Raw genomic sequence first — 55646 nt, 5'->3', positions numbered from 1 at the left:
GCGCGGAAGGGGGTTCGGCACGGTCCAGCGGGCAAATGAAAAAAGATCGTCGAAGCCGAGGGGGCCGTAGACCTGCCGCCCCGCCGGGGTCGCATCCAATGCCAGTGCCATATCCGGCCCGCGCGCATCCATCGCCCAGCGCAGCAGCGCGCTGGCCAGGCCCCGGCGGCGCTGGTCCGGGCGCACCAGAACCATGGAAATCCAGGCGAGCCGCGGGCCGTAGGGCAGCAGCGCGGCGCTGGCGGCCAGCGCCTGATCCGCCCCATCCTCCACCACCCGGACCTGTCCGTGGCGCAGGAAGAAGGCCCAGTCGGCCGCGACCTGGTTCCAGCCGATGCGCGCCGATAGCGCGGTGGCGCGGGGCAGGTCGTCCTCGATCGCGGCACGGACATCGAACATGCGGGGAGGCTTGCGCGGGTCCTCGCATGGGTCAAGCTTGTGAACCATGACCCGTATCCTGCTGATCGGCTGCGGCGCCTTCGGGCGCGTCCACCTCGCCGCCCTCGCGCGGCTGGGGCCTTCTGTCACCGTGCAGGTGCTGGAACCCGACCCGGCGATGCGCGACGCCGCCCCCGCCGGCACCCGCTTCGTCGAGGGGTTTGACGCCGCGCTGGCCGAAAGCGACGCCGCGATCATCGCCACGCCCCCCGTCACCCACGGCCCCCTGGCGGAGGCCGTGCTGCGCGCCGGCCGCGACCTGTTCCTGGAAAAGCCCGCCACCGAGACGGCCGACCAATCCGCCGCGCTGCATGCCCTGGCGCGGGAGGCGGGGCGCATCGTGCAACTCGGCCTTTTCTTCCGCTTCCACCCCAAGGCGCAGGCGGTGCAGGCGCTGGCACGCGCAGGCGGCTTCGGCCGGCTGCATCACCTGTCGGCCCGCATGTCCGGTCTGAAGCGCGCCCGCGGCGATTCCGGGGCGCTGCTGAACGATGCGGTGCATTTCGCCGACCTGCTGCCCTGGATCGCCGGGGAGGCACCCTCCCACGTCTTCGCCATGCTGTCCGACCCGCTGGGCCGGGGGCGGGAGGATCTGGCGCTGATCCAGCTGCGCTTCCCTTCCGGCGCAACCGGCTTCATCGAAGCCGGCTGCGTGCTGCCGGGCGAGCATGCCGACCCGGTGGTGCCGGGGGCGGAGACGCGCAAGCTGCTCGGCCTCGCGGGCAGCCACGCAGTGGCGGAGGTGGATTTCATGGCGGAGACGCTGCGCCTTCGCCGGGGCCAGCACCTGCCCGCCCAGGGCGGCGCCTGGCTGCCGAACCATGTGCCCACCGAGGATCTGGGCGCCGCGGCGCTCGATACGGTCGGCGTGGTGGCGGCGCAGCTCGAGGCCTTTGTCTGCGCCGTGACCACACGCATTTCTCAAGGGCCGGATCTTCACGAAGGCGGGGTGCTGCCGCTGCGCATACTGGACGCCGCAAGGCGATCCGCCCATGAGATGCGTTTGGTGGAAATGGACCAGTAATGCGCATCTCACTTTGCAACGAAGTTGTGGCGGATCTTGCCTTTGCGGAACAGGCGAAGCTTGCCGCCGCGCTGGGCTATGACGGGCTGGAAGTCGCGCCCTTCACCCTCGATGCGGAAGCGCCGCATCTGCTGCCCGCCGCGAAGCGCGCGGAATTGCGGCGCATCGCGCGGGAGGAAGGCGCGCCCATCACCTCGCTCCATTGGCTGCTGGTCGCGCCGGCCGGGCTTTCCATCACCAGCGCCGATGCGGCGCTGCGCCAGCGCACGCTGGATGTGATGCAGCGGCTGATCGGCCTGGCCGCCGATCTCGGCGCGACGCTGCTGGTGCATGGCTCGCCCAAGCAGCGCCATGTGGCGGCGGATGGCGATGCGGGTCGGGCGGAGGAGGCGATGGCCAAGGCCGGCGCATGGGCGGCGGAACACGGGCTGACCTATTGCCTAGAGCCGCTGGATGCCGGCCAGACCAACTGGGCACGCACGGTGGCGGAGGCGGTGGAGATCGTCTCCCGCCTCAATGTGCCGGGGCTGAAGACGATGCTGGATGTCAGCGCCGCAGGGAATGGGGAGCAGGAAACGGCGGCCGCGCTGCTGCGCCGATTCATCCCCGGCGGCTGGATCGCCCATGTGCATCTGAACGACCGCAACCGCCGTGGCCCCGGCCAGGGAGGGGACGAATTCCGCCCGGTCTGCGATGCGCTGCGCGACACGCGATATGATGGCTTCTGCGCGGTGGAACCTTTCGACTACCATCCGAACGGCGCCGCCAGCGCCGCGCGCGCCATCGGCTATCTGCGAGGGATTCTGGAGGCTTGAGTCCGGAGTCCCCTGTCAGACGCCCGTGTCGCGCGGGTCGTTATCAGGGGATCTGCGTATGAGCCACCGCTTCACGCTGCTCGAAACCGAGCGTTTCGAGTGGCCCTTCACGTTGCGCTTGCCCTTCCGCTTCGGCGTCATCACCGTGACGCAGGGCCGCCAGGCCGTGCTGCGCGCGCGCATCCGGCTGGAGAACGGCACGGAAGCCTGGGGCGTGGCGGCGGAGACGCTGGCGGCGAAGTGGTTCGACAAGGATCCGAAACTGTCGGACGCGCAGAACGAGCAGCAGCTGCGCCGTGCGCTGGAGCTGGCGACGGAGGCCACGCGCGCCGCCGGCGCCGACACCGCCTTCGGCCATTTCGCCAATAGCTACGCGGCCGTGACCAAGGCCGCGGCGGCGGAGGCGCTGAACCCGCTGGTCGCCAGCTATGGCCGCGCCCTGCTCGACCGCGCCATGCTGGATGCGCTGCTGAAGGCGCAGGGCTTGTCCTTCTGGACCGGCATGCGCGCCAATATCGGCGGCATGGCACCGCATGCGGTGGCACCGGACCTCGCCGGCTTCGATTTTGCGGGGATGCTGTCGGCGCAGGTGCCGCTGCAACGCCTGCATGCGCGGCACACCGTCGGCCTCGTCGATCCGATCACCGCCGCCGACCAGGACAGCCGCGTGAATGACGGGCTGCCGGAGACGCTGGCGGAGATCGTCAGCTTCTACGGCCATCGCTATTGGAAGCTGAAGGTCGGCGGCAATATCGCGGCCGATGTGGATCGCCTGTCGCGCATCGCCGCCGTGCTGGATGCGCAGGCGATACCCTATCACGCCAGCCTCGACGGCAATGAGCAGTATGAGGATGCGGAAGGGGCGCTGGCCTTGTGGCGCGCCATGCAGGCGGAACCGCGGCTGTCACGGTTGAACGCCTCCATCCTCTATATCGAACAGCCGGTAAAGCGCGCCCGGGCTTTGGAGACGAGCATGAGCGCGCTGGCCGCCGAGCGCCCCGTCATCATCGACGAAAGCGATGGCCCGCTGGATGCCTTCGTCACCGGCCGCAAGCTGGGCTATGCGGGCGTGTCGTCGAAGGCGTGCAAGGGCGTGTGGCGATCGCTGATCAACCTCGCCCGCTGCCGCGCCTGGAATGCCGAGGAAGGCCGCGACCGCTACTTCATGTCGGCGGAGGATCTGACCACGCTGGCCGGCGTCTGCGTGCAGCAGGACCTGGCGCTGGTCGCGCTGCTGGGCCTGGACCACGTGGAGCGCAACGGCCACCACTTCATCGATGGGTTTTCAGGGCGCCCGAAGGCGGAGGCTCATGCCTTCCTGGAAGCGCATCCGGGTCTCTACGCCGATACCTCGCGCGGCCCGCGCCTGGCGATCCGGGACGGCATGCTTGATATCGCCAGCCTGGAGACGCCGGGGCTGGGCGCGAGCCTGGAGCCGGATACGCGGGCGATGGATGTGATGGCCAAGGCCGTCTGGCCGTAGGCCAGCGCAGGCTCCGCGCGCGGAGCCTGCGCTGATTTCAGTCCAGCCGGGCGCCAGTGGCGCGGATGATCGGACCCCAGCGCTCATTCTCGGCGCGCACCAGCGCGGCCATCTCGGAAGGCGGTGTCAGGGGCAGGATGGGGTCGAAACCGATCTGCCCAAGTCGCCGCAGCACAGCGGGATCAGCCATCATCGTCTGCGCCGCGGCGAAAAGCCGGTCGATGATCGGCTGGGGCGTGCCGGCAACGGTGGCGAAGCCCAGCCAGGTGCTCATCTCATAGCCGGGGACACCGCTTTCCTGCATGGTCGCCACATCCGGCAGATGCGGCGAACGCTGCGCCGAGGTGACCGCCAGGGCGCGCAGCCGTCCGCCCTGGATCGCGGGCAGCAGTGTCGAGATGTTGTAATAGGCAAAGTCCACCTCGCCGCTTTCCACGGCCAGGATGCCCTGCGGCGCGCCGCGATAGGGCACATGCACCATATCGAGGCCTGCCATCTGCGCGAGCATGGCGCTCGAGATATGATGCGTGCTGCCGACCCCGCCGGAGGAATAGGTCAGTTGCCCGGGACGCGCCTTCGCCGTCGCGATCAGATCGGCGACGGATTTGATCGGGCTTGAGTCCTTCACCACCAGCACATTGCTGACCGCGACCAGCCGCGTGATGAAGGTGAAATCCTTCAGCGGGTCGAAGCGCAGATTCGCGTAGAGGAAAGGATTGAAGGCGACGGAGGTCTGACCCATCGTGATGATGGCGTAGCCATCCGGTGGCATGCGCGAGACCTGTTCCATCGCCAGGTTGCCATTCGCCGAGGGGCGATTCTCGACCACCACCGGCTGCGCCAAGGTCCGGCCGACATTCTCGGCGATGATCCGCGAAATGATGTCGACCGAACTGCCGGCCGCGAGCGGCGCGACCAGCGTGAGGGAGCGCGATGGCCAGGGGGCCGCGCCTTGGGCCCTGGCCTGCCGCGCGCCCAGCGCGGCGGAGGCGGAGAGGGTGAGGATATCGCGTCGGCGCATGAGGGGTTCCTTTGCAGGTCGTGTCGGATGCTGCGCTGAAGCCGTGTGTTCTTGCTTTTCATCCCTTGCCGCGCGGCGTGGTCCGGGCCGCGCGGCCGTATTCCAGGTTACCCCTGGCGGATCAGGTAGATCGGGCTCGACCAGACCACCGCGCCGCCTTCCAGCGTGGCGCGCAGGAAGACCGCATTGTCACCCTCGGCCCGCAGCGGCACCTCGCGCGTGAAGCGGAAGGCGCGATGCGGATTCGCTTCGGGCAGGCGGAAGACGCGGATGCGGCGGCCCAGACCGCCGGCCTCGAAGACGCGATCCTCGAAGCCGATATCGTCGATCGGCAACTCCGCCTTCACCAGCCCGGTGTCGATTTTCAGGACGCCGCCCTTCGCCTCGTCCAGCATCGCGTCGAAGCCGCCGAAGCCGCCGGTCGTCACCGCCTGGAAGCGCGCGGATGACGCATCCACCGCGAAAGGCTTATCGACGTTGAAGCGGTTGATCGGCGTCACCCCCGACCAGCCATTTCCTTCCAGCGCGACGCTACCGTTCCACAGCGTCTCCCGCCCGCGGCCGCGATATTCGGAGCCTTCCCAGACCACGCGGATGCGGCGGCCAAGCTCCGCCGCCGTGAAGGGCCGGATCACCTCCAGCCTCTCGGTGCGGTTGTGCAGCTCGATGCGCTCGATCGGGGAGGCGGCGACAAGCTCGGCCTCGAAACGGCAGGTGGCATCGCGGACGCCGGTCAGGATGTCACCCATCCCGGCCTCCGCCGTGCGATCGACCGGCGCGCCGCCCAAGGCGGGGTCGTCGATGTGCCGGTCGGCGGCGTGTTGGAGCACCGCCTTCACATCCAGCAGCACGCGGGTGGCCGAGGTCGTCGCATAGTGCCGCCGGCGGCGCAGCGCCTCGAACAAGGCCGGGCGCGACAGATCCTCCGCCAGAAGGCAGGTCAGCCCGCCATAGGAGCCGAATTGGGAGGCGCCGGGATGCGACGCGCCCTGGCGCCCCTTATGCCCATCCGACCCGGCGACAATGCCGACGCGGCCGCCCGCGGCGAAGGCATCCTGCAGCAGCCAATCGAAGGTGCCCCAGTCGCTATGCACCTCCACCGCGCGTTCCAGCATCTTGTCATGCGCATAGCCGAGATTGGCGTAGCGCCCGCCGACATGCGGGATGCACAGCGCCGGGCGGCCATCCGCGCGCATCGCCGCATGCAGCGCGCGCGCGTCATGGGCATCGGTCCCGGGGTCCGACAGGTCTTCGACCAAGGCGCGGCAGGACCGGCGGATGGGGCGGCCTTCCTCCGGCAGCAGCACATTGCGGTCACCGCCGATCGCCGTATTGCCGGACCATTCATAGCCGGGGAAGAAGACGAAGCGGCCGTCCTCGTTGAACTCCGCGGTGGCGCGGTTGAGGTCTTCCCAGAAGGCGTCGGAGATCTGGAAGTCGTTGCCCTGGTGGCACATGGCATCGACGAAGGCGAGGTCGCGCGCATAGGACGCCAATTGCCGCGCCGTGCCGGTGCCCACCGTCTCCCCCGACTGGCCATGCAGATCGGCCCAGAAGGGCAGCAGCGCCGCCTCCGCTACCCGCATCGGGTTGCTGCGCGCGATCAGGCTGCCGGCCTCGTCCAGCCAGTCGATGGTGAGGTCGCCGGCCTCGGCGCGCAGACCCTCGATGCGATGCGCGCGGGCGCCCTGCGGCCAAGTGAAGTTCTCGGGCAGCCCCGCGACGGGCGCGCTGGCGCGAAGCCGAAAGATGCCGCCGAGGCGATCGGTCGGATTGCCCCAGATATCGTCGGCGCGCAGCGACAGGGCGAAGTCCTGGCCGGGGCGGCGCTGCGTCGGCAGCACGGCGAGGTAGGAGGCCGCATCACCGGGAATGACGCGCAGCGTCGGCTGGGCGTCGAGCAGCGCCCAGTTGGTGGTGGCGAAAACATCGGCGAGGACGAGGAAGTGGAAAGCCTCCTCGCAATAGGTCTGCATCCGCATGCCAGGCGAGCCGAAGCGGCGGTCGCCGAGTCGCACGGTGATGGTCTCGCCGGGGGCCAGGAAGCCGCGATTGACATTGACCGTCAGGGTGCGGCTCCAGGGCCGCATGGCGAGCTTGGGGTTGAAGTCGAGGCTGAGCTTCGCGCCGTTGCTGGCTTCCGCCGTGACGTAGTTCGGCGCCTTGAGGTCGGTGAATTGCGGCCGCGCCAGATCGCTGACCTGGCGGGTGCAGATGCGGATGGACCCGGTATCGTCCACGCCGAAACGCCCGGCGGTGAAGACGATGGTGAATTCGGCGTAGCTGCCTGCCACCACCGGATCGGTTGGAGTCATCGTGACCGTGCCGATCTCCGGCACCAGATAGTCCGTATGATGGGCCGTATGGCCCTTTCCGTAACCGGGAATGGTGAAGTGGCGTGGTTCAGCGCGCGTCGACATCCTGCCCCCAGGCATGTTTACTCATATAGAAGACCAGCACACTTGTTAGAGGCTGTGAAGCGCCCTTAATGCAGGTCGTGGCGGTCAGGCGGGAGGCCGGGAAAAGGATGGGACGGGCAGGATGAGGGCTTCTCCACAGGGGGCATTCGCCCTGCGGGAGGGTTTGGCCGGGGCCGATCCGGGCCTGCTCTACCGGCAGATCGCCGCCTCGATCCGCAGCGAGATCGGCACGGCCCAGCTTCCACCCGGCGCCCGGCTGCCCTCCATCATGGCCATGGCGGAATCATTCGGCGTGGCCCCGGCGACGGTGCGCCAGGCATTGGTGCTGCTGGCGGAGGAGGGGATGATCCGCACCCGCCATGGCAGCGGCAGCTACGTCACCGAGGCGCCGCCGCGCCGCCCGACGCTGGTGCTGGAACTCGGCTGGCCCGCGCTGGCCGAGCAGGTGCGTGGGAACAAGGCGCAGATCCTGGAGGCGGACGACTCCGCCCCGCCGCTGGAGGCCGCCGATGGCAGGCTGGCGCCAGCCTACCGCCGGATGAAGCGCGTTCACAGCCTTGCGACCGGCGCGCCCTACGCCCTGGCCGAGCTGTTCGTGGCGCGGAGCTATTTCGACCAGCGGCCGGCACAGTTCGAGACCGGGATGGCATTGCCGCTGCTGGCCGAGCTCGGTGGCGGGGAGCTGACGACGATGCGGCAGGTCTTCCGGCTGGGGGCGGCTGATGCGCTGACGGCGCGGCAGCTGGGCGTGCCGCTGGGTGGTCCCGTGGGCTGGCTGAAGCGCGCGCTGAGCGACCGTGACGGCGTCGTGGCCTATTGGTCGCTTGGGTACTTCCACCCTGAATTCGTCTCCTTCGAGGCGACGTTCAGGACCGATGCCACTGGCCCCGGCGCCTAGCGCGCGGGGCCGTCCCTCAATTCAGCCGCTGCCGCAGCTCCTCCAGCAGTCCGCGCACCCGCATGGCCTGGATGCCTTCCGGCGCCAGGCGGAGAAAATTCTCCAGCGCGGCGATGGCGGCGCCGATGCGGTCCAGGCGCTGATGCATCAGCCCGGCCTCGCGCCAGAGCGGCGCGGCGTCCGGGGCCAGGCGCAGCATGTCCTCGGCGCAGGCAACGGCGCCTTCCAGGTCGCCATCGCGCAGGCGACGCACCTTGATGTTGTTCTGTAGCCGCAGCAGCACCGCGCGCTTGTCCATCGGCGCCAGTGTGGAAGGCCCCAGCTCCGCCTGATCGCCGGCGAAGCGCTTCAGCAGCGCGCGCAAGGCGCGGGCATCCATGGCCTCGCCACCCGCGAAGACATCCACCACCACCTTGCCGCGCCCGGCCAGGGCCAGCAGGAAATGGCCGGGAAAGTCGACGCCATGCGCCTCCCACCCCGCCGCCTCCGCAGCGTGCAACCAGAGGATGCCGAGCATCACGGGCAGGCCGCGGCGGCGTTCGATGACGCGCAACAGATTGGCATTGGCCAAGTCGTCATAGGTTTCGCCATCGCCGCCATAGCCGAACTGGCCATGGATCACCTGTGCCAATACGGCGCGGCGGCGGACGGCGTCGCCGGCATCAGCCTCCGGATCCGCGGCGGCGGCACGCACCGCTTCCCGCGCCAGGGCGGTCAGGTGCTGGGCGCCGGCGCGCCAATCCAGCTCCGGCGCGTCGATGCGGGCCAATTGCAGGGCGGCGCTGGCGATGTCGATCTCGGCATCCGGCAGGCTGCCGATGGCAGACAGCGCGGCGCGCGCCTCCGCGACGCCCGGCGAGGGATCGGTTCCGCTCACGGCTCAGCCCGCCGCGACCATCCGACCCAGCCGGCGGCCGCCAAAGATATGCACATGGAAATGCGGCACCTCCTGCCCGGCATCCTCGCCCATATTGGCCAGGATGCGGTAGCCGCTGGCTTCCAGCCCCAAGGCCTTCGCCACCTGTCCAACAGCGCGCCAGAAGCCGGCGAGTTCGGCCTCGCTGGCATTGGCGGAGAAATCCGCCTGGCTGACATAGGCGCCCTTGGGGATCACCAGCACATGCAGCGGCGCCTGGGGATTGATGTCGTGGAAGGACAGCGCATGCGCGTCGTCATGCACGACCTTGGCCGGAATCTCGCCCCGCAGGATGCGGGCGAAGATGTTCTGGGGGTCGTAGGGCGGCAGGCCGGTCACATGCATGGCGGTCACACTCCCGGGGCAAAGGTCTCCCCTTGTTCTGGCGAGGCTGGCGCCCTGGCGCAAGGCGGCGGCTAATACCCCAAGGTCAGCGCCGCCTCCGCGAAGCCGATGCGGCGGGCCGGCGCCACCGGGGATTTGCCGGCGGCGCGTTCCAGCGCCAGCCGCGCATCGCCCTGGCGCCCCGCCTTCAGGGCCGAATCGACGAAGACCTGTTCCAGCACATCCTGCTGGGCATGGCTGCCGCCGAGACGGTACAGCCCGCCCAGGGCCGGGCGCAGCGCGGCGCAGGCCTCGTCATGGCGGCTCTCGGCATGGAAGGCGACAGCGCGGGTGGCGGGCAGCGCCGCCTCCCGCAGGATGCGGGCGTGGTGGGTATTGCCCCGCGCCGCCTCCTCCAGCGTCGTCAGCAGGCGGCCGGCGGCCTCCCACCGTCCCGTCGCGGTCAGGGCCATCATCCAATGCGGTTGGGTGAAGGCCGAAAGGGTGTCGCCGATGCGCGCCTCCGCCTTGTCCGCCAGCTCGCCCCAGCGATCGCCCACGGCGACGCCGCGCAGCCCCAGCCGGAACAGCATGGAGGCGGCGTTCTGCACGTCGATATACAGGTCCGGCTGCGCCAGATGGACCTTGGATTCACGGTTGCGGAAGCGCGTGTCGTAGAGGTGCAGCACACCCTCGAAATCGCGATGCTCCATCAGGAACATGGCCTGGTGCCACCAGAGATGGTGCATCAGGTTGTTGCCCCCCTCCCAATTCGGCTCCAGCGCGGCGATCCAGTCCAGCCCCTCGCTGCGGCGGCCCTGCATTTCCAGCACATGGGCGACGCCATGCGCGGCCCAGAGGTCGGCGGGGTCCAGCGCCACGGCCTGTCGGCCGGCATATTCGGCGATGGTGTAGCTGCCGGTTTCCTCATGGGCGAAGCAGCGGCAGGCGAGCACGCTGCCATAGCCGGCGATATCCTCCGCCCAGCTGGGCATCACCTGTTCCACAAGCCCGACCATCCGGTCCGGCGCGCCGATCCAGAAGGCGCAGAAATGGTGCAGGCGGAAGGCCAGCAGGTCGCGCGGGTGGTCCGCGGTGATCTGTTCCCAGATCGACAGCGCCTTTTCCGGCGTGCCGTCGATCCAGGCCGAAAGCGCCGCCATATGGGCCTTTTCGCGCGGATTGGCGGGCAGCGCCTGCGCCTTGGCCAGCGCCCCGGCGGCGCGGCCGAGCAGGCCGCGGTCATAGGCCAGCATGGCGAAGCAGCCGGCCATCACCTGGCCGAGCGGCGCGGTCGGGTCGGCCGTGAGGAAGGCCTTCAGCCGCAGCCCGGTGTCGAAGCGGTATTTCAGAAAGCCCTCGATCGCATGGTCGAAGGCGCGCGCTGCCTCCTCGGAGGCAACGGTCAGGGTGTTTCCCTGGGCATCTTGGTGCATTGGACGCTTCCCTCAGAAAGTCTCGACCCAGGGCCGCAGCTCGATCTCGGCCGACCAGGCATTTCGGGGCTGGCGGATGGCGGCCAGCGCGGCGGTGGCGATGGCGTCCGGGTCCAGCAGCGTGTCCTGGCCCGTCTCCGGGCGGCGCTCGCTGCGGATGCCGCCATCGACGACGATATGGACCACATGGACGCCCTGCGGATGCAGCTCCCGCGCCAAAGCCTGCCCGAGCCCTCGCAGCGCGAACTTGCCCATGGCGAAGGGGGCGGAGCGGCCGAAACCCTTCACCCCGGCGGAGGCGCCGGTCAGTAGGATGGTCCCCGCCTTGCGCGGCAGCATATGGGCGGCGGCCTGCTGGGCGACGAGGAAGGCGCCGAAGGCGCAGACTTCCAGCGTGCGGCGCACATCCTCCGGCGCCAGATCCACGGTTGGGCCGCGCACGCGGAAGGAGGCGTTGTAGAGCACCACCTCCGCCTCCGCCGCCTGCGGCGTGGCGAACAGGGCGGCGACCTGGGCGGGGTCGCTGGCATCGCAGCGATGCAGGCTGGCGCCGGTCTCGGCGGCCAAAGCGCCCAGCTTGCCGGTATCCCGGGCGGCGAGCGCCACGCTGTAGCCCTCGGCGGCCAGAAGCCGCGCGAAACTGGCCGAAAAGCCTGGCCCGGCGCCGACGATCAAGGCTTTTGGCATGGCGTTTCCCCTAACCCGCGCGTGGCGCGAACAGGATGATCGCCGCCCCGCCGAGGCATAGCAACAGGCCCATCAGGTCGTAGCGATCCGGCCTCGCCCCCTCCACCGCCCACATCCAGGCCAGCGAGGCGGCGATATAGACGCCGCCATAGGCGGCATAGGCGCGGCCGGCGAAGGGCGTGTCGATGCGGGTCAGCGCCCAGGCGAAGAAGGCCAGGCAGGCGAGGCCTGGCATAAGCCACCAGGCGCTCCGCCCCTCCCGCAGCACCACCCAGACGGCGAAGCAGCCGGCGATTTCCGCCACCGCCGCCAGGGCGTAGAAGGCGAGCGCGGTCAGTCGATGCCTTCCAGCAGCCCACACAGGGTGCTGCATCGCGCGGCGAGGTCGGTCCAGATGATGTGCTCATGCGGCGCATGGGCGCCGGCGCCGGTGCAGCCCAGCCCGTCCAGGGTCGGGATGCCGAGGGCGGCGGTGAAATTGCCGTCCGACCCGCCGCCACGATGCTGCTTCGGCAGGGTATAGCCCGCCGCCGCGGCCAGGGCCTTGGCCTGTTCGTAGAGCGCGACGATCTCGCCATTCTCGGCGAAGGGCGGGCGGTTCATGCCGCCGGTGATCTCGATGCGGATGCCGTCCTGCTCCCCGGCGAGGCCCAGAATCAGCGCCTCCATCCGCTCCCCTTCCGCGATGGTCGGCACGCGCAGGTCCACCTCCGCGCTGGCCTCGGGCGGGATGACATTGGGACGGGTGCCGCCGAGGAAGGGGGCGACATTGGTGGTGATGCCGGCCGCGAGGTCGGTCATCTCATGGATCTTCAGCACCAGGCGGGAGAGCGCGACGACGGCGCTGCGCCCCTCCGCCCAGTTGCCGCCGGCATGGGCGGAGACGCCATGGACCTTGATAACGAAACGCCCCACGCCCTTGCGCGCGGTGACGCAGGCGCCGCCGGCCCCGGCGGGTTCGGGGATCAGCACGGCGCGGGCGCCGCGGGCGGTCTGTTCGATGATGTCCCGGCTGGTCGGGCTGCCGACCTCCTCATCCGGGGTCAGCAGCAGCACGATCGGCCGCTTGGTCGGGATTTTCTGGCGCAGGATTTCCCGCACGCTGTGAAACGCCATGAAGGACCCGGCCTTCATGTCGTAGATGCCGGGGCCATAGGCCTTGTCGCCCTCGATCTTGAAGGGCATCGGCCCGGCCAGGCTGCCATGGTCCCAGACCGTGTCGAGATGGCCCGCCACCATCACCGGCGCCTGGTTGCTGCCGGCCTCGGCCGGGGTGCGGCAGATCAGCGTGTCACCGAAGCCGTCCCGGCCCGGGATGCGGGTGATCTCGCCGCCAACGGCGGAAAGCGCCGCCTCGCAGCGGTCGACCAGCTTGTTCACCGCCGCCGGGTCGGTCGTCGGCGTCTCCTGCTCCACCCAGAGCCGCAGCTCCTCCAGAAGCTGTTCCGAGGTGCCGATCGTGGTGGCAGGCATGCTGGCTTCCCTGAGCTGGACTGGAGGCCCGTTGTGGCAACTCGCCCGGGCCTTGTCGATCCGGCGAGGCAGGGCTAACGCAGCTGTTGCGCGGTGCAGCATGGAGGTAGGACGTGGCCGAAACCAAACGGGTTTGCGTGTTCTGCGGCTCCATGACCGGCGCCCGGCCCGAATATGCCGAAGCCGCGCGGGAGTTGGGGCGGGAAGTGGCGCGGCGCGGCATGGGCCTGGTCTATGGCGGCGGCGCCGTCGGGCTGATGGGCATTGCCGCGGATGCGGCGCTGAGCGCCGGGGCGGAGGTGATCGGCGTGATCCCGCACGGCCTGCTGAAGCGCGAGGTCGGCCATGGCGGCGGCGTGGAGATGCACATCGTCGACACGATGCATGAGCGAAAGGCCAAGATGGCGGCGCTGTCGGATGGCTTCATCGTGCTGCCCGGCGGCTATGGCACGCTGGAGGAGGCGGTGGAGGCACTGACCTGGGCGCAGCTCGGCATCCAGGCCAAGGGCGTGGTCTTCCTCGACGTCGCCGGCTTCTGGCAGCCCTTCCTGAAGACCCTGGACTTCATGCTGGAGCAGGGTTTCGTGCGGGAGACGCAGCGGCCGCTCGCCATGCGCGCCACCACGGTGGCGGAGGCGCTGGACAAGCTGGACGCCTTTGCCCTGCCCAGCGGCACCCTGCCCTGGCTGCGGCCCGACCAGACGTGACACCCACCATCATCCAGGACTGGCACGCGGTGCCGGCCGCACTTCGCGGCGCCACCCTGGCGCTGGGCAATTTCGACGGCGTGCATCTGGGCCATCTGGCGGTGCTGCGCGCCGCCCATGCGGCGCGGCCCGACCTGCCCTTGGCGGCCCTGACCTTCGAGCCGCATCCGCGCGAGCACTTTCGGCCCGAGGACCCACCCTTCCGCCTGACCCTGCTGCCGGCCAAGGCGCGGGCGCTGGCGGAACACGGCGTGGTCACGGTCTTCGCCCTGCCCTTCGATGCGCGGCTGGCCGCCATGCCTGCCGAGGCCTTCGTCGCGCAGGTGCTGCACGAGTCCCTCGGCGCCAGGCACCTGACCTGCGGCGCCGACTTCGCCTTCGGCCATCGCCGTGGCGGCGATGTGGCATTCCTGGCGCGCCAGGCGGAGGCGCGCGGCATCGGCCTGACCGTGGTGCCGCCGGTGGTGGATGAGGGCGGGCCGATCTCCTCCACCCGCATCCGCCGGGCCTTGCAGGACGGCTATCCCGACCGCGCCGCCGCCGAGCTGGGTCGGGCCTGGGAGGTGCGCGGGGTGGTGTTCCATGGCGACAAGCTGGGGCGCGAGCTCGGCTGGCCCACCGCCAATATCCTGCTCGGCCGGCATCTGGAACCGGCGCGCGGCGTCTATGCCGTGCGCGTGGCGCTGGCGGATGGGCGGGTGGTGGATGGCGTGGCCAATGTCGGCCGCCGGCCGACCCTCGGCGGCGACCCGGTGACCCGGCTGGAAAGCCATCTGTTCGATTTCAGCGGCGATCTCTACGACCAGGAGATCGGCGTGCGGCTGGTGCGCTTCCTGCGTGCGGACGCGGCCTTCTCGGGGCTGGACGCGCTGAAGGCCGCGATCGCGGCGGATGCGGCGGAAGCGCGGCGGGTGCTGGCCGAGGCGTAAGGCGGGAGGGTTCTGGGCCCTCCCGCACCCGTCTCAGCGCGTCGCGCGCACCAGTTGGCCGGGGCGCGCGCCGGTTTCCTGGCCACGCTCCATGATCGGCTGGCCGGAGACGATGGTCATATCGTAGCCCTCCACGCGCTGCACCAGGCGGCGGCCGCCGGCGGGCAGGTCGTAGATCATCTCCGGGTGGTGCAGGCGCAGCGCGTCGAAGTCGATGACGTTCACATCGGCCTTCTTGCCGACCTGCAAACGGCCGCGATCGGTCATACCGAAGAAATCCGCCGTCTCGCTGGTCTGCCGCTTCACGGCGAATTCCAGCGACACGCGATCGCCCCGCGCCCGGTCGCGCACCCAATGGGTCAGCATGAAGCTGGGCATGGAGGCATCGCAGATCACGCCGCAATGCGCGCCGCCATCGGACAGGCCGTTCACCGTATGCGGGTGCAGCATCATGTCATGCACGACCGACAGGTCGCCGCCGACATAGTTCACCACGGGGAAGTACAGCATCCGCCCGCCATCCTCGGCGGTCAGGTAGTCGTAGCAGAAGGCTGCGGGATCCTGCCCCGCCTGGGCAGCGAGCGCCGCAATCGACCGCTCCGGCGGCGGCTCGTAGTCAGGCGGGTCGCCCAGGGCGAACATATTGTCCCAGCGCGTCGCGATCTGCCGGGACAGCGGCGGCACCACATGCAGCAGCCGCTGCGAGGCTTCCTCCGCCAGAATCTTGGCGCGAATGGCCGGCTCCCGCAGTTTTGCCAGCTGTTCCTTCGGTGGCAGAGCGGCCAACTCATGAAAACCCTCGCGCAGGGCGAAGGGGTTCAGGGACGTCGTCAGGCCGAGGATCAGGCCGACCGGGCGGCAGGCCACCTGGGCGGAGAGCGGCAGGCCATCGGCGCGTGCGGCATCCACATTGCTCATCAGGCGGCGCCAGCGCTGCGGGTCGTAGTTGCGATCCGTCAGCAGGAACCACACTGGGCGGCCGGAGATGGTCGAAAGCTCCCGCATCCACCGGAAATCGGCCGCCTCATCCTCGAAGTCCGACAGCATGCCGAACGTGCCACGGCCGGCGCGGCCCATGGCGCGGCCGATGGCCAGCAGTTCCTTCTCCTCGGCATAGCGGCCGGGCACCAGGTCGCCGGTCGGCGTCTTGTGCTGGTCGGTGCGGGAGGTGGTGAAGCCGAAGGCGCCGGCGCGGAGCGCATGCTCCGTAAGCGTCGCCATCTCCTCCATGTCCTCGGCCGTCGCGGCCTGCCGGTTCAACCCGCGCTCGCCCATCACATAGACCCGCAACGGGTGGTGGGCGATCTGGGCGCCGATATCGATGGTGCGCGGCATGGAGCCGAGCACGTCGAGATATTCCGGGAAACTCTCCCAGTTCCACTTCAGCCCTTCGGTCAAGGTAATGCCGGGGATGTCCTCCACCCCCTCCATCAGGTCGATCAGCGCCTTGTGGTCGCGCTTGCGCACCGGGGCGAAGCCGACGCCGCAATTGCCGAACAGCACCGTCGTGGCGCCGTGCCAGACGCTGGGGGCGAGAACCGGGTCCCAGGTGGCCTGGCCGTCATAATGCGTGTGCACATCGACCCAGCCCGGCGTGACCAACCGGCCTTCCGCCGGCACGTCGCGCTTCGCCGGGCCGGCCTTGTCGCCCACCTGGGTGATGCGGTCGCCATCGATGGCGAGGTCCCCGGTGAAGGCGGGCTGTCCGGTACCGTCCACGATGGTGCCGCCGCGGATGACCAGGTCGTGCATGGGATGCCCTTCTGCTGATGCGCCCGTGGAAGGGCACTTGCATCCCAGGCTTGAAATCTTTGTCGGGAGCGGTGTCAATGCGGCCGGGGCGAATGAGGGACCAAATTGATGACGATCGAACGGCGCGACCTCCTGCTCGGCGCCGCGGCGCTGGCCGCGGGCAGCAGCCTCGGCGCCCCGGCGGTGCTGGCCCAGCGCGGCGGCCGCACCCTGCTGCTGGCCGCCCCCGGCGCGCCGGAGGGGTTCGAGGGCGATGCGCTGCGCCCCGGCACGCAGGAAGTCGTGGTGCAGGTCTATGAGGGTCTGACCCGCTACGGCCGCACCACCCGCGACGGCCGCCCCTACCTCAACCCCGACGTCATCGAGGGCCATCTGGCGGAAAGCTGGACCAGTTCAGAGGACGGCAAGAGCTGGGTGTTCAAGCTGCGCCAGGGCGTCAAAAGCGCCTATGGGAATGAGCTGACGGCGGCGGATGTGGAATGGAGCTGGGCCAAGTCCTTCGCCCAGCGCCGCACCGGCAATTTCATCGCCAGCGTCGCCAATGTCACCGCGGTGAAGGCGACCTCCCGCTATGAGGTGGAATTCATCCTCTCCGCCCCCAGCATGATCCTGCTCTCGGCGCTGACGCTCTACGTGCCGGGCATCTACGACTCGACCGAGGTGAAGAAGCACGCCACCGCCGAGGACCCCTGGGGCCTGAAGTGGATGGAGACCAACACAGCGGGCTTCGGCGCCTATCACCTGGAAAGCCTGCGCTCCGGCGAGCAGGCGGTCTTCGTGTCCAATCCGAACTATTTTCGCGAACAGCCGCATTTCAACCGGGTGATCTTCCGGGCCGTGCCGTCGGCCGCATCGCGCATCACGCTGCTGCGCAGCGGCCAGGTGCAGTGGATCCATCGCCCGCTGCTGCAACAGGTGGCGGAGCTGCGGGCGGATCGTCGCGTGAAGACGCAGGACAGCTTCGGCCGCACCATCTCCTCCATCCGCATGAACCTGCGATTCGCGCCCTTCGACAACAAGCTGGTGCGGCAGGCCTTCAACTACGCGGTGGACAAGCAGGCACTGATCCAGGGCGTGTATTTCGGTCTGGCCGAGCAGGCACGTTCCATCATCCCGCCCATTGTCGCCGGCTACGACCCCAGCGCCTTCAACTACGACTACAATCCGGAACGTGCGAAGGCGCTGCTGGCCCAGGCGAATTTCGACTTCAACCAGAATATCGAGATCTTCTACAGCCAGATCTTCAATTGGGAGGAGCCGCTGACCATCCAGGTCGCCTCCCAGCTTCAGTCGATCGGGGTGAAGGCGCGGGCGGTGCGGATCAGCGACAGCGACATGCGCGCACGTGGCGCGCCCTCGCGGCAGGACATGCCGATCTTCTCCTTCGAGGACGGGCCGATCGTGCTGGACCCGGTCTATACCACCTATCTCCTGGCGCATTCCCAGGGCGTGTCGAACCGCGCCCGCTTCGCCGATCCGCGCATGGATGCGCTGATCGACGAGGCACGGACGAGCCTGGACGTGCCGCGGCGGAATGATCTGATGCGCCAGGCGCAGGCGCTGTGGATGGAGGAGGCGCCCTGGATCGCCACGGTCTATCCCAGCGTGTGGGAGGCGATGGCGCCCAATATCTCCGGCTGGTGCCCGCATCCGGATGACCATGAGCGCTGGTACGATCTGAAGGTGGGTTGATGACCGGACTGCTCGCACGACGAATCATCCTCGTCGTGCCGTTGCTCGCGGTGATCCTGCTGTTCACCTTCCTGCTGGTGCGGATCAGCGGCGGCGACCCCGTGGGCCTGCTCGCCGGCCCCACCGCGACGACCGAGGAAATCGCGCTGGTCCGCGCTTCGCTGGCGCTCGACCAGCCGATCTGGGTGCAGTTCGGCGTCTATATGGGGAAGGTGCTGCAGGGCGATCTGGGCCAGAGCTGGCTTAGCAACCGGCCGGTATTGGCGGAGATCCTGGACCGCGCGCCGGCGACCATCGAGCTGATGTTCTGGGGCGTGCTGATCGGCGCCGGCCTCGGCATTCCCGCCGGGCTGCGCGCCGCCTTCCGCCCCGATGGCGGCTTCGACCAGATCACGCGCTTCCTGTCGCTGCTGGGCTTTTCGGTGCCGACCTACTGGCTCGGCCTGATCATGCTGTTCGTGTTCTTCTACCTGCTCGGCTGGGCGCCGCCGGGGATGGGGCGCATCGACCTTTTCTTGACGCCGCCGGACCGCATCACCGGCAGCTATCTGATCGACGGGCTGCTGGCCGCGGATTGGGAGGCGGCCGGGTCGGCCTTCAGCCAGCTGGTGCTACCGGTGCTCTGCGTGGCGATCATTTCCGCCGCGCCGATCATCAAGCAGACGCGGGCCATCGCGCTGGAAGTGCTGGCCTCCGACTACATCCGCTATGCCCGCGCGCAGGGGCTGCCGCATGGGCAGATCCGCGCCATGGCGCTGCGCAACAGCATGACGCCGGTGGTGACCTTCATCGGCACGGAGATCACCGGACTGGTGGGCACCACCTCCCTCATCGAATACGTCTTCGCCTGGGGCGGTCTTGGACAGTACGGGCTGTCCGCCATCATCGCCGGGGATTTCGCGGTGGTGCAGGGCTATGTGCTGATGCTGGCGCTGTTCTCCGTGCTGGTCTTCCTGGCCGTCGATGTCTTCGTGATGCTGACCGAACCGCGCGCGGGGGCGGCACCATGAGCACGACGGTGGCCCCGGCACCGCGCTGGGCGCTTCGCCTCGCCGGCATCACGCGGCGCAGCCCGACTCTGGCCATCGGCGCGGCGATCCTGATCGGCTTCGCGCTGATGGCGATCCTGGCGCCCTGGATCGCACCCTTCGATCCGGTGCAGGCAGATGCACGCAACGTGCTGGCGCCGCCGGGCGGGGCGCATCCCTTTGGCACCGATGGCAATGGGATGGATGTGCTATCCCGCGTCATCGCCGGCGCCAGCTGGGCCTTTGGCATCGCCATTCCGGCCGTGCTGGTGGGGCTGCTGGTAGGCGTGCCGCTCGGCCTCTACACCGGTTATCGCGGCGGCTGGCCGGACGAGATCATGATGCGCGGCTTCGACGCGCTGCGGGTGTTTCCTTCGATCATCCTTGCCTTGGCCGTGGTCGCCGCCGCGGGTCCCTCGCTGTTGAACGTGGTGCTGGTGATCGGTTTTCTGGACAGCCCGGTCTTTGCCCGGGTCGTGCGGGCGGAGGTGATCGCGCTGCGGGGTTCCACCTTCGTCGAATCCGCGGTCTCCGCCGGCAATCCGACCTGGCGCATCCTCTTCGTCCATATCCTGCCCAATGCCATCCAGGGCGCCATGGCGCAGACCGCGGTGCGCGCGGCCTGGGCCGTGCGCATCTCCGCCACGCTGGCCTTCCTCGGCGTCGGCATCCAACCGCCAACACCGGAATGGGGCGCGATGATCCGCCAGGGCGCCGAATACCTTGTCACCGGCCAATGGTGGGTCGGCATTTTTCCGGGCATCGCGCTCATCCTGATGGTGCTGGGGCTGAACATGCTGGGCGATGGGATGCAGGACATGCTCGACCCGCGCCGGAAGGCGGCCACACGGTGAAACTCATACGTTGGATGGATGGCCTGCGGCCGGCACGCTTCGCCGGCCGAGCGGCCGAATGGCCGCCGCGCCTTATGGCGCGTAGCCAAGCCCCCGGAGGGGGCGCCCGGCGCTTGAGGGCGTCGATATGACATTGCTTTCCGTCGAAGACCTGCACACCCACTTCATCTCGCGTGACCTGGACAACCAGATCCGCACGGCGCGAGCGCTGAACGGCGTGTCCTTCTCGCTCGACGCCGGGCGTATCCTGGGGCTGGTGGGGGAAACGGGCGCCGGCAAATCGCTGACCGCCACCTCCATCATGGGCCTGCTGCGCCCACCCGCCCGCGTGGTCGGCGGCCGCGCACTGTTCGAAGGGCGCGACCTGCTGGCGATGCCGGAGGGCGAGATCAACGCCCTGCGCGGCCGCGACATGGCGTTGGTGGTGCAAAGCCCGAAATCCTCGCTGGACCCGCTCAGCCGCATCGGCGACCAGCTGGTGCGCATCCATCGCGCGCATCGCAAGGCCAGCGAACGGCAGGCGCGGGAAAGGGCCGTTCAGATGCTGGCCTCGCTCGGCATCCCGGACCCGTCGCGGCGCATGCAGGCCTGGCCTCATGAATTGTCGGGCGGCATGGCACAGCGCGTGCTGATCGCCCTCGCTTTGATGAACGAGCCCCGCCTGCTGATCGCGGATGAGCCGACGACGGGGCTGGATGTGACGGTGCAGGCGCAGATCCTGGACCTGCTGCGCGACCTGGTGCGGCGCACAGGCATCGGCGCCATCATCATCACCCATGACCTGGGCGTGGTGGCGCATTACTGCGACGAGATGGCGGTGATGTATGCCGGCACCATCGTGGAAAGCGGCCCGGTGCGGCAGGTCTTTGCCAATCCCACCCACCCCTATACCGCCAACCTGATCGGCGCGACGCCGGAGCGATTGAAGCTGGGCGCCGCGCGCACCGTGGGCGGGCCGCCACCCAATCTGTTTCGCCTGCCGGAGGGTTGCGCCTATCGCGATCGCTGCCCGCAGGCCGGCGCCGATTGCGCCATTCCGCCGCCCGATGTGGCGCTGGGCGAGGGCCACGTCGCCCGATGCCATCGGGTGGCGACATGACGCCCGTCCTCGACGTCGAAGGGCTGGAAAAGCGCTTCCCGGCCCAGGGCGGCCGCACCGTCCATGCCGTGAATGGCGTGTCCTTCACCATCAATGCCGGCGAGACGCTCGGCGTGGTCGGCGAAAGCGGCTCCGGCAAATCCACTATCGGCCGCGCCGTCATCCGCCTGCTGAAGCCCGATGGCGGGCGCGTCCGCTTCCAGGGGCGGGACATCACCCGCCTGCCGGAATCCGCCTGCCGCCCGCTGCGGGCGGAGATGCAGATGGTGTTCCAGGACCCCTGGAGCGCCCTGAACCCGCGCATCCGCATCGGCGAGCTGATCGCCGAACCGCTGCTGCTGCACACGAAACTCTCGCGCAGCGAACGCCAGGACCGCGCGGAGCATCTGGCGCGCCGCGTGCGGCTGACCACCGAACTGCTGACGCGCTATCCCTCCGAACTCTCGGGCGGGCAGTTGCAGCGCGTCTGCATCGCACGCGCCATCGCCACCCAGCCGAAGCTGATCGTGCTGGACGAGCCGACCAGCTCCCTGGATCTGTCCGTGCGCGCCGGCATCCTGGAATTGCTGGCGGAGCTGAAGGCGGAAACCGGGGCGGCGATGATGTTCATCAGCCACGACCTGGGCACGGTGAAGCTGATTTCGGACCGCATCATGGTGCTGTATCTGGGCGGCGTGGTGGAATACGCGCCCGCCGCCCAGGTTTTCGCGGCCCCCGCGCATCCCTATTCGCAGGCGCTGATGTCCGCGCATCTGCCGGCGGACCCCACGGCGGTGCTGCGACGGCATGTGCTGGAAGGGGAGGTCCCCTCCCCCATCAACCTGCCCCCAGGCTGCCATTTTGCCAGCCGCTGCCCGGTGGCGGTGCCGAACTGCCGCATCCATGCGCCGGAACTGCGCGCGGTGCGGGGCGATGTGCGGCACCACGCCGCCTGCCTGCGCATCGCGGAGGGCGCGAACCGCATTCCGGAGTTGCAGCATGGATGAGCTGAAGCGCGAGTTGCTCGCCGCCTATCACATCCTCGATGTGCACGGGCAGAATGCCGGCATCGCCGGCCATCTGACGGCGCGGGCGCCGGGCGGGCAAAGCTTCTGGTGCCATGGCTATGGCCAGGGGTTCGAGGAGGTGCGCGCCGCCGATCTGCACCATGCCGATATGGCGCTGCGCGTTCTCTCCGGCCCCGGCCGCATCAACCCATCCCTGGTCATCCATACGGGGCTCTACGCCGCGCGGCCGGATGTGAACTGCGTGATCCACACCCACAGCCCCCATGCGGTGATGCTGACCGCCACCGGCGAGAACCTGCTGCCGCTGTTCCAGAGCGCGCTGATGTTCCAGGGCGACTGCACCCTGCATGCCGAATATGGCGGCATCGTCGATACCGAGGAGACCGGCGTGGAGATGGCCCAGGCCCTCGGCCCGCGCCGCGCCCTGCTGCTGGCCAATCACGGTGCGCTGCTGGTCGGCCGCAACGTCCGGGAGGCGGTCCATTGCGCCATCATGCTGGACGAGGCCTGCCGCATCCAGCTCGGCGCCATGGCCGCCGCCTGTGGCCGGCCGCTGCACCAGGTGGATGACGCGACGGCGGCGGAGGCCAAGCGCTTCCTGCTCTCCGACAAGGTGCTGGCGCTGCGCTGGGACCACTATCTGCGCCGCACCCTGACCGCCCGGCCCTGGCTGACGGAGGAACTGGCGAAGCTGTAGCGCTTGGCGCCGCAAGCGCCATGAAACCGTCACGTGACGGGCCGTTCCGGCTGCGCCATCAAGCCGCGCGGAACGCCCGGAGCTGCCACCATGTACCGCCGCACCCTGACCGCCACCGCCATCGCGCTGGCCTGCACCCTGCTGCCGCCCCAGGCCGAGGCACAGCAGCGCACCCGCCTGACCGTCTACACGGCGTTGGAGAATGAGCAGCTCGCCCCTTTCAAGCGGGCCGCCGAGGCCGCGGTGCCTTCCATCGAGATCGCCTGGGTGCGCGATTCCACCGGCATCATGACCGCCCGCCTGATCGCGGAGCGCGAGAATCCGCGGGCCGACATGGTCTGGGGCCTTTCCGTGTTCTCGCTGCTGCAGATGGAAGCGCAGAACATGCTGGAGCCCTACACCCCGCAGGGGGCCGAGGCGCTGCGCGCGAATTTCCGCTCCGACCGCAGCCCGATGACCTGGACCGGCATGGATGCCTTCGTCTCGGCCATCTGCTTCAACACGGTGGTGGCGCAGCAGCGCAACCTGCCGCGGCCGAGCACCTGGGCCGATCTGCTGAACCCGGCCTATCGCGGCCAGATCGTCATGCCGAACCCGGCCTCCTCCGGCACCGGTTTCCTCAGCGTGGCGGGCTGGCTCGGCGCCAAGGGCAATGACGCGGCCTGGACCTTCATGACCGGCCTGCATGACAACATCCAGGTCTATACCCATAGCGGCAGCGCCCCCTGCAACAACGCCGCCCGCGGCGAATATGGCCTCGGCATCTCCTTCGACATGCGCGCCGTGACCCTGCGCAACCAGGGCGCGCCGATCGAGATCATCGTGCCGACCGATGGCGTCGGCTTCGACCTGGAAGCCACCGCCATCATGCGCGGCAGCCGCAACCTGGAAGCGGCGAAGCGCCTCGCCGATTTCGCCGTCAGCCGCCCGGCGATGGAGCTCTATGGCCGCTACTACGCGCTGGTCGCCCTGCCCGGCGTGCAGCCCTCCGTGCAGAACTACCCGGCGGAGTTCGAGCAGCGCCTGGTCGAGCAGAATTTCCGCGACGTGGCGCTGCGCCGCGACGCGATCCTGCGCGAATGGGCCAGCCGCTTCGACAGCAAGTCGGCGCCGCGCAACTGATGAGCGCGCAATTGGCCGTGGCACCGACCGCGGCCAGCGCGGTTGCGGCGCCGCCCTATCTGGTGGTGGAACAGGTGTCGAAGCATTTCGGCACCACCATTGCCTTGGAACGCGCGAGCCTGACGGTGGCGGCGGGCGAATTCGTCTGCTTCCTCGGCCCGTCGGGCTGCGGCAAGACCACCCTGCTGCGCGCCATTGCGGGGCTGGACCCCGCGACCAGCGGCCGCATCATGCAAGATGGGCGGGACATCACCTTCCTGCCGCCGGCGGCGCGGGATTTCGGGATTGTCTTCCAGTCCTACGCGCTGTTTCCGAACCTCAGCGTGACCGACAATGTCGGCTACGGCCTGCGCGGCCGCGCCTGGCCCGCACCACGCCGCACCCAGCGCGTGGCAGAATTGCTGAGCCTCGTCGGCCTTTCGGAACATTCGAGAAAGTATCCGGCGCAGCTTTCGGGCGGACAGCAGCAGCGGGTCGCGCTAGCGCGCGCTTTGGCCGCGGAGCCCGGGCTGCTGCTGCTGGATGAGCCGCTTTCGGCGCTGGATGCCCAGGTGCGGCTGCATCTGCGCCAGGAACTGCGTGCCTTGCAGCGCCGCCTCGGCGTGACCACGGTGATGGTGACCCATGATCAGGAGGAGGCGATGGGCGTCTCCGACCGCATCGTTGTCATGTCCCGCGGCCATATCGAGCAGATCGGCACGCCGGAGACCATTTACCGCCACCCGGCGAGTGCCTTCGTCGCCGGTTTCGTCGGCCATGCCAGCCAGTTCGATGCGGTGGTGGATGCGCCGCCCGGCACATTGCTGGCCGATGGATTGCAACTGCCCTGCCTTGGCGCGCGGAAGATGCTGTATGGCGCGCCGGTGCGAGCCTTCATCCGGCCGGAGGATGTCGCCCTCGGCCCCACCGCCACGGCGCTGGAGGGCCACTTCGCTGCCCGTGTGCTGCACCAGGAATTTCTGGGGCCGATCTGCCGCGTGACATTGCAGGTCGGCCGGCTGCAACTGGAGGCGGATGTGAACCCCGCCATCGCGCCCGCCATCGGCGAGGTGCTGCTGGCCGCGCTGCCGGCGGAGCGGCTGATGGTGTTCCCGCGGGATGTCTGACGCGGCCCTGCCCTCCGGGGCCGCCGTGCCGCTGGAGGCCCGGCTGCTGCGCGGCGGGTTGCTGCTGGCTTTCACGGTCCTGCTGGCGGGGCTGGTTTTGCCGCTCGGCACGCTGCTGCTGCGCGCCTTCCAGGACCCGCAGGGCAGTTTCGTCGGCCTGCGGAACTTCGCCGAATACGCCACCACGCCGAGCCTGCGCCTGGCCGCCTGGAACAGCGTCTGGACCGCCGGGCTGACCACCGCGCTCGTGGTGCCGCTGGCCTTCGGCTTCGCCTATGCGCTGACCCGATCCTGCATCCCCGCCAAGGGCATCTTCCGCGCCGTGATGCTGCTGCCGGTGCTGGCCCCGTCCCTGCTGCCGGCACTGGCGCTGATCTATCTGTTCGGCAACCAGGGCATGCTGCGCGACCTGCTGTTCGGCCACAGCATCTATGGCCCGATCGGCATCATCGTGGCGCAGGTCTTCTACTGCTTCCCCCATGCGGCGCTGATCCTTGTGGTGGCGCTGTCCACCGCCGATGCGCGGCTGTATGAGGCGGCGACGGTGCTGCGCGCCGGCCATCTCCGCATATTCGGCACGGTGACGTTGCCGATGGCGCGCTACGGGCTGGTTTCCGCCAGCGTCGTGGTCTTCACGCTGGTGGTCACGGATTTCGGCATTCCGAAGGTGATCGGCGGGCAATTCCCGGTGCTGGCGACGGATGTCTACAAGCAGGTCGTCGGGCTGCAGAATTTCAACATGGGCGCCGTGGTGGGGCTGGTGCTGCTGTTGCCGGCCCTGCTCGCCTTCGCCGCGGATCGCTGGGCCAACCGGCAGCGCAGCGGCATGCTGTCAGGCCGCGCCGTGCCCTATGTGCCCGCCCCGCGCCGAGCCCGGGACCTGCCGCTGCTGGGGCTGTGCCTGCTGGTGGCGATGGCGCTGGTGGGGTTGGTGGCGGTGGCTGTCTGGGGGTCGCTGGTGACCTTCTGGCCCTACAATCTCAGCCTTACGCTCCAGAACTACGATTTCGACCGCTTCGACACCTCCGGCTGGACGGCGCTGTGGAATTCGGTGCGCATCGCCGCCACGGCGGCGATCATTGGCACCGCGCTGATCTTCACCACCGCCTGGCTGCTGGAACGTGGCGCGCCGGGCGGCGCCTTGGCCAGCGCGGTGCGCTTCATCGCGGGCGTGCCGCTGGCCGTTCCCGGGCTGGTGCTTGGCCTCGCCTTCATCCTGTTCTTCAACCACCCCGCCAATCCGCTCGGCTTCCTCTACGGCACGCTGGCGATCCTGGTGCTGAACGGCGTGGTGCATTTCTACACGGTGATGCATCTGACGGCGGTCACGGCGATCCGCCAGCTCGATCCGGAATTCGAATCGGTCGGCGCCTCACTCAAGGTGCCGGCGGTGGTGACCTTCGGGCGCGTGACGGTGCCGATCTGCCTGCCGGCGATCCTGGACATCGCCGTCTATGCCTTCGTCAACATCATGACCACCGTCTCCGCGGTGATCTTCCTCTACGGCCCGGATACCAAGCCCGCCTCCGTCGCCGTGGTGCATATGGATGAGGCGGGTCAGTCAAGCGCCGCGGCGGCGATGGCGGTGACTATCCTTGCCATCACCGCCTCCGTGAAACTCGCCCAGATCGCGACAACCGGCGCGGTGAACCGGCTGACGCAAGGCTGGCGGGCGCGGTAGTCCTCAGCGCGGGATGCGGCCTTCCAGCGGATAGGCCGGGTCGTTGTAGCCGGGCGTGGAGGGATGGCCGGTGGGCACCAGCCCATCGACCAGCGCCTCATCCTCCGCCGTGAAGCGGTATTCCAGCGCGCCGACATAATCCGCCCAATGCGCCTCCGTGCGCGGCCCGACGATGGCGCCGGTGACCAGCTTGTTGTTCAGCAGCCAGGCCAGCGCGAACTGCCCGGGCGAGATGCCACGTTCTGCCGCGCGCGCCGCCATCTCCGCCGCGATGCGCAGGCTTTCCGGACGCCATTCCGTCTCCATCATGCGCTTGTCCTGGCGCGCGGCGCGCGTACCCTCCGGTGGTGCGGCATCGGGCTTGTACTTACCGGTCAGCACGCCGCGCGCCAGCGGCGAATAGGGGAACACGCCGAGCCCGAGATGCGCGCAGGCCGGCAAATGCTCCACCTCCACCATCCGGTTCAAGGCGTTGTACAGCGGCTGGCTGACCACGGGGCGGTCTATGCCCGCCAGGTCGCACAGCCGGCAGATTTCCGCCACGCGCCAGGCGCGATGATTGGAGACACCGAAATAGCGGATCTTCCCGGCGCGGATCAGGTCGGCCATGGCATGCACAGCCTCCGCCAATGGCGTCGCGTGATCTTCCTTGTGCCAATAGAGAACATCGATGCAATCGGCGCCCAGCCGCTTCAGGGAGGCATCGACAGCCAGCATGATATGCAGCCTTGAAAGCCCGCCGCCATTCGGTCCCGGCATCACCGGATTGGCGAGCTTCGTCGCCAGCACCCACCAGGCGCGATCCGCGGCGATGGCGCGGCCCACCACCTCCTCCGACGCGCCGCCATTATAGCCATCCGCCGTATCGATGAAGTTGATGCCCTGGCCGCGCGCCGTATCGATGATGCGGCGGCTGGTCGGCTCATCCGTCGCGCCGCCGAACATCATGGCACCGAGACACAGCGGTGAGACCTTGAGGCCGCTGCGGCCCAGATTACGGTACTTCATCGGCTTTGTTCCTCCCATAGCACCGGCCGATTCAGACCTTCGGGCCATTAGGCCCTATGGCCATCGGACGGCCTCACCCCGGATTATGCAGATTCTCGCGCAATGTAGACCCGGCATAGGCGGTGCGAAACAGGCCCCGGCGTTGCAGTTCCGGCACCACCATGGTGCCGAACTCCTCGAAGCTCGTCGGCCAGGTCGTGGGCGGCAGGATGAAGCCGTCGCAGGCGCCGGACCTGAACCAATCCTCGATGATGTCGGCGATCATGGTCGGCGTGCCGGCCGTCAGGTCGCGGGGTCGGCGTACTGCTTCCGCGAAACTGATACCCTTGGCCTTCGCCACCTGCATCATGCGGTCGCGATGACCCTGCACGCCCTGATTTCCGCCTTGGCTCTCGATCGCCTCCGGCGTGTCCAGCAGGCTGAGATCGGCGGCCACGGCCCAGGAACTGGCGGCGAGCACCAATTCCGGATCGGCGAGCGAGGCGTAGAGCTCCGCCTTCTCCTTCGCGATCGATTCCGTTTCCCCAATCACCAGTTGCAGCGTGGGCAGCACGGCGCATTCATCAGGGTTGCGACCAATCGCCTCCATCCGGCCACGGATGTCGTTGCGGTAGGCGATGGCGGCGGATTTGGTCGCCGGCGAGCAGAAGATCATCTCCGCCCAGCGCGCGGCGAAGGTCCGGCCGCGCTCGGAGGACCCGGCCTGCATGATGACAGGCCGTCCCTGCGGGCTGCGCGGGATGGAAAGCGGGCCGCGGGACGATACGTGTTGGCCGACATAATTCGCGTAGCGGATCTTGCTCGCATCGGCGAAGACACCGCTGGCCTTGTCGAGCACCAAGGCATCCTCATCCCAGCCGTCCCATAGGGCGCAGCAGGCCTCCAGGACTTCGTCGGCGCGGTCGTAGCGCGTTTCCTTCGGCGGCAGGGATTCCGGGCCGCAATTCTGCGCTTCGAATTCCCGCGCCGTGGTCACCACGTTCCAGGCCACGCGGCCCTTGCTGAGCAGATCCAGCGAGCCCAGCGCACGCGCCAGGTTGTAGGGGTTGTGGAAGGTGGTCGACAGCGTGGCGCCCAGGCCGAGATGCTTCGTCACCCGAGCCATCAGCGGCAGCACCACCATCGGGTCCAGCATGCTGGTCTGCCCGCCGCGCCCCGCATAATCCGCAAAGTGGTTCTTATAGTTGTCCGGCAGACCCAGCCCATCGGCAAAGAAGCAGGCATCGAAACAGGCAGCTTCAAGCACGCGCGCGATATGCTCATAGCGCGACGGTTCGAACAGGTCGTGCAGCGTCGCCGTGGGGTGACGCCAGCTTCCAGGGTAGCTGGCACTCGGCCCGGTCTTCATATAGGCGACCAGGTGCATCTTCTTCATCGACGTCGCCTCACACATCCAGCCAGTTGAGCTTACGCGGCGGCGGCAGGTCCGGATTATTCGCCAGCATCCGCGCCCAGACCGCCTTGGTCACCGCCTGCGCTTCCTCGAGAAGCGCCTGTTCGTCCGTCACCAGCACCTTGCCATCCCGCAGCACGAATTCGCCATCCACCATCACGGATTCCACCGTGCCGGGATGACCGTAATGCACGATATTGCCGATGAGGTTCGTCACCGGACGCAGCGCCGGCGTGTTCAGGTTGAGGAAGGTGAGGTCTGCCTTCTTGCCGATCTCCAGGCTGCCGATATCGTCCTGCCGCCCGATGCTGCGCGCGCCATTGCGATTGCAGCTATCGAAGATGTCCTCCGGCTGCGGATCCGTGCCCTGCTGGTTCTCCGCGCCACGATGCACGATCAGGCCGATCTTCATGGCGTGGAACATGTCCTCCGTCATGTTGTCGGTGCCGAAGCAGATGTTGATGCCGGCACGGCGGATGGATTTCGCCAGCACCGGATGTGGGCCGCGGCGCGAACCATTGGCCGGGCAATGCACCATCTGCATGCCGCGTTCGCCCAGCAGCGCGATGTCACGCTCCGTCAGATAGGTCCAGTGCGCGCCGACCACATCAGGCTCTGCCCAACCGTGCCGCGCCAGATACTCCGCAGGGGTACAGTCGTACTTCTCGCGGATCACGCGAATCTCCTCCACCGACTGCGCGAGGTGGATGGTGCGCGGCATGTTGTGCTGCCGTGCGAGGTCCGTCAGCTTCTCCAGATATTCCGGCGTGCAATTGTCCGTCGCATGCGCCGCGATCTGGATCTGCAGGCGACCGTCATGGGTGTTGTGAAAGCGTTCGATGCCGGCCCGCGTGCGTTCGAGAAAACCTTCGCCAAAGGCGGGGTCCTGCGACCAGTCACCGTGGCGGATCTTCAGCGTGTTCACATCGGCGCAGTTCTCGCTGAGCACCAGACGTACGCGCAGCGATGCCATGGCGTCGGCATAATCGGGCACATGGCGGAAGGGATCGACGAAGGTGGTGGTGCCGGAACGGATGCCCTCCACAATGCCGAGCATGCCCATCACCGCCCGCTCATGCGGCGTCATCGTGTACGAAACCGGCGACATGTAGCCGTAGACGGCGTTGCCTGACCAATCCTCCACCGTGGCACGCAGCACGGTCAGGATCGTATGCGTATGGGCATTGACGAAGCCTGGCAGCACCGCCTTGCCGCGTCCCGCCATACGGGGAAGGTCCGGATGCGCCGCTTCCAGCTTCGCGGTCGGTCCGATATCGGCAATCCTGTCACCGCGAATCGCGATCGCCGCCCGATCAAAAACCGAGCGCTCTGCATCCTGGGTGACGATGACTGCATCCGTGACGAGCAAATCCATCGGCGACGTTTCTCCCAGATCCATGTCAAGGCGGTTGCGGTCGCATTGTACGGACAATACGATGTGCGCCACGAGCATGTCCGGGGAGACACCCATGCGCAAGACCCTGTTGGCCGCAACCGTCCTGGCACTGAGCGCCACGGGCATGGTGTCCGGTGCCGTGATGGCGCAGACCCTGACCATCGGTGTCGGCGGTGCCTTCACCTCGATGGACCCGCATTACCACACGCTGACCCCGAACAACGCCTTGAACAAGCACATCTTCGACCGGCTGGTCGGCACGGATGAGGATTTCCGCCTGCGCCCCGGCCTGGCGGAGTCCTGGACCTCGATCAGCCCGACCGTCTGGGAGTTCAAGCTGCGCCAGGGCGTCACCTTCCATGACGGCTCGCCCTTCACGGCGGAGGACATCGTCTCCACCTTCGCGCGCGTGCCGAATGTGCGGAACAGCCCCGGCAGCTTCACCATCTACACCCGCCAGGTGGAACGGCTGGAGGTGGTGGATGCGCATACGATCCGCATGCACACGCCCGCGCCCAACCCGCTGCTGCCCAATCTGATGAGCGGGATTTCCATCATCAGCCGGCAGTTCGGCACGGATATCGACACCGGCGACTTCAACAACGGCCGCGCCGCCCTGGGCACCGGCCCCTACCGCCTGGTCAGCTACACCCCGGGCAGCGAGGCGGTGATGGAGCGCAACCCCAACTGGTGGGGTCCGGCGCAGCCCTGGGCACGGGTGAATTACCGCATCATCGCCAATGACGCCTCCCGCATCGCAGCGTTGCGCGCCGGTGACGTGCAGGCGATCGATGCCGTATCCACCCGCGATGTGGACATGCTGAAGAACGACCAGAATATCCGCATCGCCAGCCGCGCCGCGCTGCGCAACATCTATCTCTATCTCGACCACCAGCGGGATGACACGCCGGGCGTGTCCGGCCCTAATGGCGAAAGGCTGGAACGCAGCCCGCTGCGCGACAACCGCGTGCGGCAGGCGCTGTCGCTGGCGATCAACCGGGATGCCATCGTCAGCCGCGTCATGGGCGGCTACGCCTCTCCCTCCGGCCAGTTCCTGGCGGAAGGCGTGATGGGCCATGATCCCTCGCTGAAGCCGGACCCCTTCAACGCCGCGCGCGCCCAGCAACTGCTGCGGGAAGCCGGCTACCCGAATGGCTTCCGCGTGATGCTGGCCGGGCCGAACAACCGCTACGTCAATGACGAGCAGATCATCCAGGCCGTGGCGCAGATGTGGGCGCGCATCGGTGTGCGGACCGATGTGCAGGCGATGCCGTCCAATGTCTATTTCAGCCGGTCCGCGCGCAATGAGTTCCCCATCGGTCTGTCCGGCTGGGGCACCGGCACCGGCGAGCCTGACAGCCCCATGGCGGCGCTGATCGCGACGCAGAACCGGGAGCGTGGCCGGGGCATCTCCAACCGCTCGCTCTATTCCAGCGAGGAGTTCGACCGCATCCTGGAACAGGCGCTGATCACCATCGACGTGGCCCAGCGTGAAGAGCTGTATCGCCAGGCCACCCGCGTGGCGATGCGCGACTACGCCATCATCCCGCTGCACCATCAGGTGAATATCTGGGCGTCCCGCCGCAACGTCGAGGTGCTCGCGCGCAACGACGAGGAAACCTACGCCATGTCGATGCGCCCGGCCGGCAACTGACGGGATGCACCGCGCCGCCACAAAAGGGCGGCGCGGCGTCAGCGCCCCATCGCGAACCACCAATGGATCGCGCGCTTCTCCAGGCTGACAAAAGCCCGATTCAGCGCGTAGCCCAGCGCCGCAAGCAGCAGCACCGTCGCATACATCTCCGGCGCGCGGCCGGCGAACTGCATGACGACCAGATAGTTGCCCACACCCTGCTCGCCCGCGATCATTTCCGCCACCACCGTCACCACCAGTGCGAGACCCAGCGCCACCCGCAGCCCGGCCAGGATGTAGGGCAGGCAGGCGGGCAGCACGATGAAGCCGGCACGGCGCCAGGGACCGATACCGAAGGTGCGCCCCATGGCGATGGCCTCCGCCTCCACCGCGCGCGCGCCCTGCATCGTATTGGTCAGCACCGGGAAGAAGACGGTCAGCGCAACCACGGTGATCTTCATCGGATCATCGAGGCCCAGGAACAGCACCAGCGGCGGGATTACCGCCGGCACCGGGATCGGCCGCAACGCCTCCACCACCAGGCCGAACAGCCGCGCTGTGACCGGCACCAGCGCGAAGGCCAGGCCGACCACCACGCCCGCCAGACCGCCGGCCAGCAGGCCCGAGAACATGCGCCAGAGCGAACCGCCAACGCGCAGCGGCAATTCGCCTGTGACGCTGTCGCGGATCAGCGCAGCCACCACCTCCGTCACCGGCGGCCAGTTCGGACTGTCCACCCAACCGAGCCGCGCGGACGCCTCCCACAGCGCGAACAGGCCGAGCACGAGCCAGGTGCCGGAGGTGAGGCGTCGCATCAGACCCGCGCGGTGCGATGGATCAGCCCGGCGCTGGCCGGATAGGTGCCGGTCAGGCCGTAGCGCTGCGTCGTCGCCACCAGTTCATCCAGCTCCGCCGGCGTGACGCCCTTCGGATAGGCAGGCAGAGCCGTGTTCTGCAAACGCGCGAGCGGCACACGGGAGAAGTTGGCGATCAGTTCCAACAGCGCGGGCTGGCCGGCACGTTCATTCACCCAGTCGACGCCCTTGTGCAGCGCGCGCCCGAAGCGGTCGAACAGATCGGCGTTCGCGGCCAGATCTTCCGCCATCGCGACATACTGCGCATTGGTGCCGCCGGGCGCCGTCTCGCTGATCGGCCAGCCGATGCGTTCCAGCCGGTCGCCATGGGTCTCCAGCGCCGCGGCGACGAAGGGCTCGGAGAAGATGGCGGCATCGACGCGGTTGCCGGCGAGCGCATCGGCCATCTGCGGGAAGGGCACTTCCACCGTGCTGACGCGGCGCCAATCGCCACCGGTCTTCTCCACCCAGGCCATGCCGCGCAGCCAGACGATGTTGTTGCGCGTGTTGGAGGCGAGGCGCTTGCCCTCCAGGTCCTTGCCCGTGGCGATGCCGCTGCCCTTGCGCACCAGCAGCGCCAGGATGTCCGGCGGCGTGTCCTTGCCCTTGCTGGCGCCGGAGACGAAGCGGAAGGGCAGGCCTTCGCGCACACCGAGCATGATGGAGACGACGTTGGAGAAGACCACGCGGAACTGCCCGGCAACGAGCCCCGGCAGGCCGGTGGCACCGCCCGCGGTGGTGGAGGTGTCGATCTCAATCCCCTCCGCCGCGAAGTATCCTTCGCGGATCGCCGCATGCAGCGGTGCCACGTCGAGCACGGGGATCACGCTGACACGCATCTTGGTCAGCGACTGTGCGCGCAAGGATGGCGCTGCGAGGGCGGCGGGAATGGCGAGCGTGGCGCGGCGAGTGATGTTCATGAAGACCTCCTTGTTATGCGCTGCGATTCTGCCAGTGCAGCGCCCGGCGTTCGAGCGCCGCGAAAATTCCGTTCAGCACCAGGCCAAGTACGGCGAGGATGACCAGCCAGGCGTACATCTGCCGGATCAGGAAGCTGCGCTGCATGTCGAGGATCAGGAAGCCGAGGCCACCCTCCCCGGCCAGCATCTCGGCCAGCACCGCCAGCACCAGCGCGAGACCGAGGCTGATGCGCATGCCGGCCAGCACGAAGGGCAGCGCGGCCGGCAGCACCAGATGCCACAGCGTATGCGTGGTGCCCCAGCCATGGGTGCGCGCCGCATCCAGCATCACCCGGTCCACGCCGCGCACGCCCTGCAGCGTGTTGAGCAGCACGGGGAAGATCACGACCAGCGCGACGGAAGTGACCTTCATGGTGAAGCCGATGCCCAGGAACAGCATCAGCGGTGGCACCAGCGCCGATTTCGGCACAGGCCGCACCAGTTCCACCAGCGGCTCAAACAGTCGGAAGGCGGCCGGCCACCAGCCCATGGCGGTGCCAAGCGTGACGCCGATCACGGAGCCGATCGCGAATCCAGCGAAGACCAGCTTCAGTGTCGCCAACAGTGGTTCGACGAACTCACCACTCGCCAACAATTCGAACAGCGTCGCGCCGATGACGGAGGGCGGCGGCATCAGCACGCGTCGGATCAACCCCGCCTGCACCGCCGCCTCCAGCCCCGCGATCAGCAGCGCCAACACGGCAAGCCCCGGCAGGATGGCGCGCAAGCGGTCAAGCCACATGGCGCGTCATCAGCCGATCCAGCAGCGCGTGGCGCAGTTCCAGGAAGCGCGGCAATTCGCGCGTCGCAACCGGGTCGCGCGGGCGGTCGATGCCGACCTCGATGACCTCCGCCACAGTGGTCGGGCGCGGCGTCAGCAGGGCGATGCGGTCGGCGAGCGTGATCGCCTCCTCCACATCATGCGTCACCAGCAGCACCGTCAGGCTTCGGCGTGCGCAGATCTCCAGCACCAGCGCGTGCAGATCCAGCCGGGTCAGCGCATCCACGGCGCTGAAGGGCTCGTCCATCAGCAGAAGCGCGGGTTCCGCGGCCAAGGCGCGGGCGATGGCGACGCGCTGCTGCATGCCGCCCGAAAGCTGCCAGGGGTAGTGATCGCCGAAGCCGGCCAGGCCGACCTGTTCCAGCGGCGCCTCGGCCGCCTCCCGCGCCCGCTTGCGGCCCAGGCGATGTTCGGTGGCGAAGGCGACGTTGTCGCGCACCTTGCGCCAGGGCAGCAGCGAACGGCTGTATTGCTGAAAGACGTAGACCGCCTCGGGCGGCGGCGCGCTGATCGGCCGGCCGGCGACGCGCACGATGCCCGATGTCACCGGCAGCAGCCCTGCCGCCATCTGCAACAGCGTTGATTTGCCGCAACCGGAAGGGCCGAGCACCGCCATGAACTCACCCGCCCGCACATCCAGCGAGACACGATCCATGATCCGCGCGGGCGGGCCGCCGCGCGTCGGGAATTCCTTGCTGACCGCATCCAGCTCGAGGAGCATCCGCTTCCTTTCCATTGAGCCGTGCGGCGTTTCCACAGGCAGGGTCGTTGCCCTGCCCGATCCCGTCAGAAGAGTTCGAAATACTCGCGATGTTCCCATTCCGAGACCTCGGCCTCGAAACGGGCGATTTCCGCGCGTTTCATGCGTGCGAAATAGTCGATGAAGCCGGCGCCGAAGGCATCCCGCGCTGCGGCGCTGTCCTCCAACGCCGTGATCGCCTCCGCGAGGCTGCGCGGCAGCAGCGGTGCCTCGGTGTCATAGGGCGTATCGGCCGGCGGTCCCGGATCGCGCCGGGCCGCGATGCCTTCCAGCCCATAGGCGAGCTGGGATGCGAGATAGAGATAGGGATTGGCCGCCGGCTCCCCCACCCGGTTCTCCAGCCGCGTCGCCGCATCGCCCGGCGCGCCGAGTGCGCGCACCATCACCCCACGATTGTCGATGCCCCAGATGGCACGATCCGGCGCCAGCGACATTGGCCGGTAGCGGCGAAAGCCGTTGATGGTGGGGGTGGAGAAGGCGGAGGCCGCGCGCGCATGGTGCAGCAGGCCCCCGAGGAAATGCCGCGCCGTTTCCGACAGCAGCGTGCCTTCGCCTATGAACGCGTTGCGGCCGTCCTTCACCAGCGACTGGTGCAGGTGCCAGCCGCTCGACATCACATTCGGGATGCGCGGGCGGCACATGAAGGTGGCGTGGTAGCCGTGCCGGCGCGCCACTTGCTTCACCGCGCTGCGGAACAGCACCATGGCGTCCGCGCTCGCCAGGCCGGATTGCGGTCCGAAGGTGAACTCCACCTGACTCGGCCCGTATTCCACCTCCATGGAGCGCAGCGGCAGGCCCAAGGCCTGAATCTCGCGGCGCAGGATTTCGAGGATCGGATCGAGCTGATCGTAGCGCAGCTCGGTCAGGTAGTTGTAGCCCTGTGTCAGCAGCGCGACATCCGGCGGCGTACCGGGCTGCCCCGCATCGCTGGGCGAAAGCTTCGGGTCCGTCAGGCGGAACAGATGAAACTCCACCTCCAGACCCGTGACGTAGTCGAATCCCAGCTCCGCCGCGCGCGAAACCTGTTGGCGCAACAGGTGGCGCGTGCCGAGCGGCACCGGGCGGCCATCGGCAAAATAGGCGTCGCAGAGGATCCAGCCGGTATGGGGTGCCCAGGGCAGGATGCGGAAGGTGGAGGGGTCCGGGATCAGCAGCGCATCAGCCGCGCCTTCCATCGCCTTTTCGCCCAGCGCGCCACCGGCGGACCACACCGGAAAAACCGTGCGATGCGACGAATCCTTCAGCAGGAGCGTGGTGGTCATGGCCACGCCATTGGCCAACGCGCCCTTCGCCTCGCTGGCCATGATGGTCTTGCCGCGCAGGATGCCGTGCTGGTCGGGGAAGGCGAGGCGCAGCACACCGAGGCCGGCGGCCTCGATCTGCCGCAGGATCTCGACACGGTCGGCTTCGGCGTGCAGCCCGTGCCGCTGAACAAAACTCATTCGGCGGCGAGCGCCGGAGGGGCCCAGGGGGCGGCGCCGCGGCGGCGTGCCACCGCCTCGCGCCAGCGGGTCTGCCATTCGGCGGCGGGCGACATGGTGTCGATGGTGGCCGGCCCGACGATACCCGATGTCGTCGCAGCGTCCTGCATCAGCGCCGGCAGCTTGCCTTCCTCCATCGCCGCCATGGCGCGCATCAGAAGGCGGCGATTGGCGGCGATCGCCTTGTCGGTGCTCGCCAGATTCTCCCGCGTACGGTCCTGGATGGCGCCTTGCGATTCAACGGCCCATTGGTCGTGGACATTGATGTCCTCGCCCATGCCCGTATAGGTTTCGCTCGCCTGCTCCTCCGGGTCGAAGCCGTAATCGTTATGGGCGCCGAGCTTAGGCAGGTAGTCCGGCAGGCTGTAGGATTCCAGGCGCTGCGCGCGCATCTGCGCGCGATCCACCGGCTTGGAAAAGCTGGTGAAGATCGCGACCCAGTAGGTGTGCGTGTCGTCCACCGGCATGTGCCACTGGGTGATGGTCATCTCCGCGCTCATCGGAATCACGAAGGCCTGCGGAAAAACCAGGTTGGTCACGCGGACATGGGTGGTCGCGTCGTTGATGCTGCGCAGCGCCGTCACACGCAGACCATAGTCGGTGTTCTCCACCTCGATCCGCGGCCGCGCATATTCGCGCAGCACATAGGTCATCGGCAGGTCGGAGCCATCGGAGGTGGCGCGGAACTGCTTGCCATAGGCCTCGGCCGCGTCGCCATCCTCGAAGAAGCGATGCAGGAAACTGGCATGGGCGGGATCGATGCCGACCTCCAGCGCCTGCAGCCAGTTGCAGGAAATCAGGCCCTTGAAGGCGAAGGTGTGGCTGTCCGGTGCCGTGAAGCAGTCGAAGGCCGGAAAGGGCGGCGCCTCACCCTCACCCAGGAAGGCGAAGACGATGCCGCTGCGCAGCTCCACCGGATAGGATCGCTGGCGGATGCGGGTGCAGAGCGTGCTGCCCTCCGGCTCCGCCGGCGTATCGAGGCACTTGCCCTGGGTGTCGAACAGCCAGCCATGGAAGGGGCAGCGCAGCCCGCCATCCTCCAGCCGGCCGAAGGCGAGATCGGCGTTGCGGTGCGGGCAATCGCGATCCAGCAGGCCGAGCCTGCCCTGCTCATCGCGGAACAGCACGAAATCCTGGCCCAGCGCGCGCACCGCGCGCACCGGACGCTTCGGGTCCAGCTCATCCGCCAGGGCGATGGGTTGCCAGTAGCGCCGCAGCACGCGGCCACCCGGCGTGTCCGGCCCAACGCGCGTGAGGCGTTCGTTCAACTCGGCGGAGATCATCGGCGGCGGCTCCGGCAGCAGTGTTCACTGACCGAACACCTGTGCGATAGAGTGCCAAAGCCGCGCGCCGACGACAAGCGGGAGATTGAGGGAATGGGAATCCAATGCCGCGTCTGAACGCCGGGGATGCGGAACGCCGCGAGGCCGCCGGCCATGGTCCGGATTTTCTGGAGGCCCTGGCGCGTGGCCTGGCCGTGCTCCAGGCCTTTGGGCCGGAGCGTCGGCAGATGACACTGGCCGAGGCGGCGCGCGTCGTGGACCTGCCCCGCGCCACGGTGCGCCGCGCACTGCACACGCTGGTCACGCTCGGTCATGTGGAAAGCGATGGGCGGTTGTTCCGACTGACGCCGCGGGTGCTGCGGCTCGCTTCCGGCTATCTCGGCGCCAATGGATTGTCGGCCATTCTGCAACCGCGCTGCGAAAGGCTGAGCGCCGAGGTCGGCGCGCCCTGTTCCGCCGCGGTGCTGGATGGCGGCGACATCGTCTTCATCGCCTATGGCCAGCCGGCGCGGCTGCTCAATCTCACCACCATGGTCGGGCTCCGCCTGCCCGCCTTCTGCACCGCGCTGGGCCGCGTGCTGTTGGCCGGATTGCCGCAGGAGGAGATGGACGCGCTGTTGTCCCAGCATCCCCCCTTCGCCGTCACACCGCAGACGGAACTCGCCCCCTCCCGCATCCGCAAGCGCATCGCCAAGGCGCGCAGCGACGGCTTTGCATTGGTGGACCAGGAAGCCGAGCAGGGCTTTCGGTCGCTCGCCGTGCCCTTGCGCCGGCATGATGGGCGCGTGGTCGCCGCGCTGAACATCGGCATGCACAGCGAACGTGGCACGGCAACGGCGCTGCGAGACGGCTTCCTGCCATTGCTGCGCGCGCAGGCCGCGGACCTGGCACCGCAATTGTTATGACTTTGGTGTCGCATGGAACGCGCGCTGGGTCGTTGCGCGCCGCGCCAAACGCGGGTTAGCATTCGCACAGCGGTTCGGTCTTCGAACACCGCCAGGCCTCAGGGACCCAGCATGCGCATCGCGGTGATCGGCAATGGCATCGTCGGCACCGCCACCGCGGCCTGGCTGCAACGCGACGGGCATCAGGTCACCTTCGTCGATCCGCTTGGCCCGGCGGAGGCCACCTCCTTCGGCAATGCCGGCTCGCTCTCCCCTTCCGCCTGTCTGCCCGTCGGCATGCCGGGCATGTGGAAGAAGGTGCCGGGCTGGCTGCTCGATCCACTCGGGCCGCTCGCCGTGCGCTGGTGGTACGCGCCCGTCGTCGCGCCCTGGCTCACGCGTTTCCTCAAGCATTCGTCGCGGGAGGAGGTGGTACGCATCGCCACCGCGCTACGCGGCCTTCTGGCGCCGATCTTCGATTGCTACGAGCCGCTGCTGCAACGCGCCAATGCCAACGGTCTGATGCGCCGCAGCGGCTGTCTCTATGTCTACTCAGGCCCCGAGGCCGCGCGGCAATGGGCCTGGGGGATGAATCTGCGGCGCTCCCTCGGTGTCGAGATGCGCGATGTGGCGGAGGACGAGCTGGTCGCGCTGGAGCCCGACCTGAAGGGCCGCTTCCGCTTCGGCATTCTGGCCCCCGAGAATGGCAGCACGCTTGATCCCGCCGCGATGACGCGCGCGCTGTTCGAACAATGCGAACGCGACGGCGCGCGCGTGCATCGCGCCCGCGTCGCAGGCTTCCGCGTCAAGGGCGGCTCCGTCCATGCGCTGGAGTTGGAAGGCGGCGAGACGCTGGAGACGGAGGGCGTGGTACTGGCCGGCGGTGCCTGGTCCGCGAAACTCGCGAACCAGCTCGGCCCGCGCATTCCGCTGGAGACGCAGCGCGGCTATCACGTGACGGTCGGCAGCAACAACCTGGTGCTGCGCCACACCGTGATGGCGGTGGAACACAATCTGATGGTGAACCCCATGCGGATGGGTCTTCGCCTCGCCGGTTCCGTCGAATTTGCCGGGCTCAATGCCGCGCCCGATTTTCGGCGCGCCGCCATGCTGCTGGCCCGCGGGCGCGAAATGTTTCCGCATCTGGATACCAGCCAGACCAGCGAATGGATGGGCCATCGCCCCTGCCTGCCGGACAGCCTGCCGGTGATCGGCCGGGCGCCGCGCGTGGACAATGCCTGGTTCGCCTTCGGCCATGGCCATATCGGCATGTGCGGCGCCGCCAGCACGGGGCGCGAGATCGCGCATCTGGTCGCCGGCCGCGATCCGGAGATCGATCTTTCGCCCTTCGCGCCGACGCGCTGGTCGCACTGATGCCGGGCTGGACCGTCGCCATCGATCTCGGCGGCGATTTTTCTGACCTTTTTGCGAGCGCGCCGGACGGCCCGCCGCGGATGCTGAAACATCCCGCTTCCACGGCGCCCTTGGCCGAAGCCATCGGCGCATTGCTGACGGAAGCTGGTATCACGCAGGTCGCGCAGCTTCGCATCGCGACCACGCTCGCAACAAACGCCCTGGTCAGCGGCCGGGCCGGGCCGGTGGCGTTGGTGGCGACGCGCGGCTTTGTCGATGTGTCGGATCTCGGACGGCAATCGAAGCGCGACCCGATGGACGAAAGGCCACCGCCGCCCACGCCACCAAACCTGTCGCCCGCGGCGCTGCGCATCGAAGTTGGCGGCCGCATCGATGCGACGGGCGCGGAGGTCGAGCCGCTCGACGATCTGGAAGCGCTTCGCGCCCAGATCGCCACTCTGCCGGCACACACGCCCGTCGCCATCAGCCTGCTCTTCGCGCCACTGAATCCAGACCATGAGCTGGTCGTGGCAGAAACTGTCACCGCGATGCGCCCCGAACTGCCGCTGTCGCTTTCGCACCGCGTCGATCCGGGCCTGCGCGAGTTTGAACGCACACTCGCCACGCTGGCCGATGCTGCGTTGAAGCCGTTGCTGGCCGGGCGCTTCGACGGGGTCTTGCCCGCCCCGTGGTTGCTGCGCGCGGAGGGCGGGCTGGCGCCGCTGGCGGAGGCGCTGGTGCAACCCCTCGGCCTGGCGCTGTCCGGCCCAGCCGCAGGGGCACGCGCCGTTGCCTTCTGGGCGCAGGGCGAGGACGCCCTCGGCCTGGATATGGGCGGCACCACCACGGAGGTCAGCCTGGTCCGCGCCGGCGCGCCGCTCACGGCGCGGGAAATCGGCCTCGGCACGCTGCGGCTGCGCTGCCCGGCGCTGGATGTGGAATGCCTCACCCTTGGCGGCGGCACCACGGTCACGCTCGACGGCGGCAGGCTGCGCTTCGGCGCCCACGCGCGCCCGGCCTGCCGTGGCGGCACGGCGGCGACGCTGACCGATGCGGCGCTGGTGGCGGGCTGGCTGCCGGGCACGCTGCCGGGGTTGCAGCTGGATGCAGGGGCCGCCCGCGCCGCACTCACCGCCACGCTGGGCTCGGCGGAGGTCGCGCCTGTGCTGGAACTGGCGGAGGCGAAGGTGGCGGATGCGCTGCGCCGCATCGCGCTGCGCCGAGGCCTTGACCCGACCCGCGCCCTGCTGGTGGCCGGCGGTGGCGCCGGGCCGCTGCATGCCGCCGCCATCGCCGCCCGCATCGGCGCCCGGCGCGTGCTGGTGCCGCCCGCCCCCGGACTGCTCTCCGCCTTCGGCCTGGCCCTGGCCCCGGCGGCGGCGAGCCTGGAGGCGCCCTGCGACCTGTCCCTGGCCGATATCGCAACGCTGGAGCCGCAGGCGACCGCCCAGGCGGCGGCGCTGACCGCCCGGCTCGCAGCCTGGGGCTGCCCCGCCACGCCGCGCCACAGCCTCGCCATGGCCTATGCCGGGCAGTCGGAGCCGCTGACCCTGGCCTGGACCCCGGGCGAGCCGCCGGAGGCCCTGGCGGCGCGTTTCGACGCCGCCCATGCCCTGCTACGCGGCCATGCGCCCGGCGGCGCGCAGCGCATTTTGGGTCTGCGCTGCGTCGCGGAGGCCGCGCTCGGCCTGCCACCCGCGCCGCCCGCACCACCGCCCACCCGATCGCGCCAGCTGCCGGATGGCACGGTGCTGCGCGATGGGCCGGATGCCACGCTCCGCATCCCGCCGGGCTGGCGCGCCAGCCCGCGCGACGATGGCGCCCTGCTGCTGGAGGCCGCGCCATGAGCCTCGCCGAGGCCGCCGCCCGCGAAATCCTGCATCTGGCGCTCGAAAGCGTCGCCGACCGCATGCAGGACAGCCTGCTGGCCAGCGCCCTGTCCCCCGTGGCGCGGGAGGGCATGGATTGCGCCGCCGCCCTTTTCCTGGCGGATGGCCGCGTGCTGGCCCAGGGCAATTCGCTGCCGCTGCTGCTCGGCGGCATGATTCCCGCCATCGCCGCTTTGTGCCGCGCCTTCCCGCCTAACACGCTGGCGGAAGGCGACGGCCTGCTGCTGAACGATCCCTGGTCCGGCGGCACGCATCTGCCGGATCTGATCCTGGCGCGGCCCGTCTTCGCACAGGGCCAGGTGGTGGCCTTCGCCGCCACCATCCTGCACCACCAGGATGTCGGCGGCATCGCCCCCGGCTCCGTCCCGCCGGATGCCCAGAACATCTTCCAGGAAGGGCTGCGCCTGCCGCCGGTGAAGTGGCGGCATGCGGGGGTGGAGGATGCCGGCATCGCCACCATCCTCGCCGCCAATACCCGCACGCCGGACATGCTGGCGGGCGACCTGGCCGCGCAATGGGCTGCCGTGTCGCTGGCGGCGCGGGAGGTGGCGCAGCTCGCCACCGCCATGGGCGCCGAGGCTTTTGCATCCGGCTGCGAGGCGCTTCTGGCGGGCTCCCGCGCCCTGCTGGCGGCCGCGCTGGACGCCCTGCCAGAAGGCGAGGCCAGTGCCGAGGATGCGCTGGAAGGCGATGGCCTCAGCGCCGGCGCCGTGCCCATCCGCGTCACCCTGAAGCGCCTGCCGGGGCCCCGACTGTCGGTCGATTTCACCGGATCGGCGCCACAGACGGCAGGGCCGGTGAATGCCGCGCCCTCCGGCCTTCTGGCCGCCTGCTTTTGCCTTTTGCGCCGCATCGCGCCGGGGGCGGCGGCGAATCATGGGTTGCTGAACTTGCTGGACCTGCATCTGCCGGAGGGCAGCGTGGTCAATCCGCGCTTCCCGGCCGCGGTGAATGCCCGCACGGCGACGGTGAAGCTGGCCTGCAACGCGCTCTTCGCCGCCCATGCCCGGCTTTCCCCGGTCCCCGCCGCCGCGCCCAATGCGGGGGTGGCGGTGGTGCTCTCCATCGGCGGCACCGATGGCCACGGCCGACGCTGGATCTTTACCGAAATCGTCGCCGGCGGGTCCGGCGGGCGGCCGGATGGGCCAGGGCTGCCGGGCCTCTCGGCGGATGTCTCCAACGCCCGCAACCTGCCTGCCGAGATGCTGGAATCCGTGGCGCCGATCCGCGTCGAGGCGATCGAGCGCCGGCGTGGCTCCGGCGGTGCGGGGCAGCATCCGGGCGGCGACGGGGTGCGGCGTGTCTATCGCCTGCTCTCGGGCACCGCCGAAATCTCCTATCGCGGCGAACGGCACCTGGCCGGCGCGCCAGGTGCGCAGGGCGGCGGTCCGGGCGCCCCGGCGGCGGCGCGGCTGATCCGGGCGGACGGCACACCCCATCCCCTGCCCTCCAAGGCGCGCATCGCCTGGGCGGCGGGGGAACGCTTCATTCTCGAAACCGCGGGCGGGGGCGGCTGGGGCCCCGCGCAACAACAGGGAAGCTTCACAAAATGACCCTTACCCGTCGTGCCCTCGGCGCCGCTCTCGCCGCGAGCCTCACGGCGCCGGCCCTGGCGCAGTCCTGGCCGAGCCGCCCGCTGCGCATCGTCGTCCCCTTCCCGCCCGGCGGCAGCACCGATGTGCTGGCGCGTCGGCTGGCGGAGAAGCTGACCACGGCGCTCGGCCAGACCGTGGTGGTGGAAAACCGCCCGGGCGCCGGCGGCACGGTGGGCGCGGATATGGTGGCGAAATCCGCGCCGGACGGGCACACGCTGCTGATGGGCGTGACCGGCAGCAATGCCATCGCCGGCAGCCTGTTCCGCAACCTGCCCTATGACCCCGCGACCGCCTTCGCACCGCTGTCCCGCGTGGTTTCCGCGCCGCTGATCCTGGTGGTGAACAAGGACCATTCCGCGCAGGACCTGGCCGGCTATATCGCGGCGGCGAAGGCGGCGAATGGCGGGCTGACCTATGCGACGCCGGGCAATGGCACCTCCATGCATCTGACCGGGGTGATGTTCGGCCAGGCGGCGAAGGTGGAGCTGACGCATGTGCCCTATCGCGGCTCCGCCCAGGCGCTGACCGACCTGATCGCCGGCCAGGTGCAATCCGCCTTCGCCGATTTCCTGGTGGCCCTGCCGCAGGTGCGCGCCGGCGCCATCCGCCCCATCGCCGTCACCTCCCCGGCCCGCCACCCGCTGTTGCCCGAAGTGCCGACGATGCAGGAGGCCGGGCTGCCGGGCTTCGCCGCGACCTCCTGGCAGGGCCTGTTCGCCCCCGCCGGCACGCCGGCCCCGGTGCTGGCACGGCTGCATGCGGAGGTGGCGCGCGCCATGACCTCCCCCGAGATCCAGGACAGTTTTGCGGCCCAGGGCTTTACCGTCGAAGCCACCACCCCCGCCGATTTCGACGCTTTTGTGCGGGCCGAGGTGGCGAAATGGACCGTAGTGGTGCGGGAGGGGCGGGTCAGCCTGGATTGACGCCGGCCGGGATCACCCAGCCGGGCTCAGCACATGAATGACCCGGCTGGCCACCATGTCCCGCACCTTGGCGCCATAGGCCTTCATATGCGGCGCGGCGCCGTGGGCGGCGAGCGTCGCCGGGCTGGACCACTTCTCCACCACGACAAAGCTGTCCGGCCCGATCGCGGTCTGGATGGCGCCGATGCCCTCGGCGTCGATCGCGGGGCCGTATTCCAGGCAGCCTTCCTCGGCGAGCACGGCGGGGATATTGGCGCGCATTTCGGTCAGCACGGCCTCGCGCATCCCGGGCTTCGTGGTGATGAAGGCGAGCACATGGATCATCGCCGGTTTCCTTCCCTGGTTCGAGGCAGCCTCCGCCGTGGCGGGGCCGCGCGTCAACCGGGTGGGAAGATCGTGTCGTCCTCCAGGATAATTTCCGCCGTCTGCGTGTAATGCGCCGTCAGCAGCGCCACCGCACGGTCCGGATCGCGCTTCAGCACCGCATCCAGGATCGCCTGGTGCTCCGCCTCCACATCCCGGCGCGGAAAGGCCCGGCGCGCAGCCAGCTTGCGGTAGCGCTGGTGGCGGTCCGTCAACTGGTCGCAGAAGCCGATCAGCCAGGAGGATCCGCAGCCGCCGACCAGCAGGCGATGGAAATCGCGGTGCCGCGCTTCCCAGGCCGCATCCTCGGCCGCTGCCTCCCCATCCGGGCCGCGCGGCGTGCGGGCCAGGCGGTGGCCGGCGACAAGCAGGCGTTCCTCCCATTCCACCGTCGCGGCGGCCATGGATTCGCGCAGGCCGCGCTCCTCCAGCCAGCAGCGGGTCTTGGTCAGTTCCAGCAGCTCCGCCGCGCTGATGCCCGGCACGGTGAAGCCGCGCTGGTCGGAGCAATGCACCAGCCCATCCGCGCTCAGGCGGTTCAGCGCCTCCCGCAAGGGCGTCTGGCCGATCTGGTAGCTCTCCATCATCGCCTTGATCTGCAGCCGCCGCCCGGGCGCCAGGCGGCCGGCCAGGATGTCGGCGCGGATGCGCTCGAAGACGGAGGAGGCGTGGGTGGAGGGGCTGCTCATGCTGGCGACAGATATACACAGGGACGTGTCATCCGCAAAATATATACATTCCTCTTTACAGACGTCAGCTTATCCATCATCCATGGGCCAGACGCGAGGAAACACCATGGCCCAACCGGCCGGCCCCATCGATATCCACGCCCATGTGGTGCCCGGCGCCTTCCCGGCGCGCGACCTGCCCGGCTGGCCGAGCATGGCGCCGGTGGAGGGCGGCCAGCGGCATGTGATGATCGACAACAGACCCTATCGCACCGTCGCCGCGCGCTGCTGGGACGTGGCGCTGCGCCTCGCCGACCTCGATGCGAAGGGCCTGGCACGCCAGGCGATCTCGCCGATGCCGGAGCTGTTTTCCTATTGGATGCCGGTGGAGGCCGCCGTGCCGCTGCTGCGCCATGTGAACGACGCGACGGCGGAGATGGTGGCGGCCTCCAGCGGACGCCTCATTGGTCTCGCCGCCCTGCCGATGCAGGACCTGGACGCAGCGCTGACAGAGATGCGGCGGGCGAAGGAGGTGTTGGGTTTTGCCGGCGTTGAGATCGGCAGCAACGTCAGTGGCACGGTGATCGGCGACGCATCGCTGCGCCCCTTCTTCGCCGCCGCCGAGCAACTCGGCATGGCGGTGCTGGTGCATCCGGTGCGGCCCGCGGGCATGGACCGGCTGGTTGGCCCGAAAAACCTGCAGCAGGCGCTGGGCTATCCGAGCGAGATCGGCCTGGCCGCGGCTTCCGTCATCACCTCGAACCTGATGCTGCGCCATCCCGCGCTGCGGATGTGCTTCAGCCATGGCGGCGGCACGCTGGCGAGCCTGCTGCCACGGCTGGAACAGGCCTGGCACACCTTTCCCGCTCTGCGCGACAGCATCGAGGAAGCACCGAGCGCCCAGGCGCGACGCTTCTATGTCGATGCGCTGGTCTTCGACGCGCCGATGCTGCGGCATCTGCTGGGCGTGATGGGTGCGGAGCGGATCCTGCTCGGCACCGATGACCCCTTCGCCTTCCGCGAGAATGACCCCGTGGGCCGCATCGCCGAAGTGCTGGAATCCGGTGCGGCTCGTGAGGCGCTGCTGCGGGACAACGCCCTCGCCTTCCTGGGACTGCCGGCATGACACGCTTCCCCATCACCGCGCTGCGCAGCGTCGACCTGCTGGTGCCGGACCTAGCGCTGGCGGAGCGCTTCTATACCGCGACCTGGGGACTCACCGTGGTGGCGCGCGACGCCGCCTCGCTGTGGCTGCGCGCGACCGGCGCGGATCATCACGTGCTGGCGCTGCACGCGGCGTCAGAGGCCGCCATCCGCAGCGTGACCTTCCGGGCCGCGGATGGCGAGGCGCTGCACGCCGTGCTGGCCAGCGCCCAGTCGACGGGGGCCACGCTGCTATCGCCGCCAGCGGCCATCGCCGAACCTGGCGGCGGCTTCGGCGCCACGCTGCGCGACCCCTTTGGCGCGGTGTTCCGCATCCTCACCGGCGATGAGACGCGCGCGCCCGAAACGCCCTCGGTGGACCGGCCGGAGCGGCTGGCGCATGTCAACCTGAATTGCGCCGACGTCGATGCCACCGCGCGCTTCTTCGAATCCGGCCTCGGCTTCCAGCTCACCGACCGATCAAAGCTGATGGCCTTCGAACGCTGCAACAGCGACCACCACGCCGTGGTGCTGGCGGAGGCGCCGCATGACGGGCTGAACCACGTCGCCTTCCAGATGGCGGGGTGGGAGCCGGTGATGCGCGGCGCCGGCCGCGTCATCGATGGCGGCCATCCCATCGCCTGGGGTCCCGGACGGCACGGGCCGGGCGACAATGTCTTTGCCTACTTCATCGATCCCTTCGGCATCGTGGTGGAATACACGGCGGAGGTGCAGCAGGTGGATGACGACCACGTCTTGCGCGGCCCCACCGAATGGGTCTGGCCGCCTGGCCGCACGGACCAATGGGGCCTCGCGCCACCCAAGCCGGACGCCACCAAGCGCGCCCAGCTCGCCATCCGGTTCGCCGCGGCATGAGCGCGGCTTTCGATGTGGTGGTGGTCGGCTTCGGCCCCGCCGGCGCGGTGGCCGCCGGCTTGCTCGGCCAGGCCGGCTTCCGCACGCTGGCGATCGATCGCAGCACGGAAATCTATCCAAAGCCGCGCGCCATCGCGATCGACCACGAGATCCTGCGGCTCTTCGACAATATGGGCATCGCCGACCAGGTGCTGCCGCATACCGCGCCCTTCCCCGCCTCCGAGCATTTTGGCGTGGACGGCCAGCTGATCCGCCGCATCGACATGGTGCCGCCGCCCTATCCCATGGGTTTTACGCCGACCATGGTCTTCACCCAGCCGCCGGTGGAGGCGGTGCTGCGCGCCCATGCCGTGGCGCAGCCCGGGGTGACGGTCGAGCTCGGCACGGAGCTTGTGGGCATCACGCAGGATGCGGCGCGCGTGACGCTGACGCTGCGCAACGCATCGGGGCTGCAAGAGGTCACGGCCGCCAAGGTCATCGCCTGCGACGGCGCCTCCTCCTTCACCCGCCAGGCGCTCGGCATCGGCTTCGTCGATCTCGCCTTCGACGAGCCCTGGCTGGTGGTGGACATGCTGGTGGGCGAGGAAGCACTCGCCCGCCTGCCCGCCACCGCCGCCCAGCACTGCGACCCCGCGCGCCCCATCACCGCCATTATCGGCCCGGGCAATCACCGGCGCTGGGAGATCATGCTGCTGCCCGGCGAGGATCCGGCGCGGATGCAGACCGAACCCGAGGTCTGGCGCCTGCTCTCACGCTGGCTGAACCCCGGCGAGGCGACGCTGTGGCGCGCCGCCAGCTATCGCTTCCACGCACTGGTCGCCGAAAGCTGGTGCCAGGGCCGCGTCTTCCTCGCCGGTGACGCCGCGCACCAGCAGCCGCCCTTCATCGGCCAGGGCATGTGCCAGGGGCTGCGCGACGTTTCCAATCTCGTCTGGAAGCTGGCCGCCGTGCGCGACGGCGCGCCGGATGCGCTGCTCGACAGCTACGAAGTGGAGCGCGCCGAGCATGTCCGCACGCTGACCGCGCGCATCAAGGCGATCGGCCGGCAGATCTGCGAGCGTGATCCCGCCGCCGCCCGCGCCCGCGATGCGGCGCTGCTGGCGCAGGGCGGTGGCCGCGCGCCGGTGGTGACGCGGCAGGAAATCGTGCCGCCGCTCGCCAGCGGATTTCTGGCAACGCCCGCGCATCCCGCGCAAGGCACGCTCTTCCCGCAGCCGCGCCTGCGCCAAAGCGAGGACTGGGTGCTGATGGACCGAATCCTCGGCCATGGCTGGCGTCTGGTACTGGCCGCCGGCGCGCCGCGCGTCACCGCGCCCTTCGCCACGCTGCGCCTCGATGAGGTGGAGGAGCAGGACGGCCTGCTCGCCGCCTGGTTCGCACGCCACGCCGTCCAGGCCGCGATCATCCGGCCCGACCATTACGTCTACGGCGTCGCCGCGGATGCCGCGACGCTCGACCATCTGCTGCACTTACTCGAAGGGGAATACGCATGAAACTCGCAAGCTTTACGCATGCCGGCACGGCGACATGGGGCCTCGTCGGCGACGACTTCGTCACCGAGGCTGGCACGCTCCGCGCCCGCTTCCCCGACCTGAAATCGTTGATCGCCTCCGGCGCGGTGGCGGAGGCCGCGCAGGCCGATGGCGCGAAAATTCCCTTCGCGGAGATCACCTGGCTGCCGGTGATCCCGAACCCCGACAAGATCCTGTGCATCGGCCTGAACTACGAGACCCATCGCAAGGAAACGGGACGCTCCGAAGTCGAGAACCCCACCGTCTTCACCCGCTTCACCAACAGCCAGACCGGCCATCTCGCGCCGCTGCTGCGCCCGAAGGTCTCCACCGATTTCGATTTCGAGGGCGAACTCGCCGTCATCATCGGCACCTCCTGCCGCCACGTCGCGCGCGGCGACGCCTTCGCGCAGATTGCGGGCTATGCCTGCTACAACGACGGCAGCGTGCGCGACTGGCAGCGCCACACGCACCAGTTCACGCCAGGCAAGAATTTTCCGGAGACCGGCCCCTTCGGCCCCTGGATGGTGACGCCGGACGAGGTCGGCGCGCTGGACGATCTGCGGCTGCAGACGCGGGTGAATGGCCAGGTGGTGCAGGATGCGCTGCTCGGCCAGATGATCTTCGATATCCCGCGCCAGATCGAATACTGCTCCACCTTCACGCGGCTGGAGCCGGGCGACGTGATTGCCACCGGCACACCGGGCGGTGTCGGCGCCAAGCGCACGCCGCCGCTGTGGCTGAAGCCCGGCGATGTGGTGGAGGTGGAGATCAACCGCGTCGGCCTGCTGCGCAACCCGGTCGCCGACGAAAGCTGAGACGCCCCAACGAAGGGAGGAAACAACAATGAAGAACATCAGCCGCCGCGGGTTCTGCGCGGGCGCCACAGCTCTGCTCGCTGCACCCGCATTCGCGCAGGGCACGGACTGGCCGCGCCGGCCCATGCGCATCATCGTGCCGCAGCCGCCGGGCGGGAACCTGGACATTCTGGTGCGCGCGGTGGCGGAGGGGCTGCGCCAGGATCTCGGCCAGCCGGTGATCGTGGAAAACCGCCCCGGCGGCAACAGCGTGATCGGGCTGGAAGCCTGCGCGACGGCGGCGCCTGACGGCACCACCTTCTGTGCGGTCAATATCGAATCCATGGCGACCATGCCGCATGCGGAGCCGGAGCTGTTCGCCCGCTTCGCCTCCCTGCTGCCGGTCACGCAGCTCGCCTCCGCGCCCAGCGTGCTGGTCGGCAGCCCGGAAGTGCCGCCCGGCGACCTGCGCGCCTTCATCGCCTGGGCGAAGGGCAGGACGGATATCAACTATGGCTCCTCCGGCGTCGGCTCCGCGCAGCAACTTCTGTTCGAGTGGCTGAAGGCGAAGGAGGGTTTTGCGATGGAGCATGTGCCCTTCCGCGGCATCGGCGATGCCTTCCGCGAATTGGTGGCGGGCCGGGTGCAGGCCAGCTACGGCGCCATGGCGCTCTCCATGCCACTGATCCGCGGCGGGCGCATCCGCCCGCTGGCGGTGCTGGGATCGCGACGGCTGGCGGAGTTGCCGGACACGCCCTCCATGGCCGAGCTCGGCTTCGACTTCCCCTATGGCGGCGCCTGGTGGGGACTTTCAGCGCCAGGTGCGCTCCCACCCGCGATCGCGGAAGCGATGGCCGCCGCGGTGCGCCGCGTGGTGACGAATGAGGAATTCGTGGGCCGCGCGCTGGCGCCGAATTTCTTCAACGGCATCGGCAATACCCCCGCCGAATTCGCCGCCATCATCACCCGCGAACGCGCGGCGGGGGCGGAGCTGGTGCGGCTCGCCGGAGTTGGCCCCGGGCGGTAACAGGGGTCGCTAAATCAACCCGCCATTCACATGCAGCACCTGGCCGGTGACATAGCCCGCGCCAGGTGAGGCGAGATAGGCCACCGCCTGCGCCACATCGGCCGGCGTGCCTAGCCGGCCGAGCGGGATGCGTGCGCGCACCGCGTCCCACTGCGCCGGCGTCATGGCGCTGTGGCCGGTGGCGTCCTTCTGTGTGAAGCCCGGCGCTACCGCATTCACCGTGGTGCCGCTGGCTGCCGCCTCCACCGCCAGGGCGCGGACCAGCGCCTCCACCCCCGCCTTGGCCGCCGCCGTCGCGGGAAAGATCGTCGCATCGGTCCGAAACACATGCGCGACGAAGGAGGAAATGGCGACCAGCCGCGGTGCCTCCCCCTGCGCCAGCACCGGCATCGCCGCCTGCGCCAGGCGCAGGAAGGCCCAGAGCACCGTGTCCAGCGACTGCGCGAAGCCCGCCTCGGTCAGGCTGGCCACGGGCGTGCGGTCGGCGAAGCCGGCATTGGCCACCACCACATCCAGCCCGCCAAAACAGGCCTGGGCGCGCGCCACCAGGGCCGCCGGCAAGGCCGGATCGGCGATGTCACCCAGCATCACCTCCGCCACGCCACCCGCCGCGCGCACCGCCTGCGCCACCGCCTCCGCCCCCGCGGCGTTCTTGCGCGTATGCACGAGAATGGCGGTGCCCGGCCCGGCCAGCGCCCGGCAGCAGGCGGCACCGATCCCGCTGGCGGCGCCGGTGACCAGGATGGTGCGGGGGCGGCTGGTCATGGGCGCGCGGACTCCGGTCGGATCTGATCCGCGCAGCAGGCCATATCGCGCAGCCGATGGAAACACTGTGACCGGCCGCACCGCTATCCGGGCGGACTCGCCTCCGCCATGCTGGCACGAACATCTTGGGAGCACCGCCGCCGATGAGCGGATGGGACATCGCCTTCGGCCATCCGGTAACGCGCGGGCTGGTTGCCGCCACCCTCGGCATTCTGCTGCTGGCCGCCGCGGTGATCGGCGCCTTGACCGTCACAGGCCGCGCCGGCCCGGCGCTGCGCCGCGAATTGTGGCTGCGCCTTGCCTCCTGGGCCGTGCTGCTGCCGCTGATCATGGCGCCGATTCTGGTGGGCCGCGAATGGGTGATCGCCGCCGTCACGCTGCTCGGCCTCGCCTGCCTGCGGGAGTACGACCGCGCCACAGGGCTGTTCCGCGAGCATGTGCTGGTGGCGGTGGTGGTGGCCGGCGTCGTCGCGGTGAATTTCGCGGCGCTGGATCACTGGTACGGCTTCTTCGTGGCGCTCTGGCCCTTGACCGTCACGGTGATCGCCATCGCCTCCATCCCGCTCGACCGGCCTTCGGGCTATATCCAGCGCACGGGGTTGGCGATCTTCGGCTACATGCTGTTCGGCGCCGGCCTCGCCCATCTCGGCTATATGGCGAATGAGCCAGGCTACCGCCCGCTGCTGCTGCTGCTGGTGCTCGCCGTCGGGCTGAACGATGTGGCGGCCTTCACCAGCGGCAAGCTGATGGGCGGCCGAAAGCTGCTGCCGGCGACCAGCCCGAACAAGACCATCTCGGGCGCCCTCGGCGCGCTGGTCTGCACCACCGCGGTGGTCGCCCTCGTCGCCGGCCTGATTTTCGAGGGCACGCCGATGGACAGCCCTTGGAAGCTGATTCTGCTCGGCGCGCTGGTCAGCATTGGCGGGCAGGCGGGGGACCTGATGCTGTCCTCGATCAAGCGGGACATCGGCATCAAGGATATGGGCGTGCTGCTGCCCGGCCATGGCGGCATCCTGGATCGCTTCAACAGCCTGCTGCTGGTGGCCCCCGCCGCCTTCCACCTGATCGGCTATTTCAATGGCTGGGGTCTGTCGGCGCCGACGCGGCTGATGACGGGCGGCCCCTGATGACCGACTGGAAACTCAAGCCCGCCCGCGACCTTGGCCTGGCCCCCGCCGAGCGGCTGCGCAGCCATGGGCGGGAGGCTGGGCTGGTCGGCAGCCTGTTGCAGAGCCTGTGGCGGCGCCTGGTGCGGCTCTACATGGCGGTGATGCACCGCTTCGCGGTGACGGGCCGCGCCCATCTGCCCGCCCCGCCCTTCGTCATCGTCGCCAATCATGCGAGCCATCTGGACGCGCTGGCGGTCGGCGCCGCCCTGCGCGGCCCGGCGGCGCGGCGTGCCCATGCGCTGGCGGCCGGCGACACCTTCTTCACCTCCACCCCCATGGCCGCCTTCGCCGCCTATGCCATCAACGCCCTGCCGGTCTGGCGCCGCCGCACTCGCCCGAAGGATCTGGTGACGCTGCGCGCGCGGCTGGAGGAGGATGGGCTGGTCTTCATCCTGTTCCCCGAGGGCACCCGCTCGCGCGACGGCGCCATGGCGCCCTTCCAGCCCGGCCTCGGCGCCTTCGTCGCCGGGTCCCCCGTGCCGGTGGTGCCCTGCTGGCTGGAAGGCGCCCACGCGGCCTGGCCGCCCCAGCGCCGCCTGCCCCGGCCCGGCAAGCTGCATCTGTACATTGGCCCGCCGCTGTCCTTCGCCGACACCCCGCAGGACCGCGCCGGCTGGGCCCAGGTCGCGGCGCGCTGCGAGGCCGCGGTGCGCGCGCTGGAGCCCAAAGCATGAGCCTCTACAGCCTGAAGCCGCGCTTCCAGGCGCTGCTGCGCCCGCTGGTCGCGCGCCTGGCCGCCGCCGGCGTGACCGCCAATCAGGTGACGCTGGCCGCCGCGATCGGCTCCGTCGCGCTGGGCGGGGCGCTGCTGCTGGCCTCGCCGGTCTGGTTCCTGCTCCTGCCCCTCTGGCTGCTGATACGGATGGGGCTGAATGCCGTGGATGGCATGCTGGCGCGGGAACACGGGCAGAAAAGCCGCCTCGGCGCCTATCTGAACGAGCTGGGCGATGTCGTTTCCGACGCCGCGCTGATCGCCCCCTTCGCGCTGATCGCGCCCTTCGGCCCAGGCTGGGTTGGCACCGTCGCCGTGCTCTCCGTCATTTCCGAATTCGCCGGGGTGCTGGGCGCGGAGCGCCGCTATGACGGGCCCTTGGGCAAAAGCGACCGCGCATTGCTGTTCGGGGCGCTCGGGCTGTGGCTTGGCCTGGCGGGGGCTCTGCCGGCGCTAGCCTATTGGATCATGCCCGTGGTGGCGGCGCTGCTGGTCGCCACCACGGTCAATCGTGTGCAGGCAGGGCTGCGATAGCCCTGCCTCAGCGGCGCCGGAGGCTCATCCGACGCTCCATGACCACCAATGCTGCTCATAGCGGTTGTCGTTGAAGACATCGAAGCGCGGCAGCGCCGGAAGACCGATCCGGCTCTGCTGACGATGCGCCAGTGCGTTCGCATCGCGCAACCGGCCGAGACCCCAGATGCCGCTGGACATGGCGAAGCCGGCCCGCTCCTCCATATCGGGCGGGGCCTCAAAGTCCCGCAGCAGCGCGATGGCGCGACGGCTTTCCTGCCAGGCGGCCGCGGCGAAGTCCGGGGCATCCGCGCGCCGCATCAGATGGTCCGACATCGCCTCGGCCAGGTCGTAATCCGTGGAGAGGTGACCGCAATAGGATTTGCGATAGCCGAAGCAGTCGTGCAGCAGCTCCACCGCTTCCGCCACCGGCCGCCTGGCGAAGGCATAATCCATGCCCGCGGGTGTGCGCCACAGATACCAGGCGCGCAGATCCTCGATCTCCGCGCGCGGATGCTGCGTCGTGCGCTCCTCGGGGTAGTTGTTGAACACGCCGAGCGGCAAGGGAACATGGGCGCTGCGGATATGCGGCATGACACGGTTCTTGAACTCCGTGTCACCGGCCGCTCGGTAGCTCTCATCATACCAGCCGAAGCGCTCATGGATGGAGCGGCGATACAGCGCACCAACCCAGGAGAGGTAGCAGGTCTCCAGATAGACCTTGTCCTGCCGGAAGCCGGTGCGGTCATAGGGCATGATGTCGGAATCGTAGACGCCGTGCCGATCGACATTGGTGACGATGCTGTCGGCCATGACCCAGTCGGTCGAGGCCTCCTCGTCCAGCTTTTCGGCCAGGATGCGCAGCGCGTCCGGATGCAGCCCCTCATCGGCGCCGAGGAAGGCGAGGTAGGGTGCGCGCGCCAGACGGATGCCGCGGTTCCAGGCGGCCTGGATGGTCTCGCGCTCCGCCGAGCGGGCATAGACGATCGGCAGATCCGGATGTTCGGCGGCAAACCGCGCGAAAGCGCCGTGCTCATCGGCCGGGGAATTGCTGTCGACCAGGATCACCTCGACCCCGCCCTGCCGGGCCAAGGTCTGGCGCGCCAGCATGGCGAGCAGCGTCGGCAGCTTGTCCGCCGCGTTGTAGAGGGAAACGATGACCGCCGCGCGCGGCCGAGACTCGCCCCGCCGGTCATCGAGCTGTGCCAGCGGCAGTTCAGGCTTGGACAGGTTGCGCTGATAGGCATCCCGCATCAGCGCCAGGCAGCGATCGCGGCTGTCTTCCGCACCGTCGAACATCG

The 55646-nt window shown here is 69.2% G+C and carries 52 protein-coding genes (2 of these 52 only partly in view); 29 read left to right on the top strand and 23 right to left on the bottom strand.

Annotated features, from left to right (window positions below; translation table 11 throughout):
- Positions 1–399, bottom strand: partial view of a GNAT family N-acetyltransferase gene (locus ACVFYP_RS01305; RefSeq protein ID WP_499198312.1) — the beginning only. The gene continues 423 nt to the left of window position 1, outside the view; 399 of the gene's 822 nt are visible here — the first part of the coding sequence; the start codon lies at positions 397–399; its stop codon lies off the left edge, out of view.
- 46 nt (positions 400–445) lie between these two features.
- Here ACVFYP_RS01305 and ACVFYP_RS01300 point away from each other — a divergent pair, with 46 nt between their 5' ends.
- From ACVFYP_RS01300 to ACVFYP_RS01290, 3 genes are read left to right on the top strand one after another with little or no spacing between them, the layout of a single operon-like run.
- A complete protein-coding gene (locus tag ACVFYP_RS01300) occupies positions 446–1462 on the top strand; it encodes a Gfo/Idh/MocA family oxidoreductase (protein ID WP_499198311.1) in 1017 nt (338 codons plus the stop codon).
- Positions 1462–2277, top strand: a complete 816-nt coding sequence (locus ACVFYP_RS01295) for a sugar phosphate isomerase/epimerase family protein (RefSeq protein WP_499198310.1) — start codon at positions 1462–1464, stop codon at positions 2275–2277. Before ACVFYP_RS01300 ends, ACVFYP_RS01295 begins: the two co-directional genes overlap by 1 nt.
- 58 nt (positions 2278–2335) lie before the next feature.
- Positions 2336–3760: an enolase-like domain-containing protein gene (locus tag ACVFYP_RS01290; protein ID WP_499198309.1), complete on the top strand. Its 1425-nt coding sequence runs from the start codon at positions 2336–2338 to the stop codon at positions 3758–3760.
- A gap of 37 nt (positions 3761–3797) precedes the next feature.
- On the opposite strand, the gene ACVFYP_RS01285 is transcribed toward ACVFYP_RS01290, so the two are convergent.
- The gene (locus ACVFYP_RS01285) at positions 3798–4781 is read right to left on the bottom strand and encodes a Bug family tripartite tricarboxylate transporter substrate binding protein (protein WP_499198308.1); all 984 of its coding nucleotides are present in this window, start codon (positions 4779–4781) and stop codon (positions 3798–3800) included.
- Positions 4782–4888: 107 nt separating this feature from the next.
- A complete protein-coding gene (locus ACVFYP_RS01280; RefSeq protein ID WP_499198307.1) occupies positions 4889–7201 on the bottom strand; it encodes a DUF3604 domain-containing protein in 2313 nt (770 codons plus the stop codon).
- Between the two features lie 121 nt (positions 7202–7322).
- Between ACVFYP_RS01280 and ACVFYP_RS01275 the strand changes: the two genes are divergently transcribed.
- Complete coding sequence (locus tag ACVFYP_RS01275; RefSeq protein WP_499198306.1) at positions 7323–8099, top strand: GntR family transcriptional regulator; 777 nt, start codon at positions 7323–7325, stop codon at positions 8097–8099.
- Positions 8100–8115: 16 nt separating this feature from the next.
- Here the strand turns inward: ACVFYP_RS01275 and ACVFYP_RS01270 are convergent, their stop codons facing one another.
- The 6 genes from ACVFYP_RS01270 to ACVFYP_RS01245 all read right to left on the bottom strand — a co-directional run bounded on the left by ACVFYP_RS01270 (position 8116) and on the right by ACVFYP_RS01245 (position 12935).
- Positions 8116–8976 carry a SirB1 family protein gene (locus tag ACVFYP_RS01270; protein WP_499198305.1) on the bottom strand — a complete coding sequence of 287 codons (861 nt, stop codon included), beginning with the start codon at positions 8974–8976 and terminating at the stop codon, positions 8116–8118.
- Between the two features lie 3 nt (positions 8977–8979).
- The gene (locus ACVFYP_RS01265; RefSeq protein WP_499198304.1) at positions 8980–9360 is read right to left on the bottom strand and encodes a histidine triad nucleotide-binding protein; all 381 of its coding nucleotides are present in this window, start codon (positions 9358–9360) and stop codon (positions 8980–8982) included.
- 71 nt (positions 9361–9431) lie between these two features.
- On the bottom strand, positions 9432–10775 hold the full coding sequence (locus ACVFYP_RS01260; RefSeq protein ID WP_499198303.1) for a tetratricopeptide repeat protein: 1344 nt from the start codon (positions 10773–10775) through the stop codon (positions 9432–9434).
- Between the two features lie 12 nt (positions 10776–10787).
- Positions 10788–11462, bottom strand: a complete 675-nt coding sequence (locus ACVFYP_RS01255) for an SDR family NAD(P)-dependent oxidoreductase (protein WP_499198302.1) — start codon at positions 11460–11462, stop codon at positions 10788–10790.
- Positions 11463–11472: 10 nt separating this feature from the next.
- Positions 11473–11835: a YnfA family protein gene (locus ACVFYP_RS01250; protein WP_499198301.1), complete on the bottom strand. Its 363-nt coding sequence runs from the start codon at positions 11833–11835 to the stop codon at positions 11473–11475.
- Positions 11796–12935 (bottom strand): M20 family metallopeptidase, encoded by a 1140-nt coding sequence (locus ACVFYP_RS01245; RefSeq protein WP_499198300.1) that lies wholly within the window; start codon positions 12933–12935, stop codon positions 11796–11798. Before ACVFYP_RS01245 ends, ACVFYP_RS01250 begins: the two co-directional genes overlap by 40 nt.
- 113 nt (positions 12936–13048) lie before the next feature.
- Here ACVFYP_RS01245 and ACVFYP_RS01240 point away from each other — a divergent pair, with 113 nt between their 5' ends.
- The gene (locus ACVFYP_RS01240) at positions 13049–13642 is read left to right on the top strand and encodes an LOG family protein (protein ID WP_499198299.1); all 594 of its coding nucleotides are present in this window, start codon (positions 13049–13051) and stop codon (positions 13640–13642) included.
- Complete coding sequence (locus tag ACVFYP_RS01235; protein ID WP_499198298.1) at positions 13639–14571, top strand: bifunctional riboflavin kinase/FAD synthetase; 933 nt, start codon at positions 13639–13641, stop codon at positions 14569–14571. Before ACVFYP_RS01240 ends, ACVFYP_RS01235 begins: the two co-directional genes overlap by 4 nt.
- A gap of 33 nt (positions 14572–14604) precedes the next feature.
- Here ACVFYP_RS01235 and ACVFYP_RS01230 read toward each other — a convergent pair whose 3' ends face one another.
- Entirely contained in the window at positions 14605–16323 is a 1719-nt protein-coding gene (locus tag ACVFYP_RS01230) for an N-acyl-D-amino-acid deacylase family protein (RefSeq protein ID WP_499198297.1), read from the bottom strand.
- A gap of 108 nt (positions 16324–16431) precedes the next feature.
- Here ACVFYP_RS01230 and ACVFYP_RS01225 point away from each other — a divergent pair, with 108 nt between their 5' ends.
- The 9 genes from ACVFYP_RS01225 (at position 16432) to ACVFYP_RS01185 (ending at position 26609) form a co-directional block, all read left to right on the top strand.
- The gene (locus ACVFYP_RS01225; protein WP_499198296.1) at positions 16432–18015 is read left to right on the top strand and encodes an ABC transporter substrate-binding protein; all 1584 of its coding nucleotides are present in this window, start codon (positions 16432–16434) and stop codon (positions 18013–18015) included.
- A complete protein-coding gene (locus ACVFYP_RS01220; RefSeq protein WP_499198295.1) occupies positions 18015–19025 on the top strand; it encodes an ABC transporter permease in 1011 nt (336 codons plus the stop codon). The genes ACVFYP_RS01225 and ACVFYP_RS01220 overlap by 1 nt, the downstream gene beginning before the upstream one ends.
- The gene (locus ACVFYP_RS01215; protein ID WP_499198294.1) at positions 19022–19897 is read left to right on the top strand and encodes an ABC transporter permease; all 876 of its coding nucleotides are present in this window, start codon (positions 19022–19024) and stop codon (positions 19895–19897) included. Before ACVFYP_RS01220 ends, ACVFYP_RS01215 begins: the two co-directional genes overlap by 4 nt.
- Positions 19898–20024: 127 nt before the next feature.
- A complete protein-coding gene (locus tag ACVFYP_RS01210; protein ID WP_499198293.1) occupies positions 20025–20996 on the top strand; it encodes an ABC transporter ATP-binding protein in 972 nt (323 codons plus the stop codon).
- Complete coding sequence (locus tag ACVFYP_RS01205) at positions 20993–21982, top strand: ABC transporter ATP-binding protein (protein ID WP_499198292.1); 990 nt, start codon at positions 20993–20995, stop codon at positions 21980–21982. The genes ACVFYP_RS01210 and ACVFYP_RS01205 overlap by 4 nt, the downstream gene beginning before the upstream one ends.
- The gene (locus ACVFYP_RS01200; protein ID WP_499198291.1) at positions 21975–22700 is read left to right on the top strand and encodes a class II aldolase/adducin family protein; all 726 of its coding nucleotides are present in this window, start codon (positions 21975–21977) and stop codon (positions 22698–22700) included. The genes ACVFYP_RS01205 and ACVFYP_RS01200 overlap by 8 nt, the downstream gene beginning before the upstream one ends.
- Before the next feature lie 90 nt (positions 22701–22790).
- On the top strand, positions 22791–23822 hold the full coding sequence (locus ACVFYP_RS01195) for a putative 2-aminoethylphosphonate ABC transporter substrate-binding protein (RefSeq protein ID WP_499198290.1): 1032 nt from the start codon (positions 22791–22793) through the stop codon (positions 23820–23822).
- The gene (locus ACVFYP_RS01190) at positions 23822–24928 is read left to right on the top strand and encodes an ATP-binding cassette domain-containing protein (protein WP_499198289.1); all 1107 of its coding nucleotides are present in this window, start codon (positions 23822–23824) and stop codon (positions 24926–24928) included. The genes ACVFYP_RS01195 and ACVFYP_RS01190 overlap by 1 nt, the downstream gene beginning before the upstream one ends.
- Positions 24921–26609 carry a putative 2-aminoethylphosphonate ABC transporter permease subunit gene (locus ACVFYP_RS01185; RefSeq protein ID WP_499198288.1) on the top strand — a complete coding sequence of 563 codons (1689 nt, stop codon included), beginning with the start codon at positions 24921–24923 and terminating at the stop codon, positions 26607–26609. Before ACVFYP_RS01190 ends, ACVFYP_RS01185 begins: the two co-directional genes overlap by 8 nt.
- Positions 26610–26612: 3 nt before the next feature.
- Here ACVFYP_RS01185 and ACVFYP_RS01180 read toward each other — a convergent pair whose 3' ends face one another.
- From ACVFYP_RS01180 to ACVFYP_RS01170, 3 genes are all read right to left on the bottom strand, one after another.
- Entirely contained in the window at positions 26613–27617 is a 1005-nt protein-coding gene (locus ACVFYP_RS01180) for an aldo/keto reductase (RefSeq protein ID WP_499198287.1), read from the bottom strand.
- Positions 27618–27690: 73 nt separating this feature from the next.
- A complete protein-coding gene (locus tag ACVFYP_RS01175) occupies positions 27691–28992 on the bottom strand; it encodes an NtaA/DmoA family FMN-dependent monooxygenase (RefSeq protein ID WP_499198286.1) in 1302 nt (433 codons plus the stop codon).
- A 10-nt stretch (positions 28993–29002) separates the two neighbouring features.
- A complete protein-coding gene (locus ACVFYP_RS01170; protein WP_499198285.1) occupies positions 29003–30385 on the bottom strand; it encodes an amidohydrolase family protein in 1383 nt (460 codons plus the stop codon).
- Positions 30386–30479: 94 nt separating this feature from the next.
- Here ACVFYP_RS01170 and ACVFYP_RS01165 point away from each other — a divergent pair, with 94 nt between their 5' ends.
- Positions 30480–32060 carry an ABC transporter substrate-binding protein gene (locus ACVFYP_RS01165; protein WP_499198284.1) on the top strand — a complete coding sequence of 527 codons (1581 nt, stop codon included), beginning with the start codon at positions 30480–30482 and terminating at the stop codon, positions 32058–32060.
- Positions 32061–32098: 38 nt separating this feature from the next.
- Here ACVFYP_RS01165 and ACVFYP_RS01160 read toward each other — a convergent pair whose 3' ends face one another.
- The 6 genes from ACVFYP_RS01160 to ACVFYP_RS01135 all read right to left on the bottom strand — a co-directional run bounded on the left by ACVFYP_RS01160 (position 32099) and on the right by ACVFYP_RS01135 (position 38142).
- The gene (locus tag ACVFYP_RS01160; protein WP_499198283.1) at positions 32099–32854 is read right to left on the bottom strand and encodes an ABC transporter permease; all 756 of its coding nucleotides are present in this window, start codon (positions 32852–32854) and stop codon (positions 32099–32101) included.
- Positions 32854–33813 carry an ABC transporter substrate-binding protein gene (locus tag ACVFYP_RS01155; protein ID WP_499198282.1) on the bottom strand — a complete coding sequence of 320 codons (960 nt, stop codon included), beginning with the start codon at positions 33811–33813 and terminating at the stop codon, positions 32854–32856. The genes ACVFYP_RS01160 and ACVFYP_RS01155 overlap by 1 nt, the downstream gene beginning before the upstream one ends.
- Positions 33814–33826: 13 nt before the next feature.
- Positions 33827–34594, bottom strand: a complete 768-nt coding sequence (locus ACVFYP_RS01150) for an ABC transporter permease (RefSeq protein WP_499198281.1) — start codon at positions 34592–34594, stop codon at positions 33827–33829.
- On the bottom strand, positions 34584–35354 hold the full coding sequence (locus ACVFYP_RS01145; protein WP_499198280.1) for an ABC transporter ATP-binding protein: 771 nt from the start codon (positions 35352–35354) through the stop codon (positions 34584–34586). The genes ACVFYP_RS01150 and ACVFYP_RS01145 overlap by 11 nt, the downstream gene beginning before the upstream one ends.
- 65 nt (positions 35355–35419) lie before the next feature.
- Positions 35420–36835 carry a glutamine synthetase family protein gene (locus ACVFYP_RS01140; protein ID WP_499198279.1) on the bottom strand — a complete coding sequence of 472 codons (1416 nt, stop codon included), beginning with the start codon at positions 36833–36835 and terminating at the stop codon, positions 35420–35422.
- Positions 36832–38142, bottom strand: a complete 1311-nt coding sequence (locus ACVFYP_RS01135; protein WP_499198278.1) for a Rieske 2Fe-2S domain-containing protein — start codon at positions 38140–38142, stop codon at positions 36832–36834. Before ACVFYP_RS01135 ends, ACVFYP_RS01140 begins: the two co-directional genes overlap by 4 nt.
- 119 nt (positions 38143–38261) lie before the next feature.
- On the opposite strand from ACVFYP_RS01135, the gene ACVFYP_RS01130 reads away from it, so the two are divergent.
- The 5 genes from ACVFYP_RS01130 (at position 38262) to ACVFYP_RS01110 (ending at position 44801) form a co-directional block, all read left to right on the top strand.
- On the top strand, positions 38262–39062 hold the full coding sequence (locus ACVFYP_RS01130) for an IclR family transcriptional regulator domain-containing protein (protein WP_499198277.1): 801 nt from the start codon (positions 38262–38264) through the stop codon (positions 39060–39062).
- A gap of 111 nt (positions 39063–39173) precedes the next feature.
- The gene (locus ACVFYP_RS01125) at positions 39174–40415 is read left to right on the top strand and encodes an NAD(P)/FAD-dependent oxidoreductase (RefSeq protein WP_499198276.1); all 1242 of its coding nucleotides are present in this window, start codon (positions 39174–39176) and stop codon (positions 40413–40415) included.
- A complete protein-coding gene (locus tag ACVFYP_RS01120) occupies positions 40415–42241 on the top strand; it encodes a hydantoinase/oxoprolinase family protein (RefSeq protein WP_499198275.1) in 1827 nt (608 codons plus the stop codon). Before ACVFYP_RS01125 ends, ACVFYP_RS01120 begins: the two co-directional genes overlap by 1 nt.
- Positions 42238–43836: a hydantoinase B/oxoprolinase family protein gene (locus ACVFYP_RS01115; RefSeq protein WP_499198274.1), complete on the top strand. Its 1599-nt coding sequence runs from the start codon at positions 42238–42240 to the stop codon at positions 43834–43836. The genes ACVFYP_RS01120 and ACVFYP_RS01115 overlap by 4 nt, the downstream gene beginning before the upstream one ends.
- Positions 43833–44801, top strand: a complete 969-nt coding sequence (locus ACVFYP_RS01110; protein WP_499198273.1) for a tripartite tricarboxylate transporter substrate binding protein — start codon at positions 43833–43835, stop codon at positions 44799–44801. Before ACVFYP_RS01115 ends, ACVFYP_RS01110 begins: the two co-directional genes overlap by 4 nt.
- A gap of 12 nt (positions 44802–44813) precedes the next feature.
- Here ACVFYP_RS01110 and ACVFYP_RS01105 read toward each other — a convergent pair whose 3' ends face one another.
- Positions 44814–45125: a putative quinol monooxygenase gene (locus ACVFYP_RS01105; RefSeq protein ID WP_499198272.1), complete on the bottom strand. Its 312-nt coding sequence runs from the start codon at positions 45123–45125 to the stop codon at positions 44814–44816.
- Between the two features lie 53 nt (positions 45126–45178).
- A complete protein-coding gene (locus ACVFYP_RS01100; RefSeq protein WP_499198271.1) occupies positions 45179–45853 on the bottom strand; it encodes a GntR family transcriptional regulator in 675 nt (224 codons plus the stop codon).
- A gap of 106 nt (positions 45854–45959) precedes the next feature.
- On the opposite strand from ACVFYP_RS01100, the gene ACVFYP_RS01095 reads away from it, so the two are divergent.
- Genes ACVFYP_RS01095 through ACVFYP_RS01075 form a run of 5 tightly spaced genes read left to right on the top strand, consistent with a single transcriptional unit; the run spans position 45960 to position 51186 of the window.
- On the top strand, positions 45960–46958 hold the full coding sequence (locus tag ACVFYP_RS01095) for an amidohydrolase family protein (RefSeq protein ID WP_499198270.1): 999 nt from the start codon (positions 45960–45962) through the stop codon (positions 46956–46958).
- Positions 46955–47851 carry a VOC family protein gene (locus ACVFYP_RS01090; protein ID WP_499198269.1) on the top strand — a complete coding sequence of 299 codons (897 nt, stop codon included), beginning with the start codon at positions 46955–46957 and terminating at the stop codon, positions 47849–47851. Before ACVFYP_RS01095 ends, ACVFYP_RS01090 begins: the two co-directional genes overlap by 4 nt.
- Positions 47848–49344, top strand: coding sequence for a bifunctional 3-(3-hydroxy-phenyl)propionate/3-hydroxycinnamic acid hydroxylase (locus ACVFYP_RS01085; protein ID WP_499198268.1), 1497 nt, complete (start codon positions 47848–47850; stop codon positions 49342–49344). Before ACVFYP_RS01090 ends, ACVFYP_RS01085 begins: the two co-directional genes overlap by 4 nt.
- Entirely contained in the window at positions 49341–50180 is an 840-nt protein-coding gene (locus tag ACVFYP_RS01080) for a fumarylacetoacetate hydrolase family protein (RefSeq protein ID WP_499198267.1), read from the top strand. Before ACVFYP_RS01085 ends, ACVFYP_RS01080 begins: the two co-directional genes overlap by 4 nt.
- 28 nt (positions 50181–50208) lie before the next feature.
- Entirely contained in the window at positions 50209–51186 is a 978-nt protein-coding gene (locus tag ACVFYP_RS01075) for a Bug family tripartite tricarboxylate transporter substrate binding protein (protein ID WP_499198266.1), read from the top strand.
- A gap of 9 nt (positions 51187–51195) precedes the next feature.
- Here ACVFYP_RS01075 and ACVFYP_RS01070 read toward each other — a convergent pair whose 3' ends face one another.
- The gene (locus tag ACVFYP_RS01070) at positions 51196–51951 is read right to left on the bottom strand and encodes an SDR family NAD(P)-dependent oxidoreductase (protein WP_499198265.1); all 756 of its coding nucleotides are present in this window, start codon (positions 51949–51951) and stop codon (positions 51196–51198) included.
- A 143-nt stretch (positions 51952–52094) separates the two neighbouring features.
- Between ACVFYP_RS01070 and ACVFYP_RS01065 the strand changes: the two genes are divergently transcribed.
- Genes ACVFYP_RS01065 through ACVFYP_RS01055 form a run of 3 tightly spaced genes read left to right on the top strand, consistent with a single transcriptional unit; the run spans position 52095 to position 54366 of the window.
- Positions 52095–53078, top strand: coding sequence for a phosphatidate cytidylyltransferase (locus tag ACVFYP_RS01065; protein WP_499198264.1), 984 nt, complete (start codon positions 52095–52097; stop codon positions 53076–53078).
- Positions 53078–53794, top strand: coding sequence for a lysophospholipid acyltransferase family protein (locus ACVFYP_RS01060; RefSeq protein ID WP_499198263.1), 717 nt, complete (start codon positions 53078–53080; stop codon positions 53792–53794). Before ACVFYP_RS01065 ends, ACVFYP_RS01060 begins: the two co-directional genes overlap by 1 nt.
- Positions 53791–54366, top strand: a complete 576-nt coding sequence (locus ACVFYP_RS01055; protein ID WP_499198262.1) for a CDP-alcohol phosphatidyltransferase family protein — start codon at positions 53791–53793, stop codon at positions 54364–54366. The genes ACVFYP_RS01060 and ACVFYP_RS01055 overlap by 4 nt, the downstream gene beginning before the upstream one ends.
- A 24-nt stretch (positions 54367–54390) precedes the next feature.
- Here the strand turns inward: ACVFYP_RS01055 and ACVFYP_RS01050 are convergent, their stop codons facing one another.
- A protein-coding gene (locus tag ACVFYP_RS01050; protein ID WP_499198261.1) for a glycosyltransferase crosses the window boundary here: on the bottom strand, positions 54391–55646 show its 3' portion. It continues 1876 nt past the right edge of the window; 1256 of the gene's 3132 nt are visible here — the last part of the coding sequence; its start codon lies beyond the right edge, outside the window; its stop codon occupies positions 54391–54393.

The sequence above is a fragment of the Roseomonas sp. F4 genome (genome assembly GCF_053891155.1).
Note: the sequence above shows the minus strand (reverse complement) of the source record. Positions and strands in the feature narration are given on the sequence as shown.

Coding starts and splice junctions, on each gene's coding strand:
- ACVFYP_RS01275 (WP_499198306.1), top strand. CDS start 7,323: ATGAGGGCTTCTCCACAGGGGGCATTCGCCCTGCGGGAGGGTTTGGCC.
- ACVFYP_RS01165 (WP_499198284.1), top strand. CDS start 30,480: ATGCGCAAGACCCTGTTGGCCGCAACCGTCCTGGCACTGAGCGCCACG.
- ACVFYP_RS01190 (WP_499198289.1), top strand. CDS start 23,822: ATGAGCGCGCAATTGGCCGTGGCACCGACCGCGGCCAGCGCGGTTGCG.
- ACVFYP_RS01195 (WP_499198290.1), top strand. CDS start 22,791: ATGTACCGCCGCACCCTGACCGCCACCGCCATCGCGCTGGCCTGCACC.
- ACVFYP_RS01065 (WP_499198264.1), top strand. CDS start 52,095: ATGAGCGGATGGGACATCGCCTTCGGCCATCCGGTAACGCGCGGGCTG.
- ACVFYP_RS01105 (WP_499198272.1), bottom strand. CDS start 45,125: ATGATCCATGTGCTCGCCTTCATCACCACGAAGCCCGGGATGCGCGAG.
- ACVFYP_RS01225 (WP_499198296.1), top strand. CDS start 16,432: ATGACGATCGAACGGCGCGACCTCCTGCTCGGCGCCGCGGCGCTGGCC.
- ACVFYP_RS01230 (WP_499198297.1), bottom strand. CDS start 16,323: ATGCACGACCTGGTCATCCGCGGCGGCACCATCGTGGACGGTACCGGA.
- ACVFYP_RS01095 (WP_499198270.1), top strand. CDS start 45,960: ATGGCCCAACCGGCCGGCCCCATCGATATCCACGCCCATGTGGTGCCC.
- ACVFYP_RS01070 (WP_499198265.1), bottom strand. CDS start 51,951: ATGACCAGCCGCCCCCGCACCATCCTGGTCACCGGCGCCGCCAGCGGG.
- ACVFYP_RS01080 (WP_499198267.1), top strand. CDS start 49,341: ATGAAACTCGCAAGCTTTACGCATGCCGGCACGGCGACATGGGGCCTC.
- ACVFYP_RS01210 (WP_499198293.1), top strand. CDS start 20,025: ATGACATTGCTTTCCGTCGAAGACCTGCACACCCACTTCATCTCGCGT.
- ACVFYP_RS01125 (WP_499198276.1), top strand. CDS start 39,174: ATGCGCATCGCGGTGATCGGCAATGGCATCGTCGGCACCGCCACCGCG.
- ACVFYP_RS01260 (WP_499198303.1), bottom strand. CDS start 10,775: ATGCACCAAGATGCCCAGGGAAACACCCTGACCGTTGCCTCCGAGGAG.
- ACVFYP_RS01120 (WP_499198275.1), top strand. CDS start 40,415: ATGCCGGGCTGGACCGTCGCCATCGATCTCGGCGGCGATTTTTCTGAC.
- ACVFYP_RS01155 (WP_499198282.1), bottom strand. CDS start 33,813: ATGAACATCACTCGCCGCGCCACGCTCGCCATTCCCGCCGCCCTCGCA.
- ACVFYP_RS01300 (WP_499198311.1), top strand. CDS start 446: ATGACCCGTATCCTGCTGATCGGCTGCGGCGCCTTCGGGCGCGTCCAC.
- ACVFYP_RS01185 (WP_499198288.1), top strand. CDS start 24,921: ATGTCTGACGCGGCCCTGCCCTCCGGGGCCGCCGTGCCGCTGGAGGCC.
- ACVFYP_RS01180 (WP_499198287.1), bottom strand. CDS start 27,617: ATGAAGTACCGTAATCTGGGCCGCAGCGGCCTCAAGGTCTCACCGCTG.
- ACVFYP_RS01085 (WP_499198268.1), top strand. CDS start 47,848: ATGAGCGCGGCTTTCGATGTGGTGGTGGTCGGCTTCGGCCCCGCCGGC.
- ACVFYP_RS01110 (WP_499198273.1), top strand. CDS start 43,833: ATGACCCTTACCCGTCGTGCCCTCGGCGCCGCTCTCGCCGCGAGCCTC.
- ACVFYP_RS01090 (WP_499198269.1), top strand. CDS start 46,955: ATGACACGCTTCCCCATCACCGCGCTGCGCAGCGTCGACCTGCTGGTG.
- ACVFYP_RS01075 (WP_499198266.1), top strand. CDS start 50,209: ATGAAGAACATCAGCCGCCGCGGGTTCTGCGCGGGCGCCACAGCTCTG.
- ACVFYP_RS01140 (WP_499198279.1), bottom strand. CDS start 36,835: ATGAGTTTTGTTCAGCGGCACGGGCTGCACGCCGAAGCCGACCGTGTC.
- ACVFYP_RS01175 (WP_499198286.1), bottom strand. CDS start 28,992: ATGAAGAAGATGCACCTGGTCGCCTATATGAAGACCGGGCCGAGTGCC.
- ACVFYP_RS01220 (WP_499198295.1), top strand. CDS start 18,015: ATGACCGGACTGCTCGCACGACGAATCATCCTCGTCGTGCCGTTGCTC.
- ACVFYP_RS01115 (WP_499198274.1), top strand. CDS start 42,238: ATGAGCCTCGCCGAGGCCGCCGCCCGCGAAATCCTGCATCTGGCGCTC.
- ACVFYP_RS01160 (WP_499198283.1), bottom strand. CDS start 32,854: ATGCGACGCCTCACCTCCGGCACCTGGCTCGTGCTCGGCCTGTTCGCG.
- ACVFYP_RS01250 (WP_499198301.1), bottom strand. CDS start 11,835: ATGCAGCACCCTGTGTGGGCTGCTGGAAGGCATCGACTGACCGCGCTC.
- ACVFYP_RS01055 (WP_499198262.1), top strand. CDS start 53,791: ATGAGCCTCTACAGCCTGAAGCCGCGCTTCCAGGCGCTGCTGCGCCCG.
- ACVFYP_RS01215 (WP_499198294.1), top strand. CDS start 19,022: ATGAGCACGACGGTGGCCCCGGCACCGCGCTGGGCGCTTCGCCTCGCC.
- ACVFYP_RS01280 (WP_499198307.1), bottom strand. CDS start 7,201: ATGTCGACGCGCGCTGAACCACGCCACTTCACCATTCCCGGTTACGGA.
- ACVFYP_RS01060 (WP_499198263.1), top strand. CDS start 53,078: ATGACCGACTGGAAACTCAAGCCCGCCCGCGACCTTGGCCTGGCCCCC.
- ACVFYP_RS01245 (WP_499198300.1), bottom strand. CDS start 12,935: ATGCCTGCCACCACGATCGGCACCTCGGAACAGCTTCTGGAGGAGCTG.
- ACVFYP_RS01145 (WP_499198280.1), bottom strand. CDS start 35,354: ATGCTCCTCGAGCTGGATGCGGTCAGCAAGGAATTCCCGACGCGCGGC.
- ACVFYP_RS01170 (WP_499198285.1), bottom strand. CDS start 30,385: ATGGATTTGCTCGTCACGGATGCAGTCATCGTCACCCAGGATGCAGAG.
- ACVFYP_RS01265 (WP_499198304.1), bottom strand. CDS start 9,360: ATGCATGTGACCGGCCTGCCGCCCTACGACCCCCAGAACATCTTCGCC.
- ACVFYP_RS01285 (WP_499198308.1), bottom strand. CDS start 4,781: ATGCGCCGACGCGATATCCTCACCCTCTCCGCCTCCGCCGCGCTGGGC.
- ACVFYP_RS01205 (WP_499198292.1), top strand. CDS start 20,993: ATGACGCCCGTCCTCGACGTCGAAGGGCTGGAAAAGCGCTTCCCGGCC.
- ACVFYP_RS01200 (WP_499198291.1), top strand. CDS start 21,975: ATGGATGAGCTGAAGCGCGAGTTGCTCGCCGCCTATCACATCCTCGAT.
- ACVFYP_RS01295 (WP_499198310.1), top strand. CDS start 1,462: ATGCGCATCTCACTTTGCAACGAAGTTGTGGCGGATCTTGCCTTTGCG.
- ACVFYP_RS01100 (WP_499198271.1), bottom strand. CDS start 45,853: ATGAGCAGCCCCTCCACCCACGCCTCCTCCGTCTTCGAGCGCATCCGC.
- ACVFYP_RS01255 (WP_499198302.1), bottom strand. CDS start 11,462: ATGCCAAAAGCCTTGATCGTCGGCGCCGGGCCAGGCTTTTCGGCCAGT.
- ACVFYP_RS01130 (WP_499198277.1), top strand. CDS start 38,262: ATGCCGCGTCTGAACGCCGGGGATGCGGAACGCCGCGAGGCCGCCGGC.
- ACVFYP_RS01290 (WP_499198309.1), top strand. CDS start 2,336: ATGAGCCACCGCTTCACGCTGCTCGAAACCGAGCGTTTCGAGTGGCCC.
- ACVFYP_RS01150 (WP_499198281.1), bottom strand. CDS start 34,594: ATGTGGCTTGACCGCTTGCGCGCCATCCTGCCGGGGCTTGCCGTGTTG.